Source organism: Enterococcus sp. NPDC086594, assembly GCF_044746145.1.
Classification (GTDB): domain Bacteria; phylum Bacillota; class Bacilli; order Lactobacillales; family Enterococcaceae; genus Enterococcus_D; species Enterococcus_D entomosocium.
In genome coordinates this window covers 1-57671 of the sequence record NZ_JBIVBP010000014.1, presented here as the reverse complement: position 1 = coordinate 57671, position 57671 = coordinate 1, and the positions used below count along the sequence as shown (strand labels likewise).

The 57671-nt window shown below is 41.5% G+C and carries 53 protein-coding genes, 2 rRNA genes and 1 riboswitch (1 of these 56 running past the window's edge); of the genes, 13 read left to right on the top strand and 42 right to left on the bottom strand.

Annotation, left to right across the window (positions count from 1 at the left end):
- The 6 genes from pheT to lepB form a co-directional block, all read right to left on the bottom strand.
- A protein-coding gene (gene pheT / locus ACIPK1_RS15225) for a phenylalanine--tRNA ligase subunit beta (protein ID WP_086317394.1) crosses the window boundary here: on the bottom strand, positions 1-2287 show its 5' portion. The gene continues 134 nt to the left of window position 1, outside the view; 2287 of the gene's 2421 nt are visible here — the first part of the coding sequence; its start codon is at positions 2285-2287; its stop codon lies beyond the left edge, outside the window.
- Positions 2288-3334, bottom strand: coding sequence for a phenylalanine--tRNA ligase subunit alpha (pheS, locus tag ACIPK1_RS15220; RefSeq protein WP_008381915.1), 1047 nt, complete (start codon positions 3332-3334; stop codon positions 2288-2290). It lies immediately after the preceding gene.
- A gap of 358 nt (positions 3335-3692) precedes the next feature.
- Positions 3693-4013 carry a helix-turn-helix domain-containing protein gene (locus ACIPK1_RS15215; protein ID WP_005226192.1) on the bottom strand — a complete coding sequence of 107 codons (321 nt, stop codon included), beginning with the start codon at positions 4011-4013 and terminating at the stop codon, positions 3693-3695.
- 67 nt (positions 4014-4080) lie between these two features.
- Positions 4081-7758 carry a helicase-exonuclease AddAB subunit AddA gene (addA, locus tag ACIPK1_RS15210; RefSeq protein WP_400451273.1) on the bottom strand — a complete coding sequence of 1226 codons (3678 nt, stop codon included), beginning with the start codon at positions 7756-7758 and terminating at the stop codon, positions 4081-4083.
- Positions 7751-11368, bottom strand: coding sequence for a PD-(D/E)XK nuclease family protein (locus ACIPK1_RS15205; protein WP_008381921.1), 3618 nt, complete (start codon positions 11366-11368; stop codon positions 7751-7753). The genes addA and ACIPK1_RS15205 overlap by 8 nt, the downstream gene beginning before the upstream one ends.
- 124 nt (positions 11369-11492) lie before the next feature.
- Complete coding sequence (gene lepB / locus ACIPK1_RS15200) at positions 11493-12041, bottom strand: signal peptidase I (protein ID WP_005236123.1); 549 nt, start codon at positions 12039-12041, stop codon at positions 11493-11495.
- A 215-nt stretch (positions 12042-12256) separates the two neighbouring features.
- Between lepB and ACIPK1_RS15195 the strand changes: the two genes are divergently transcribed.
- Together ACIPK1_RS15195 and ACIPK1_RS15190 are read left to right on the top strand one after the other, a co-directional pair.
- Positions 12257-13708, top strand: coding sequence for an NAD-dependent succinate-semialdehyde dehydrogenase (locus ACIPK1_RS15195; RefSeq protein WP_008381925.1), 1452 nt, complete (start codon positions 12257-12259; stop codon positions 13706-13708).
- 112 nt (positions 13709-13820) lie between these two features.
- A complete protein-coding gene (locus tag ACIPK1_RS15190) occupies positions 13821-14417 on the top strand; it encodes a nitroreductase family protein (protein ID WP_008381927.1) in 597 nt (198 codons plus the stop codon).
- Positions 14418-14484: 67 nt separating this feature from the next.
- Here ACIPK1_RS15190 and ACIPK1_RS15185 read toward each other — a convergent pair whose 3' ends face one another.
- Positions 14485-14979: a hypothetical protein gene (locus ACIPK1_RS15185; protein WP_005236128.1), complete on the bottom strand. Its 495-nt coding sequence runs from the start codon at positions 14977-14979 to the stop codon at positions 14485-14487.
- Positions 14980-15116: 137 nt separating this feature from the next.
- Here ACIPK1_RS15185 and ACIPK1_RS15180 point away from each other — a divergent pair, with 137 nt between their 5' ends.
- Together ACIPK1_RS15180 and ACIPK1_RS15175 are read left to right on the top strand one after the other, a co-directional pair.
- On the top strand, positions 15117-15644 hold the full coding sequence (locus ACIPK1_RS15180; protein ID WP_008381929.1) for an HdeD family acid-resistance protein: 528 nt from the start codon (positions 15117-15119) through the stop codon (positions 15642-15644).
- A 120-nt stretch (positions 15645-15764) separates the two neighbouring features.
- Positions 15765-16208 (top strand): hypothetical protein, encoded by a 444-nt coding sequence (locus ACIPK1_RS15175; RefSeq protein ID WP_008381931.1) that lies wholly within the window; start codon positions 15765-15767, stop codon positions 16206-16208.
- 31 nt (positions 16209-16239) lie between these two features.
- On the opposite strand, the gene ACIPK1_RS15170 is transcribed toward ACIPK1_RS15175, so the two are convergent.
- On the bottom strand, positions 16240-18174 hold the full coding sequence (locus ACIPK1_RS15170) for a heavy metal translocating P-type ATPase (RefSeq protein WP_139960490.1): 1935 nt from the start codon (positions 18172-18174) through the stop codon (positions 16240-16242).
- A gap of 184 nt (positions 18175-18358) precedes the next feature.
- On the opposite strand from ACIPK1_RS15170, the gene rsxC reads away from it, so the two are divergent.
- The 3 genes from rsxC to ACIPK1_RS15155 are packed head-to-tail and all read left to right on the top strand — an operon-like array spanning position 18359 to position 21355.
- Entirely contained in the window at positions 18359-19696 is a 1338-nt protein-coding gene (gene rsxC, locus ACIPK1_RS15165) for an electron transport complex subunit RsxC (protein ID WP_008381935.1), read from the top strand.
- A complete protein-coding gene (locus tag ACIPK1_RS15160; RefSeq protein ID WP_016612117.1) occupies positions 19689-20759 on the top strand; it encodes an RnfABCDGE type electron transport complex subunit D in 1071 nt (356 codons plus the stop codon). The genes rsxC and ACIPK1_RS15160 overlap by 8 nt, the downstream gene beginning before the upstream one ends.
- A gap of 23 nt (positions 20760-20782) precedes the next feature.
- Entirely contained in the window at positions 20783-21355 is a 573-nt protein-coding gene (locus ACIPK1_RS15155) for a hypothetical protein (RefSeq protein WP_008381938.1), read from the top strand.
- A gap of 36 nt (positions 21356-21391) precedes the next feature.
- On the opposite strand, the gene ACIPK1_RS15150 is transcribed toward ACIPK1_RS15155, so the two are convergent.
- Positions 21392-21589, bottom strand: a complete 198-nt coding sequence (locus ACIPK1_RS15150; RefSeq protein WP_005236143.1) for a hypothetical protein — start codon at positions 21587-21589, stop codon at positions 21392-21394.
- A 135-nt stretch (positions 21590-21724) separates the two neighbouring features.
- On the opposite strand from ACIPK1_RS15150, the gene ACIPK1_RS15145 reads away from it, so the two are divergent.
- Positions 21725-21997 carry a hypothetical protein gene (locus ACIPK1_RS15145; RefSeq protein ID WP_005226206.1) on the top strand — a complete coding sequence of 91 codons (273 nt, stop codon included), beginning with the start codon at positions 21725-21727 and terminating at the stop codon, positions 21995-21997.
- Positions 21998-22086: 89 nt separating this feature from the next.
- On the opposite strand, the gene ACIPK1_RS15140 is transcribed toward ACIPK1_RS15145, so the two are convergent.
- The 3 genes from ACIPK1_RS15140 to ACIPK1_RS15130 all read right to left on the bottom strand — a co-directional run bounded on the left by ACIPK1_RS15140 (position 22087) and on the right by ACIPK1_RS15130 (position 23580).
- Positions 22087-22458 carry a hypothetical protein gene (locus tag ACIPK1_RS15140; protein WP_005236147.1) on the bottom strand — a complete coding sequence of 124 codons (372 nt, stop codon included), beginning with the start codon at positions 22456-22458 and terminating at the stop codon, positions 22087-22089.
- Between the two features lie 173 nt (positions 22459-22631).
- Positions 22632-23177, bottom strand: a complete 546-nt coding sequence (locus tag ACIPK1_RS15135) for an ECF transporter S component (RefSeq protein ID WP_016612116.1) — start codon at positions 23175-23177, stop codon at positions 22632-22634.
- Positions 23161-23580, bottom strand: coding sequence for a DUF4430 domain-containing protein (locus tag ACIPK1_RS15130; protein ID WP_016612115.1), 420 nt, complete (start codon positions 23578-23580; stop codon positions 23161-23163). The genes ACIPK1_RS15135 and ACIPK1_RS15130 overlap by 17 nt, the downstream gene beginning before the upstream one ends.
- Positions 23581-23745: 165 nt before the next feature.
- Here ACIPK1_RS15130 and ACIPK1_RS15125 point away from each other — a divergent pair, with 165 nt between their 5' ends.
- Positions 23746-25146, top strand: a complete 1401-nt coding sequence (locus ACIPK1_RS15125) for a C69 family dipeptidase (protein ID WP_086317380.1) — start codon at positions 23746-23748, stop codon at positions 25144-25146.
- A 185-nt stretch (positions 25147-25331) separates the two neighbouring features.
- Positions 25332-25502: a hypothetical protein gene (locus ACIPK1_RS15120; RefSeq protein WP_005236154.1), complete on the top strand. Its 171-nt coding sequence runs from the start codon at positions 25332-25334 to the stop codon at positions 25500-25502.
- 63 nt (positions 25503-25565) lie between these two features.
- On the opposite strand, the gene ACIPK1_RS15115 is transcribed toward ACIPK1_RS15120, so the two are convergent.
- From ACIPK1_RS15115 to ACIPK1_RS15100, 4 genes are all read right to left on the bottom strand, one after another.
- On the bottom strand, positions 25566-26726 hold the full coding sequence (locus tag ACIPK1_RS15115; RefSeq protein WP_086317378.1) for a MalY/PatB family protein: 1161 nt from the start codon (positions 26724-26726) through the stop codon (positions 25566-25568).
- Between the two features lie 30 nt (positions 26727-26756).
- Positions 26757-28319, bottom strand: coding sequence for a maltose/glucose-specific PTS transporter subunit IIBC (gene malX, locus ACIPK1_RS15110; protein WP_008381946.1), 1563 nt, complete (start codon positions 28317-28319; stop codon positions 26757-26759).
- A 103-nt stretch (positions 28320-28422) separates the two neighbouring features.
- Positions 28423-29205, bottom strand: coding sequence for a MurR/RpiR family transcriptional regulator (locus ACIPK1_RS15105; RefSeq protein ID WP_144330333.1), 783 nt, complete (start codon positions 29203-29205; stop codon positions 28423-28425).
- A gap of 170 nt (positions 29206-29375) precedes the next feature.
- A complete protein-coding gene (locus ACIPK1_RS15100; RefSeq protein ID WP_008381949.1) occupies positions 29376-29558 on the bottom strand; it encodes a hypothetical protein in 183 nt (60 codons plus the stop codon).
- A gap of 164 nt (positions 29559-29722) precedes the next feature.
- On the opposite strand from ACIPK1_RS15100, the gene ACIPK1_RS15095 reads away from it, so the two are divergent.
- A complete protein-coding gene (locus tag ACIPK1_RS15095; RefSeq protein ID WP_035007267.1) occupies positions 29723-30388 on the top strand; it encodes an NAD(P)H-dependent oxidoreductase in 666 nt (221 codons plus the stop codon).
- Positions 30388-30561 (top strand): hypothetical protein, encoded by a 174-nt coding sequence (locus tag ACIPK1_RS15090; protein WP_005236169.1) that lies wholly within the window; start codon positions 30388-30390, stop codon positions 30559-30561. Before ACIPK1_RS15095 ends, ACIPK1_RS15090 begins: the two co-directional genes overlap by 1 nt.
- 98 nt (positions 30562-30659) lie before the next feature.
- On the opposite strand, the gene dat is transcribed toward ACIPK1_RS15090, so the two are convergent.
- The 20 genes from dat to ACIPK1_RS14990 form a co-directional block, all read right to left on the bottom strand.
- A complete protein-coding gene (gene dat / locus ACIPK1_RS15085) occupies positions 30660-31514 on the bottom strand; it encodes a D-amino-acid transaminase (protein ID WP_008381954.1) in 855 nt (284 codons plus the stop codon).
- 129 nt (positions 31515-31643) lie between these two features.
- A complete protein-coding gene (locus tag ACIPK1_RS15080) occupies positions 31644-32744 on the bottom strand; it encodes an AI-2E family transporter (RefSeq protein WP_008381956.1) in 1101 nt (366 codons plus the stop codon).
- 161 nt (positions 32745-32905) lie between these two features.
- Positions 32906-33334 carry a hypothetical protein gene (locus ACIPK1_RS15075; protein WP_008381958.1) on the bottom strand — a complete coding sequence of 143 codons (429 nt, stop codon included), beginning with the start codon at positions 33332-33334 and terminating at the stop codon, positions 32906-32908.
- A gap of 73 nt (positions 33335-33407) precedes the next feature.
- Positions 33408-33824, bottom strand: a complete 417-nt coding sequence (locus ACIPK1_RS15070; protein ID WP_005236183.1) for a GNAT family N-acetyltransferase — start codon at positions 33822-33824, stop codon at positions 33408-33410.
- A 200-nt stretch (positions 33825-34024) separates the two neighbouring features.
- Positions 34025-34948 carry an LCP family protein gene (locus tag ACIPK1_RS15065; protein ID WP_008381960.1) on the bottom strand — a complete coding sequence of 308 codons (924 nt, stop codon included), beginning with the start codon at positions 34946-34948 and terminating at the stop codon, positions 34025-34027.
- A gap of 1 nt (position 34949) precedes the next feature.
- Complete coding sequence (locus ACIPK1_RS15060) at positions 34950-35603, bottom strand: phosphatase PAP2 family protein (protein WP_005236185.1); 654 nt, start codon at positions 35601-35603, stop codon at positions 34950-34952.
- A complete protein-coding gene (locus tag ACIPK1_RS15055; protein WP_008381962.1) occupies positions 35600-36793 on the bottom strand; it encodes an FtsW/RodA/SpoVE family cell cycle protein in 1194 nt (397 codons plus the stop codon). Before ACIPK1_RS15055 ends, ACIPK1_RS15060 begins: the two co-directional genes overlap by 4 nt.
- Positions 36771-37925 carry an FtsW/RodA/SpoVE family cell cycle protein gene (locus ACIPK1_RS15050; RefSeq protein WP_042890382.1) on the bottom strand — a complete coding sequence of 385 codons (1155 nt, stop codon included), beginning with the start codon at positions 37923-37925 and terminating at the stop codon, positions 36771-36773. Before ACIPK1_RS15050 ends, ACIPK1_RS15055 begins: the two co-directional genes overlap by 23 nt.
- Before the next feature lie 126 nt (positions 37926-38051).
- Positions 38052-38227, bottom strand: a riboswitch (M-box (ykoK) riboswitch).
- A gap of 288 nt (positions 38228-38515) precedes the next feature.
- Positions 38516-40411: an endonuclease MutS2 gene (locus ACIPK1_RS15045; protein WP_008381968.1), complete on the bottom strand. Its 1896-nt coding sequence runs from the start codon at positions 40409-40411 to the stop codon at positions 38516-38518.
- 359 nt (positions 40412-40770) lie between these two features.
- Positions 40771-42300 (bottom strand): alkyl hydroperoxide reductase subunit F, encoded by a 1530-nt coding sequence (gene ahpF / locus ACIPK1_RS15040; protein WP_008381970.1) that lies wholly within the window; start codon positions 42298-42300, stop codon positions 40771-40773.
- A gap of 9 nt (positions 42301-42309) precedes the next feature.
- Positions 42310-42873: an alkyl hydroperoxide reductase subunit C gene (gene ahpC / locus ACIPK1_RS15035; RefSeq protein WP_005226227.1), complete on the bottom strand. Its 564-nt coding sequence runs from the start codon at positions 42871-42873 to the stop codon at positions 42310-42312.
- A gap of 308 nt (positions 42874-43181) precedes the next feature.
- A complete protein-coding gene (locus ACIPK1_RS15030; protein ID WP_008381972.1) occupies positions 43182-43385 on the bottom strand; it encodes a hypothetical protein in 204 nt (67 codons plus the stop codon).
- Between the two features lie 152 nt (positions 43386-43537).
- Positions 43538-44497 carry a permease prefix domain 1-containing protein gene (locus ACIPK1_RS15025; protein ID WP_008381974.1) on the bottom strand — a complete coding sequence of 320 codons (960 nt, stop codon included), beginning with the start codon at positions 44495-44497 and terminating at the stop codon, positions 43538-43540.
- On the bottom strand, positions 44494-44826 hold the full coding sequence (locus tag ACIPK1_RS15020) for a PadR family transcriptional regulator (RefSeq protein ID WP_008381975.1): 333 nt from the start codon (positions 44824-44826) through the stop codon (positions 44494-44496). The genes ACIPK1_RS15025 and ACIPK1_RS15020 overlap by 4 nt, the downstream gene beginning before the upstream one ends.
- A 185-nt stretch (positions 44827-45011) precedes the next feature.
- On the bottom strand, positions 45012-45983 hold the full coding sequence (locus ACIPK1_RS15015; RefSeq protein WP_008381977.1) for a siderophore ABC transporter substrate-binding protein: 972 nt from the start codon (positions 45981-45983) through the stop codon (positions 45012-45014).
- Positions 45984-46008: 25 nt separating this feature from the next.
- On the bottom strand, positions 46009-46767 hold the full coding sequence (locus ACIPK1_RS15010; RefSeq protein WP_008381979.1) for an ABC transporter ATP-binding protein: 759 nt from the start codon (positions 46765-46767) through the stop codon (positions 46009-46011).
- On the bottom strand, positions 46764-47708 hold the full coding sequence (locus tag ACIPK1_RS15005; RefSeq protein ID WP_016619972.1) for an iron chelate uptake ABC transporter family permease subunit: 945 nt from the start codon (positions 47706-47708) through the stop codon (positions 46764-46766). Before ACIPK1_RS15005 ends, ACIPK1_RS15010 begins: the two co-directional genes overlap by 4 nt.
- Complete coding sequence (locus tag ACIPK1_RS15000; protein ID WP_008381981.1) at positions 47705-48655, bottom strand: ABC transporter permease; 951 nt, start codon at positions 48653-48655, stop codon at positions 47705-47707. The genes ACIPK1_RS15005 and ACIPK1_RS15000 overlap by 4 nt, the downstream gene beginning before the upstream one ends.
- A 635-nt stretch (positions 48656-49290) precedes the next feature.
- Positions 49291-50655, bottom strand: a complete 1365-nt coding sequence (locus tag ACIPK1_RS14995; protein WP_016619974.1) for an FAD-dependent oxidoreductase — start codon at positions 50653-50655, stop codon at positions 49291-49293.
- Positions 50652-52121, bottom strand: coding sequence for a helix-turn-helix domain-containing protein (locus tag ACIPK1_RS14990; RefSeq protein ID WP_008381983.1), 1470 nt, complete (start codon positions 52119-52121; stop codon positions 50652-50654). The genes ACIPK1_RS14995 and ACIPK1_RS14990 overlap by 4 nt, the downstream gene beginning before the upstream one ends.
- Positions 52122-52283: 162 nt before the next feature.
- Here ACIPK1_RS14990 and ACIPK1_RS14985 point away from each other — a divergent pair, with 162 nt between their 5' ends.
- On the top strand, positions 52284-53387 hold the full coding sequence (locus ACIPK1_RS14985; RefSeq protein ID WP_400451271.1) for an SLC13 family permease: 1104 nt from the start codon (positions 52284-52286) through the stop codon (positions 53385-53387).
- A gap of 131 nt (positions 53388-53518) precedes the next feature.
- Here ACIPK1_RS14985 and ACIPK1_RS14980 read toward each other — a convergent pair whose 3' ends face one another.
- The 6 genes from ACIPK1_RS14980 to ACIPK1_RS14955 form a co-directional block, all read right to left on the bottom strand.
- Positions 53519-54232: a class I SAM-dependent methyltransferase gene (locus tag ACIPK1_RS14980; protein ID WP_016619977.1), complete on the bottom strand. Its 714-nt coding sequence runs from the start codon at positions 54230-54232 to the stop codon at positions 53519-53521.
- Positions 54233-55240 (bottom strand): zinc-binding alcohol dehydrogenase family protein, encoded by a 1008-nt coding sequence (locus ACIPK1_RS14975; RefSeq protein WP_016619978.1) that lies wholly within the window; start codon positions 55238-55240, stop codon positions 54233-54235.
- A gap of 71 nt (positions 55241-55311) precedes the next feature.
- Positions 55312-56367: a hypothetical protein gene (locus ACIPK1_RS14970; protein WP_194188812.1), complete on the bottom strand. Its 1056-nt coding sequence runs from the start codon at positions 56365-56367 to the stop codon at positions 55312-55314.
- On the bottom strand, positions 56336-57250 hold the full coding sequence (locus ACIPK1_RS14965) for a hypothetical protein (protein WP_008381990.1): 915 nt from the start codon (positions 57248-57250) through the stop codon (positions 56336-56338). The genes ACIPK1_RS14970 and ACIPK1_RS14965 overlap by 32 nt, the downstream gene beginning before the upstream one ends.
- Positions 57251-57389: 139 nt before the next feature.
- Positions 57390-57505 (bottom strand): 5S ribosomal RNA (gene rrf, locus ACIPK1_RS14960).
- Positions 57506-57585: 80 nt separating this feature from the next.
- Positions 57586-57671: ribosomal RNA gene (locus ACIPK1_RS14955) — 23S ribosomal RNA — on the bottom strand; the annotation flags it as partial.

The window sequence follows — 57671 nt, the reverse complement described above, 5'->3', positions numbered from 1 at the left end:
ATTCAATGTTTTTCCCTTGATAAACATCGAATAAACGAATATCACTTAAGAAGCGACCTGCACTTTCACGAATGATTTCCATCACGGATTGGTTATCGATCGTTTCATCGAGCAAGAGTGCCATATCTCGGGTCACTGATGGGAACTTAGAAACTGGTTGATAGACCAATTGTTCTGTTTTAGCTGCTAACAACTGATCTAAGTTCAATTCAGCAACATAGGTTTCACTCACTTCGTAGGCTTTGGCGATCGATGGGTGGACTTGTCCCAAGAAGCCGATTTCTAGGTCATCTAGCAAGATCATTGCCGTACGCCCAGGATGCATCTCTTTGATATCTGCCGTTTTTTGATAACGAATACGGTCGGTTAATGCCAACGAATCAAAAAGATTTTCTAAAATGCCTTTCAAATGGAAGAAATCAACTTTTTGAGCTTGAGTTTGCCAGTCTTTCTCATGGATATTTCCTGTCAATGCTAGCCCTAAGTGATTGACTTCTGTTGGCAGTTCGTGTTTACTGTCGCCCGTTTGATAGAAGACGCGACCAATTTCATATAAAGCAACACGATTGTTTTTACGTGCCAAATTGTACGCAACGTCGTCTAACAAACCTGAAATCAGATTCAAGCGCAAGACGGCACGCTCTTCGGTCATTGGCCAATCCAATCGAGTCACTTGGCTCGATTTATCCGTAAATTGTTGCGCCTTCTCTTCCGTTGTCAAAGCATAGCTGATGGCTTCACTGACCCCGTTGCCTTCCAAAAGAGTCCGAACTTCTCTAGTCAGACGTTGCGCTTTGGTTAAATGACCGGCAACCGTTTCTCCTTGCGGTAAAGTCGATGGCAAACGATCATAACCGTAAATACGCGCCACTTCTTCAATGATATCTGCTTCGATCGTAATATCCCAACGACGAGGTGGGACTGAAACAATATAGCTGTCTGCTTCTTGACGATGACCAAAGCCTAATGCATCAAAGATTTCTTGCACTTCTTCATCAGTGATTTCTGTGCCTAAATAGCTATTGATCCGTGCTAAAGTAATCGCAACCTCCACAGGTTCTACTGCTACTTGGGAACCTATTACTGCCTCTTTTAAGACCGTTCCGCCAGCAAGTTCCGCAATCAGTGCTGCTGCTGCATCACAAGCTTTTGCAACCGTTGCTTGGTTGATCCCTTTTTCAAAACGAGCGGATGATTCGCTTCTTAAATTGAATTTTTTCGAAGTCAAACGAATCGCTAATGGATCGAACAAGGCCGCTTCTAAAGCGACTGTGGTCGTCGTTTCCGTGATTTCAGAATCAAGACCTCCCATGACGCCTGCGAGCGCAACTGGTGTCGTTCCGTTGGTGATAACGATGTCTTCTGGGGAAAGCTGACGAGTTTCTCCATCTAAGGTAACCAGGCTTTCATTTTCTTTGCCGCGACGTACCAGTATTTCCTTGCTGTCTAGCTTTTGATAATCAAAAGCATGCAATGGTTGACCAAATAACAGTAAGATATAATTCGTCACGTCCACGACATTATTGATTGGACGAATGCCTTCATTCATCAAGCGATTTTGCAGCCATTGTGGACTTGGGGCGATCGTTACGCCATCAATGATTCGAATTTGGTAGGCGGGTGCATCCGTTACTTCAGTGACCTTCACCTGAATTTTATCGGCAGCAGCTACTTCACTTTCGGTAAGCGCAATTTCAGGAAACTTCGGTGTTTGCCGATAGATTGCACCGACTTCATAAGCAACCCCCCGCATGCTCAACGCATCCGCACGATTCGGAGTGATCGATAATTCGATAATGTGATCATCCATATCAAGATAAGGAAAAACCGGTGATCCTGGTTCTGCTTCTGCTGGTAAATAATAAATTCCTTCTGCGTATTCTTTGGGAATCACGCTATCGGCATATCCCAACTCTTGCAACGAACAAATCATGCCGTTGGAAACTTCTCCCCGCATCTTGCCCTTTTTGATTTTTACGTTGCCCGCGATTCGAGAGCCTGGTAATGCCACGATGACTTTGATGCCGCTTTTGACATTCGGCGCACCACAAACGATCTGTGAGTCTTCATCCTCGCCAATATTTACTTGGCAAATTGATAGATGATCAGAATCTGGATGTGGTCGGCAGTCGGTCACTTCTCCGACAACGATTTTTTTTAAACCCTCTTCAGGCACGTCAATACCTTCGACTTCGATCCCCGTCACTGACATTTTATCCGCCAGCTCTTTGGGTGTGATCTCAGACAGATCAAGGTATTCATTTAACCATTTGTATGATACTAACATTTATTGTTCCCCCTTGAACTGGCGAATGAAACGCACATCATTTTGATAGAATTGGCGAATGTCGTTCACGCCGTAGCGCAGCATTGCCACTCGATCAGGACCTAAACCAAAAGCAAATCCTGAATATTGGGTTGGATCGATCCCTGACATTTCTAAGACGTTAGGATGCACCATTCCAGCACCGAGGATCTCGATCCAGCCAGTTTGTTTACAAACATTACAACCGGCACCACCGCACTTGAAGCAGCTGACATCGACTTCGACCGATGGTTCTGTGAAAGGGAAATAGCTTGGTCGCAAGCGAATTTGGCGATCTTCCCCAAACATTTTTTGCATCATGACTTCTAAGGTTCCTTTTAAGTCACCCATCGTAATATTCTTATCGATTACCAAACCTTCAATTTGATGGAATTGGTGGCTATGGGTCGCATCATCTGTGTCACGACGGAAAACTTTCCCGGGTGAGATCATCCGCAGCGGCCCTTTAGAAAAATCATGAGTCTCCATTGTTCTCGCTTGCACTGGTGACGTATGGGTTCGAATCAGCACTTCCTCTGAAATATAAAAAGTATCTTGCATGTCTCTGGCTGGATGATCCTTTGGCAGATTCATCCGTTCGAAGTTGTAATGATCTTTTTCCACTTCGTAACCTTCGACTACTTGGTAGCCCATACCAACAAAGATATCTTCGATTTCTTCCATGATTTGCGTTAGCACATGGCGTGTTCCTCGGTTCATCTTTTTACCAGGCAACGTCACGTCGATGGATTCTTCAGCAAGAGCTTTTTCCAAGTTTGCTGCTTCGATAGACGTCTTGGCTTCTTCGATCGCTTCTGTCAAGATATCACGAATCTCGTTGGCATAGCTCCCCACCTTCGGCCGTTCTTCCGCAGAAAGATCTTTCATTCCCCGCAGAACTTCTGTGATAGGGCCTTTTTTCCCAAGCACTTCCACTCGAATTTGATTCAAGTCATTCATGGTTGGACTTTCTTTGATTTTAAGCAATGTCGTTTCCTTCAATGCTTCTAATTTCTCTTGTAAAGACATGTGTTTCCTCCTTCTATGCTGTGAATAGTGTAAGAATAAAAAGACTGGATTGACTGAATAAAGTGAGTATCATTCATATAAAGACAAAAAAAGACATCATCCCTTAAAAAAGGAACGACGTCTCGTGTTACCATCCTCATTCGCGAAAAAAACCGCGCACTCACTTCGGCTAACGACAGCAAAACTGCCGACTGACTGTAATCAGCAAGCTCCAGAAGTGAAATTCATTTTTCGAATACAGGACTTGCTTTCAGTCTGTGACAAGTCTCCCTTTTTCTGATTCAGCCAAATTACTAGTTTCTATCAACGCTTTTTATCTATTCATTTAAGCTTAGTTTACCTAATTTCCGGTGAGAAATCAACTGCATTCTTCCTCACGCACCCAGGTTTCTGCCCAACGCTTCACACTCATCATACTCTTTTCAAGAGCAATACCTCTTGGCGTCAAGCAGTAAAGATTGTTTTCTTTGCAGACAATTTCTTCCCGCTCTAATTCTTTCAAGCGTTCGACTAACACCCGATCACTCACTTGAGGAATCTTGTTTGCTAACTCAACAAATCTTTGTTTGCCGTCTTCAAGAAGGACATCAATGATCAAGCCGTTCCACTTTTTGCCTAAAATAGAAAAAGCTTTTTCAAATTTAGGACAAAGGGCATAATCCGATTCTACTTTTATCATTCTCCATCACCTCTTTTACCTATTATAGCATATGACTTACGAATTGTAAGAAACTAGGATCGATCAGCTAGAATGCCACGATCATTTTAGGTTTTAACAGCACTAAATAGGTCTGTTTCACTGGTTTGCTCAATGCTTTCTCCAATGCTTGGCAGTAGAGTTTCAATTGACCATAATATCGTTCGCGCATTTTCTTTTCAATCTGAGCCTGACTGCCGAAAACATCATCTGTTTTAAAGTCATATAAAATGATTTCATCCGCCAATTCAATATAGCCGTCGATAATACCATGGATCAAAAGCGGCGCATCTGGTTCGTCAAACCCTTCAAAGATCGTATCAGCCTCTTTTAGCATCGAAAACGGCTGCTCCCGCTTCACCACATCAGAGGATCGGTTCAGCAGTTCACCTAGTTCAGTTTGATAAAACCACAAAATGCTCGATCGGTCAATTTTTTTGGCGATTTCTTCAGAAAAAAATTGCTTTTTCACGAGTTCAGCAATCAGGAGCTCCAAAGTATCTTGTGTTGGCGTCATTCCTAATGGAATCATTTGCAAAACCGTATGTGTTGCTGTCCCGATACTGCTGGCGAGAGGCTTCGTTTCCTGCAGAAATTTTGGTTTCGCCAATTCATCCTGTACGTAGCGATATTGCTGAGGATTCGTCTTCTCGGAAACCGACCGCCATTCCAACAAAGGGGTCTGTTGATCATCGGGATCGTTATAGAGTCTTTTCAATTCTGATACAGATTGATAACTAGTCGTTTGGGTCGCTTTTTGATAAGGATAGCGATATGCTAGGCGTTTCAAAAGATCATCGATATTGCTATCTGGCGCAAGCAATCGTTTAGACTCCTCGACTGGCACAAGGGTCTCTTGGACTTGTTGCGTGATCGTTTCTTGATTCCACCATGACAGACGAAAATGAGCAGGATGATCGATCGTCCGCTTGCGCTCTGACGCTTCAGAGAATACTGCTTCCATATCTGGATGGCGCATCAGGGTCCGTCCGACCCAATCCATCAAGCTCCCCCGGGCAACAAGCCGTAATGCAGGATCAAGAACCATCTCGGCTTGTGTCAGGCCAGATTGCCAAGTCTTAAAGGCATCCGCTTGATTTTTATAGGAGCCCACTAAGAAAAGCTTCTGCTCTGCTCGTGTCAATGCTACGTATAATTTTCGCATTTCTTCTGACAAGGCTTTTTTCAAACGAACTTGCTTGATGGCTTGAAACGGCAGTGTCTCAAATTTAAGGTTTTCTGCTGGATTCACATATTGGATCCCAGCTCCCAGCTGTTCTTCAAAGATATAGCGTTTTTGAAAATCTTGGTAGTTAAAGAATTTTGTTGTATCCAGTAAGAACACAACAGGGAATTCCAAGCCTTTACTTGCATGAACGGTCATCACTCGAACGGCATCTTCTACAGGAGTAGCCACAGGCTCCGCCAAATCTTTGTTTTTTTCTTGCATTTTTTCGATGAAGCGAATGAATTGGTACAAACCACGGAAACTGCTCTTTTCGTATTTTTCAGCTCTGTGTATCAATGCCACTAAATTTGCATAACGCTGCTGTCCTGCAGGAAGTCCCACAACATAATCCAAGTAAGCAGTATCTTCATAGATTTGCCATAATAAGGTTGGGATCGGTAATCTGCGTGCTTCTTCGCGCCATTGATTTAGTTTGGCTAAAAACCCATCCAACGTTTGCCACAAGGGTGACTCTTCTTGTTGAACATGATAATCCAATACTGCATCATAGTAGTCGCTGGAACGATTCGCTAAACGGATCTCAGCCAATTGATCTTCTGTTAGGCCGACGATTGGCGAACGCAAGACCGCCACAAGGGGGATATCTTGGTACGGATTGTCAATGATTTGCAGCAAAGAAACGACGGTTTGGATTTCCGTTGCCTGAAAATAGTTTTGAGCATCATTGACCGCCATCGGAATCCCAAACTGCTTAAAGACATCCAAAATGACAAGATTGTTTTTACGTGTAGGGGTCAATAAGACGATATCGTTGTAAGTGATTGGTCGATTTGTTTTGGCTTTTTTGTCATAGATCATGAATTTTGATTCAATCAACTCTCGAATCTTCAATGCAGTAATCTGCATTTCACCCTCTGTTTTGTCATCGATCAATTGTTCTTCGGATTCATGCTCTTTTTCATATAACAAGAGCTCTGTGGCAAAGGCGTCGCTTTCTGGAAAATGAGGAAAACCGGTAATCAAGGCTGCCGCCTCATCATAAGGGATTTGTCCAACCCGTTCATCCATCAGCTGTTGAAAAACTAGATTCGTAAAATCCAATACGTCGGAGCGAGAACGGAAATTTTCTGCTAAGACGATTCTCCGCCCACCATTCTCCGTTTCAAATGCCAAGTATTTTTCGATAAATAGCGTCGGATCTGCTAGTCGAAACGAATAGATCGACTGCTTTACATCCCCCACCATAAACATATTGCCGGGGTTATGATCGACTTGTCTCACCCAATATAAAATTGCCTCTTGCAGCCGATTGACGTCTTGATATTCATCGACTAAAACTTCTTCAAAGCGATCACGATAATAGGTCGACGCTTCACTTCCGCTACCGTCTCCTTGTAAAATCTGCAAGGTGAAATGTTCCAAATCATTAAAGTCTAAACGGCCTTTTGAAAGTTTCCTTTCTTGGAATGCTTTCATAAACGCTTCGGTCATAGCTGCCATTTTTTCAACGACAGGTGCGGACCGATGAAGCAGCTCCATCATTTCAGCCGGTGGGTATGGAAAGGCCGCTTTCAATTGCTCAACCAATTTTTTCGCATCATCTCGCAAAGGTTTAATTTCTTGAGAGAGTTCCTTTTGTTCTGGTTTGCGAAAAGCTGGGTAGCGAGCAAAACGCAACACTTGGATTTGCTCATAGAAGCCATCAACATCGTCTGAATCAAGCAGAGCCTTTAAGGTTTCCACCATTCCTAATTCGGTATCGATCAATAGTGCCGCTTTTTCCATCGCTTCATCAGAACGGGCATAGTCTTGCGCCGCCTGCAGCAAATGCGCCGCTGTCTTCAAGTTTTCTTGCAAAGTCGGCTTGATTTGCGATTGGTACAGGGTATTTTCAGCAAAGGTTTCTTTGCCGATATAGTGATCACTTAGATGAGCTAACCAGTTTACTGGATCCGGATTTGCTCGGGCAAAGTCATAAAGAGACAGGATCAGATCCCCGACGCCTTCATCGGAACGATCACTAGAAAAATTTTCCGTCAAACGAAAGAACGCTTCATCATTGGCTTCATATTGTTGATCTCTCAGCTGTGTCCAGATTTCTTCTTTCATCAATAAAATTTCGGTTTCATCAGTCATCATGCGGAAATTTGGATCTAAATCGATCAAATAATAAAAACGCCGAATCACAGTTAAACAAAACGCATGCAAGGTAGAAATGTTAGCTGTCGGCAATAGCTGCAGCTGACGGACGAAGTGCTGGCGCTTTTGCTCGTCACTTTCTTGATTGATGGCCTGCTGCAATGCCGCTTGAATCCGTTCTTTCATTTCTCGAGCAGCTGCTTCGGTAAAGGTCACGATCAGTAAAGAATCGATCGTCGTTCCTGCTTTTAGCTTTTCAATCACTCGCCGAACCAAAACGGTGGTTTTGCCTGAACCCGCTGAAGCGGAAACGAGGATATTATCCCCTTTATCAAAAATGGCTTGCCATTGGGTATCCGTAAAGGTTTCATTTTGCGGTTTTAAAGGGATCTTACTCATCTTCTTCCTCCCTTAAGCGATGGATAATCTCATCTTTAGATAAGTTTTCTAAACGGTGGTACTCATTTTCTTTCAACAATACATCAAAGTCACAGATGCTGCGAAACGGACAAAACTCACACGCCCTTTTTTTGTCTTTTAATTTATAAGACGGGTTTAAGGCGATTTCACCGCTCAACAGCTTCTCACCACTTTGTTGCATATTTTTCCGATTGTGTTTTCTTAATAGTTCAAGCTCTTCTTCTGTATAAAACTTGTTTTTCGCCTGTGTTGTTTTTTGATAATTGCCGTTTTTGTCTTTCCGAACAGGAAATACCGGCGAATTTTTGCTGGCTTCAACTTCCTCATCGAGTAACGGGAAAACAGCCGGTTCGTCAATAAACAACCCGTCATACTTGAAACGTTTTAAACGTTCTTCTTCACTGGCTTCTTGTCCGTCCAAAAGCGGATTATGCACATGCAGATAATATGCCCCCGCTGGTCGAACCTTTGGCGAACCAACCAGTTGGACAGCATCCGTCAATGCGACGTCGAGATACGTGATCAACTGCATCGCAAGTCCGTAGTAGGCTTCAGAAAGGTCAAAATCTCGGCTGCTAGATTTATAGTCAACAACGGAAAGCCATTGTTCTTCTTCCGTTTTCGCCGTATCGACACGATCAATCTTCCCCCGCACATGTAGTTTCCCGCCAGAACTTAATGGTAATTCGATCCCGTTAATCCCATTTGAGCCAGCGATCTGGCCGAACAGCACCTCCGTCTTTTCAGGACTAAAATGCATTTTTTGTCCTTGTTTCGCTAATGCCCACGCTACTCGCTGAATCGTCTTGCCTAATTGATACCGAATAAAATTCATCCGAGCAGAACTCGTCAGTAAGCGATAACGGCTTTCGCCAAAAATTTCCTGCAAAACGACTTCCACAAATTGCACGCGTTGGTCAGCAGTTAACTGGGTCAAGGAAATATTTTCAGCAATTAGGACTTTGACAAAGCGGTCCAACGCATCATGGAAAAACTCACCGGTCATTGCTGGATTTAAGCCATAAACTTCCCGTTCTTTTAACCGTAATCCGTAGCTGACGAAATACTTGTATTCACACTGATAGAACGTCTCCATCTGAGAAATGGAGCTGTAGATCGACGGGCCATATAGCGCCGCAGCTTGTGCTTGAGACAAAGGAATCGGAATATTTTGATGGGTTTGGCTTTCAAATACTTGGGCAGCTAAATCTGTCCATTCCGAACGTAACAGCGCTTGTTTCAGTTGCTCCCACACTCGAGGCAAATTCTCTTTGTTTTTTTGCGCTTGCTGACTGAGATTATTGATTTGGTAGATCAGGCCACGATAACTGCCAACATAGTCTCTCGGGTCACTGACTAGCGTCAAGATCCCCCGCTCTTGCAGTGGTACATCCAAATGCTTGACCACGCGGTCTAAATAAGGCGACATCTTGATGTTTTGCTGTGTATCAAAATTAACGGCATAGGACAGTGATAAGTGCTCTGTCGCTGAAAGCAAGACAGAATAAAAGGCAAATGGTTCTTTGACACTGCCTTCCACCACTGTATCTCTAAGGTATTTTTCACCATTAAATAACTGATTGAAATGCTGACGTTCTTCATTCGTCAACAATGTTTTATTTTCCATTTTTCTTGGCAAAGCCGTTTCATTCAATCCCGGTGCAAATGTGATCTTCGCTTGTTTCGGACGTGCCAAATCAAGGCGGTTGATGTTGACTTGGTCGATCGCTGTTGGGATCTTTCCGAATGTGACATTTTCTAAGCCAGTCAATAAGACATCTTCAAAGAGCGCAAAATCAAAGGGCTCATCTCCATAGATCGTGGCATACTCATCCAGCAGATCCATTAAAGCTTGCCATGCTTGTTCATGATTGCGGGCTTGATCTAATTTTCCTTGTTGGATTGCCTGGTCTCGCCAATGCCTCAGCTGTTGCTCGACACCCGCATTCAGTAAAAAGCGATACAGCAGTTCTACGGCATCTCGATTTGTTCTAGCTGCTGTCAGCCAATCGAGTGTATCCACGACATCTTGCTTGAAAGCCCTGCGAAGCTGATTGGTGTACGCCGTCAAATCCACTTTGTCCACTGCTTCTTCTTCCGATTGTAAATACTCGATCAGTTCCCAATCTTCGTTTCTCGTCCAACTCGCTCCTTGGAAATCATGAGCCAGCGCTTTGTTCTCGGTAATATCCACCAACTTACGAAACTGGTCACGCCCAACAAGCCAATCTGCTTCGGAGCGATAGGCTGCCGGTAAGTAAAGTTCCGTTCTAAGCAACCGTAAAATATCATTTAAGCGAAAGCCATAGGATTGACAAGCAAAAAAAGCATTCAAAAACTCAACCAATGGATGTTGCGCCATCATCTGCTCTTCATCGATATAAAAAGGAATCTCAAACTCAGTAAAAATTTTAGGAATATACTGATGATAGACTTCTGGTTCGGCGATCAGTAATTGGATATCACGATACCGTAATGTTGGGTACCGTTTCTTATCACTCATCATCCCGCGGATCGACGCTGCGATTTGACGAATCTCTTCTTCGGGATTCCCAACTTTCCAGACAGCCAAGAAGTCTTTGACGGACGTCTGCTGATGATAATTGGCTTGTGATTGGGTCTGCCGCCAAAAAGTTTCTACTTCCTTGTATGCCTGCGGGATCGATCCCTCGTCTTCTTTGTCCACTTCTTGGTTGACGGAAAGTTTCTGATCTAAGTAAATGTTCACTTGATTGTCACGAGCAGAACTGATCAACTGATAATAGGTCCGTCCTGCTTCGTAAAATAAATTCAATGGCGTGGGCATCTCTTGTGGGTACCCGCGATCCAAAATAAGATCAATCACTACATGACTTCTCTTCATCAGTACTTGAATCAACTGTTGCTCTTGTGTTGAAAAAGCGGAGAAACCGCTGATAATAAATAAGGCGTGGGAAAGATCTGGCGCTTTGTTCAAAGAAACAGTGGTTGGCATTGCATGATCCACCGAGGAATCGCCCAGCAAGGAACCTTCCAGAAAGCGTGTCAGTAAGGTGATCGGTTGTTCGACTTGCAAGGCACGCTCTAGAAGTTCTTGTTCAAATCGTTGAAAAATTATCGCTAATTCACTGTATTTTTTTTCTTCGTCTTGGGTTGCGCTTGGTGCAGCACCACCTGCTAATAAATCTTCGATCCCCAATCGACTTGTATGCATTTCTTGATAGAAAGCCAACAATTGTTGGATAAAACCCGCTTTGTTGATCTCACCACGGTATAAGACGAGTTCTTCTTCTAGTTCCAAAAGCAGCTTACGCATGATCATGGAGGCACCATTTTCAGTGATGGCATTTTGAGAAAGCAAGCCGGTTTGCTGCAGATAAAACCAAGCCAAACGGTGAAAACTATACACTTGCGCGCGAATAGAAGCAAAATCTTCTACGCGATCCTCTTTCAGTAATTGAAGGATCTCGCGCTCTCGTTCAAATTTGTTGTAGTTAGGTACCAGAAAAAATACTTCTTGATGGTCTTTTTCTAACCAGCTTTTTGCATTTTCTATCACTGCTTGATCATGACGACAACGGCCATCGCCAAGAATAAATCGTAAACTCATGAAAGGACTCCTTCTCTCCATCGTCTTTTAAAAAAATCCACTAAAAAATCAGCGACACGCTTTTTCGAATGCGTCTTTATTTTTAAGAGACTCTCCTTAAAAACAAAATAACAATCGCAGAATTTCATTCTTTGCCTACCATACCAAAATCGGCAATTGGCCAGAAAACAAATTTTACATCCCCCAAAATTGTTGATTCATCGATCAGACCTAATTGACGACTATCTTTGGAAATTCGACGGTTATCCCCTAACACTAAAATTTGACCTTCAGGAATGACTTCAACACCAAATAACCCCATATCAAAATCACTAGTCAACGGAAAGCCATCTGCGACAGCTGCTTTGAATTCATCCAAGTAGGGTTCATCATATGCTTGTCCATTGATATAAAGGGTATCGTTTTGATAGGAAACCTGGTCGCCAGGTAATCCGATTACGCGTTTGATATAGTTTTTGCCTGCTTCATCCGGTGCTTCAAACGTTATGATATCGAAACGTTCGATCTCGGTATTTTTCAAAGCAATCACCCGCTCACCATCATGTAATGTGGGGTCCATCGAATCTCCTTTTACGATCACAGGGGTAAAGACATACTGTCTTAATAACAAGAGGAATAAAGTAAAGATCACGACAAATCCTACTGTTTTTAAAAGCTCTTTTACTTGTTGCACGCGTCCCTCACTCCTTGAATGTTTTAACTATATTTCCCAAGAATCGAACAAACATTCTTATTTTTCTATTCTACCATAAAATGAAAGGAGCAGGACATCTCCTCTCTGGTTCTTTATGAAAATTTGGGGAATCATTGGACTTGCGTATGAATTGTCATCTTATCTAATCCGTGCTACGGTTGAAATAGAACCCATTATTGAAAGGAAGTGCCAAAATGAACCAACAGTTACCACAAGTGCCCACGAAGTTATTGATTGACGGAAAATGGCTTGAAGGAACAAAAGAGTCGGTTTCGGTTACCAATCCTGCCACTAATGAAGAACTGGTAAAAGTCAGCCAAGGAGGCATCGATGAAACAAAACAAGCGATCGATGCCGCCGCGAAAGCCTTCACAGATTGGTCAAAACGTTCGCCTCGAGAACGAGCCGATTTGATGAACAAGATTGCTGATTTAATGGAACAAGAAAGCGACCGTTTGGCAAAAATTATGAGCATGGAACAAGGAAAACCATTAAAGGAGGCAGAGGCAGAAATCCAATCCAACGTAGACAATTTCCGTTGGAATGCCGCCGAAGCACAACGGGTCTACGGCGAAGTGATTCCAGCTCCTGCACACAATCATTGGCTGGTGCGAAAAGAAGCCATCGGTGTTGTTGGTGCGATCACGCCTTGGAACTTTCCTTCCAATATGATTGCTCGAAAAATCGCTCCTGCCATGGCAGTTGGCTGTACCCTTGTTATGAAACCATCTAAAGAAACACCCCTATCAGCATTGGCTTTAGGTGAACTTTTTCAACAAGCGGGCCTTCCTGACGGAGTCGTCAATATCGTCTTAGGGGATTCTTCTGAAATCGGGAAAGAATTGACTGAGAACAAACAAGTCAAAAAAATCACCTTTACCGGCTCCACGAAAGTTGGGATGAAATTATACGAACAAGCTGCACCAACTCTGAAAAAAGTTTCATTGGAGTTAGGCGGCCATGCCCCGTTTCTTGTTTTTGCTGATGCTGATTTAGATTTAGCTGCTGAAAAATTAATTGCAGCAAAATTCCGCAACAACGGTCAGGTCTGTACATCCCCCAATCGAATTTTTGTCGAAGAATCCATCAAAGAAGCCTTTACTAAAAAGCTATTAGGGCAAATGGAAGCCGTAACTGTTGGTAATGGTTTAGAGAACCCCACCGTTGGTCCTTTGATCAATCAAGCAAGCGTTAAAAAAATCATCGACCAGCTGGAAGACGCGGTAAATAAAGGGGCTAAAGTCTTATTCGGTGGGAAGAAGCTTACTGAAGGTGAATACGAAAAAGGCAACTTCTTTGCACCAACGGTCATCGACGGCATCACTCCTGACATGACTATTTACTATGAAGAAACCTTTGGACCCGTGATTCCATTGATCTCATTTACGGATCGACAAGCAGTCATCGCTGCGGCAAATGATACGGAATTTGGATTAGCCTCTTACTTCTTTTCAACGAATCTGCAAACAATCTCGGATGTAGCCCAAAACCTCCAATATGGGATGGTTGGGGTCAATGACATTGCGATCTCAAACCCGGCGGCTCCCTTCGGCGGCGTCAAACATTCCGGTTTTGGTCGTGAAAACGGCAAATATGGTCCTGAAGAATACGTGACTGTCAAATTTATCGCCATTGATGCCCAGTAAGAAAAAAAGTCAGGCGCGTTTGCCTGACTTTTTTCTTACAAAGCATTTTGTTTTACTAACATTAAGTAAGAATGTATACTTCATTCTATGACAATAGAAAAGGTGGAATACTATGACAAAATTTCTTGATACGATCAAACAGCGCCGTTCAATCTATGGATTAGGCAAAGATGTTTCACTCTCAGATACAGAAATCGAAGCCATCGTGAAAGAAGCAGTAAAAAACAGCCCAACTGCTTTTAACGCACAATCGCCACGTGCCGTGATTTTATTTGGCGATGCCCACGAAAAATTATGGACGTTAACGGAGGTTGCTTTAGAACCATTGACACCACCGGAGGCGTTTGAAGCAACGAAACAAAAACTTGCTGGCTTTAAAGCAGGTTATGGGACCGTTCTATTCTTTATTCACACAGATACCGTTAAGAACTTGCAAGACCAATTTGCCCTTTATGCAGATAACTTCCCGGTCTGGGCAGAACAATCGAATGGGATTGCCCAAGCGAATGTTTGGGTAGCTTTAGAAGAAGCCGGATTAGGCGCCAACTTACAACATTATAATCCAGTAATTGATGATGCTGTTGTAGCTGAATGGTCAATTCCTGAAAATTGGCAGCTGCGGGCCCAATTAGTTTTTGGTTCAAAACAAAGCGAACCAAATGAAAAAGAATTTTTAAATGATGACGAACGTTTCCGCGTTTTCCATTAAAAACGATTCCCGATTTTAAAAAAAAGACCCTTGATTACGGCCACATACGGCAGCAATCAAGGGTCTTTTAGTCATTTTTTCCTTGATCATGATCGACCAGAATATCGATCGGTGTTCCTTCATTCAAGTGCTCCGACAAAAAAACCACCAATTCAGCTAACGGTTGTTTGAATTTCATTAATGGTCCCCGCATCCCTTTTCGAAAATAGTTCATCTTGATGGGCTGCCCTTCCTTTTCTTGAAATAATACGACCCGATCAATGTCTTGGTACAGTACCCCTTTAATACTCATTGGATGGACAATAATTCGATCTAGGGCTAACCCGCGGCTGTCTAGCACAAAGCTTAAAAAGACAAAACCTGAAACGATTCCTCGCACCTGATTATCCAATTGGTCATCCATCATCAACATGGATAGGATAATCATTACTGAAAAGATCGTAATAGCGATTTTGCTTAGTTTGCGCTCAACAGCAATAAAGTGAATCTCTTTGCGTACCACCAATAAATAGAGGTACAAAACGATCGTAAAGGCACACATCAATAGCGTTAACCCACTCATAAAACTCTCCGTTCTGTTTTCTTTTCCCTATTTTACCAAAAAATGATCTGTTACAAAAGGCTTAGCCTATTTCCTAGGTTTTTTGATATCTATTTTCACCAGAATTCGGTACAATAAGAAAAAAAGGAGGAATTATCATGAATGCATTTTTTGATAAATTACAACGCTATGACTTGCTTCGTGCCGTCGTATATATCGTCTTCGGCTTCATTATCTTGATTGCACCACGATCTGTTTTCAACACGATCGTTTATCTCGTTGCCGGATACATCGCATGTCTAGGAATCATCAGCTTGTATACGAGCTACAAAGAAAAACAAAAGGGCTATCGCAATGTGCAGTCGGTCTCTGGTATCTTACTGTTGATTGCTGCAGCTGCGATTTTAGTTTTTGCTAAAGGATTACTTGCCATCGTGCCATTTTTCTTAGGGATTATGATCACCATCAGCGGATGCACCCGCTTAATGGCAAGCTTTAACCAAAAACGCATTGGTTTACCTTACATCACGAGCTTAATCATCAGTCTTTTGATTATTGCTGCTGGACTCGTTCTCGTATTGAATCCATTCGCCACTTGGCTACTGTTCTTCCAAATTTTTGGCGGTATCTTGATTTTCATGGGGGCATCCGACGCTATTAATCATTTTCAACGAAAAAGAGCCTAATAAATGAGAATGTTTTAAAATTTTCTACGAATCTAACATCTACATGTAGACTTTTCCCGCTATTCCTTTTAAAATAGGAGATATCAAACAGTCAGTCCATTGAGAGGCGGGAGGTGCGACATGAAGAAAATTAAGCAAGAAGCAAAACATCCAAATGATGTGCCGGTAATTTTTTTGACCGATGCAACTGGCAAAGTCGTACGAAAAATCTCGATCAATGAGTGGCGTGCGTTAAAAGCGAATCCAGAACAAATCGAAGAACTCGATATCAAATTGTATCGTGAAGCGATCAGTTTCTATCTTCAAGAAGACTATGCGAAAGCAAAAGATCTCTTGCACTTCTTGATCAATAAAACGGACTATAGTCATTACGAATATGTTGAACGATTAGCCAATATCTATCGCATCGAAAATCGTCCTGCTAAAGAAAAAGTCCTATTGCTGACTGCTTATCATGCAATCAAACCGTTAGAATCCTCTGAAGGAATTCTAAGAAGGATCGAAAATCGATTACAAAAAATCGATGCCTTTGATTTTCCAACTTCGACACAATTCAGTCATTAAAAAAGCAGCTATCTTTCGATAGCCGCTTTTTTTATGCTTCTGGCAGTTTACGCAAAAGACGTAACCCGTTAAACAATACGATCAATGTACTGCCTTCATGGGCAAATACCCCCAACCCAATGTTCATCAAGCCGAATAGATTCAAGCCGACTAATAACGCGACGATAAACATGGAGAAAAAAATATTTTGCCAAATGATCCGATCCATCTTCTTCGCTAAGCGATAGGCATATGCAAAACGCGAAAGATCATTCTTCATGATCACTGCGTCTCCTACTTCAATCGCAACATCTGACCCTTCCCCCATCGCAAAGCCGATGTCTGCTTGAACAAGTGCAGGGGCATCATTGATACCATCACCCACCATGGCGGTTTGTCCGTATGCTTCTTGGAGTGCTCGTACCGCTTCCGCTTTGTTCTCAGGCAAAACATTGGCAGCCACTTGGTCAACCTTTAAGCGCTGACCGATTGCTTCACCAGCAGAAGCACTGTCTCCGGTGATCATAACAGTATGGATACCTTCATTTTTCAAATAATGAATCACAGAAGCTGCCTGTTCGTTCGGCTCATCCATCAATGCGATGATCGCCGTAACCTCTTCGTTGATGGAAAACACGACCATTGTTTTTCCTTGCGCTTCCAATTGACGGTACTGTTGCTCCATCAAACCTGTTAACTGGGTGTTTTCGGTTCTTTTTCCTAATCGATAGGTTTTTGTTCCTGCGACGGCACCTAAACCGGAACCAATCTCGTTTGTGACAGTCAACTGTTCGATTTCTCGTATTTTCTCTGTCTTCTCGAAATAAGTAACGATCGCATCTGCTAATGGGTGGTTGGCTTGCTTTTCCATCGAAACGATGACCGCTGCTGCCTCTGCTCGATCGATCGTATCAGCGAAAACGGCTTCCGTGACTGTAGGTTTTCCGACGGTCAAAGTTCCCGTTTTGTCAAAAGCCACCGCTTTGATCTGAGCGAAATTGGTCAAGTAATTGCTCCCTTTAAAAAGAATCCCTTTTTTCGCTAGATTCGAGATCGCCGATAAACTAGCAGGGACGGCGCTTGCCGCTAAAGCACAAGGAGAAGCCGCAATCATCATTACGATCCCACGATAAAAACTTGTATACCAATCCCAACCAAAGAGAAACGGTGCAGTCAAAATGAACAAAGGAACTGCAATGAAAACAACTGTTACATAGATTGGTTCGATTTTTTTGATTCGTGTTTCGGTCGGTGATTGATTTGATTGCGCCGCTTCCACCACTGAAAGAATTTTTGCGAAGACTGTTTCAGAGCTGTCTTTCGTGACTTCCATCAAAAATGTGCCGTTTCCATTAATCGTACTCCCATAGACTTCGTCTCCTGTAGTCTTTTCTCGAGGAATACTTTCCCCATTGATCGAAGCTTCATTGATGGCACTCGTTCCAGAAAGGATTACGCCATCTGTTGCTAACTGATCACCAGGTAGCACTTGCAAAATATCTCCTTTTTTTATCTCAGAAGCGGCAATTTTTTTGGCTTTCCCATCCGGACCCACCAAACGGGCTTCCGTGGGATTCAATTTGAGAAGATTGGTGATTTCTCGTCGACTTTGTCCCTCGGCGTATTCTTCTAAGAAGTGAGCGCCTGCAAAAATCAAAATCAACAAAGCTGCTTCATTAAAATTTCCTATGACCATGGAACCAATCGCTGCCAACAACATCAAAAGATGTACATTCGGTGTGAATCGCCGATTGGCTCTGGTACTCTTTATGGTATCCTCGATTCCTTCCCACGAAATGTGATAACCTGCTAATAAAACCGCAGCAAAATAAAACCCATCTTTCACCCATTGGTTCGGAACAAAAAGTGCCAGTATAAAGAGCAGTAAGCCTACAAAATAAATGTTACGTGGGAGAGTCCCATGATCGTGAGTATGAGAATGCCCCTCCGTTTTTGTGTGATCATGTTGACAAGTATGTTCAGCCATCATTAAAACCTCCTCTAGTCCATCTGTCATATGAACGATCAATCATATTTATAGACTTATTATATATGAATAAACAATCATATGTCAACCGAAAGAAGTTTTTCTTGTGAAATGTAAGCGTTTTGGGTTTTGTGATTCCTTATGGCATGCTAGAATAAACTTAGGAGAGAAAGGAGTGTTGGTTATGAGAACATTTACTGGCGGTATTTCACTAAGTCCCCCATTAAAAATGTTAAAAGAAAAATTAATGATCGAACAAGATGAAATTCTTACCTTTTCACCCACGATGGTCTTTATCCCTTTAGCACAACATATTGGTGCTCCGGTGGAACCGATTGTTTCCGTTGGTGATTACGTCAAGCAAGGGCAAGTGATCGCTGAGTCTGATGCGTTTGTATCTGCCAAAATTCATGCATCTGTTTCGGGTAAAATCGTCGACATGGTCGATTGGCCGAATCAAAACAATGAAGAAGGAAAAACCATCATCATTGAAAATGATTATGCTTATCAAAATGATTTTTTGTCAGCCCCCTTCGACTGGCAATCTGCTGCTAACGAAACCATCCTCAACAAAATCCGTCAAGGCGGCGTCGCCGGCAAAGGCGGTGCAACGTTTCCCACCCATGTCAAATTCAGTATTGATGAAACCAAAAAAATCCATACTTTGATCTTAAATGGTTCTGAATGTGAACCGTTCTTACGCAGTGATGCTTTCTTAATGCAAAAAGAAGCCCAGAAAATCATTCACGGTGCAAAGATTGCCCAAAAGTTACTGGATGGTCCAAAAATCATAATAGGCATCGAAGATGACAAACCAAGAGCCATTTCAGCCATGCAAGCCGCAAGTGCAGAGGATGACACGATAGAAGTCGTTACTGTCCCAACTGTTTATCCAACCGGTGGTGAAAAGCAGTTAGTAGAGTTATTGACCGATCAAGAGGTGCCGTTAGGTGGTTTGACTGCCGATATCGGTATCGTCTTGATCAATGTTGCCACCAGCTTTGCCATCGGCGAAGCGGTCTGTTATGACAAACCGTTGATTGAACGCTATACAACCGTTACCGGCGATGTTCAAAATCCCTGCATCGTCAAAAATCCGTTAGGAACACTCGCAGGAGAATTGATCGACTTTGCCGGCGGCTTTCAAGGAGCCCCCAGCAAATTGATTCTTGGTGGACCAATGATGGGAAAATCCGTCAAAACCTTGAAAGTTCCGGTCACCAAAGGCAGCAACGGCATCGTTGTTTTTAATGAAGAAACCGATTGGCTCTATGCCGAAAACCCCTGTATTCGCTGCAACAAATGTGTCGAAGCTTGTCCAATGCGCCTCATGCCAATGGAGATCGATCAGTTTTATCGAGCGGGGGATTATCAAAAGTGTGAAGAATTATTGGCAGAAGCATGTATCAATTGTGGTGCCTGTACCTTCGTCTGCCCAGCTAAACGTTCCTTAGCTGCCAATATCACTGCCGCAAAAGGCAAAGTTGCCCAGTTGCAAAAGGAGGCGAAGGAAAGTGCCTGATTATTACAAGGATTCCGATAGCGAACGTCTCTTTCAGCAAAGGAAAAATCAAGAAACACCCCCAAGCCCCCATATTCGCAGCAATGACGAGACCATTAAAATCATGGGGTGTGTGGTATTAGCCTTGCTGCCAGCAGTTTTATTCTCTGGCTACCTTTTTGGATTGAAAGTTTATGGCTTGTTTTTCATTGCACTAGCCACGGCGTTTGCTGCCGACGGACTTTGGTCCTATCTTGTCAAACGGCCGTTTCGCTTCGATTTAAGCATCGTCGTGACGGCCTTGCTTTTAACGATGAACCTCCCACCAACCGCACCTTGGTATTTTCCCGTGATTGGGGTGGCGTTTGCCGTAATCATCGTCAAAGAATTTTTTGGCGGTATTGGTTATAATTTTCTAAATCCAGCCCTCGGCGGTCGAGCCCTGTTGATTGGCTTGTTTTATAACCAAATGTTTCTAATCAGTTGGCCTGATCCACCTTTTGGCAGCATCGCACCTGATGTCGTTTCGCAGGCTACAGCGAACGATGTTGTTTCTGGTGCCACACCATTAGCTGTCATGAAAGCAGGAGAAACGTTGAGTGGCTCTGAACTAGTGGATGCCTTTTTAGGATTTACCGGAGGACGAATCGGTGAAACCAGTGCCTTACTTTTACTGTTGGGTGGGATTTTTCTCGTTTACAAGAAAATCATCTCCCCTCGTATCCCACTGATTATCTTTGCGACGATCGGGCTCTTTGCTTTTATCCTTGGTCCAGAAGGACTTTTTACTGGCAGTTGGCAAACGGTCATCGGTCATATCATCAGTGGTGGTGCCATGTTGGGTGCGATTTATATGGCGACTGATTATTCTTCGACACCAGGAACAAAAGCAGGAGAAAATCTTTTTGCCTTAGGCGTTGGCCTCCTCGTTGTGCTCTTCCGTTTCTTTGGTTTTACAAATGAAGGCATGAGCTATGCCATCTTGATCATGAATTGTTTCACCCCACTTATTGATCGCTTCTTCCGCCTTCGCATATTAGGGGAAGGAAAAAAGACCCCGTTCAACCTTAAAATCATGAGCTAAATCGTAAAAAAGGAGGGTTCCTTATGATGATCGCCAATCGGCTAGTGGTCTTTCTAGTCATTCTACTCACAAATTACGCCTGTCAAAATTTGGCACCGACCGTCAAAGAGAAAAAACCGAACGTGACGACACGGGTGGTTTTCCTCTCAGGGATCATTGCGGTCGCTTACTTGTTCAGTGGGTTAAGCTTTTATCTTTTACTTCAAAATCGTTTCGTCTATGGCAATCAAGTGGTCACCAACTTGGTAAGTGCTGCCATCATCGCCTTGATTGCGGGGGGCTTGTGTTTACTGATCGTTCCTGCAAAAAAACGTTTCTTGACGACTGATCTAAAAAAAACGCTCCTAGTCAATGTTCTCTTGCTGACGATCGCCACCGTGACCCAATTTCCCTATACCGATTATTTAACCAATTTATTTGTTGCTGTAGGCATGTATTTCCTCTTTTCTTGTGCTTTGTCAGGGGTTCATACACGGAATCAAATTGCCACGATTCCGCCAATTCTAAAAGGTTTACCGCTGGATATCGTAACACTTTTTCTATTCTATCTAAGCTTTTCCTTTCTCAATGGTGTCTTCTTCAATTATTTATTCTAAACAAAAAGCAAGTCCCGCTTTGGAAGCGGAACTTGCTTATTTTTTGCGGAATAACTCTCTGAAGGAACCGATCAAAAAACCAGTCGAAAAAGCATTTTGTGCTTTTTGCTCTTTTTCAGCAGCGATTTTTTGTCGGGTTCGCAGCCCCTTATTGGCATTTTTGGACTTCTTCCCTTCACGGAGTTCTTTCGAAGCCTTTTGAAACTCATTTGAGAAACGATTATACCCAACCATGTCGTTTCCCTCCTTTCTTTGTGCTTGACCTATAATAACGAGGATTTATTATAGGAATTGCCTTTCTGATGCAAATCAGGTAACATAACAGACAGAAAGATGATTTATCCCAGGTTTATCAGAAAGGAAGATCCCATGAACGAAACCCACACTGGATTGTTAGTCAATAGCCGCGTTTTTCAAGAAACGCCAATGATGCTGACAGGTATCCAACTTTTAGAAGACCACAAAATCGTAAATTGCATTATTAAGGATCGCTACTTAGCCAGCTATGTCTTACGCCTTCCATTAAATAAATACCAATTAGAAGTTGAAGGAAAATGGAACAAGCGGGAACAGTTAGTGATCAAACATATGAAGATCAAGAATATCGATGAATTTATTAAAATCGTCGGTACGCCAGAATAACAGGACTCACGAAAAGCAAGTGCAGACAACTGCCCTTGCTTTTTTTCTGAAAAAATCCAGCTGATTTTTCCCGCGTGTTCCTCCGATGTTTATCGCGACATTCTGGTAAACCGATCGATCAAGGCTTTTTGCTCCTCTTTGATACCGATCGCCAACGGTTTGATCATTAATTTGACAGTGGACGAAGGTGTCTGAATCTGAACTTTTTTATTTACCACACCGCCTAGTTGTAATTTTGTGATCTCATGGATCATAATTGTCTGCATCCCTTTTTCATGAAATTGCAGATCTAACTGAATCAAGTGGATTTTTTCTTCGTCAACCACCACGATAAAATACTTTGGTGTTGGCAGGGCAATCATTTTGGCTTCCTCGGCATAACCAGCCAGTTTTCCATGGAACTTCGCACGGTAGCTTTCTAAATCATCTTTTTTCACGATCCATTTCATCAAAAGCCACATCCTTCCTTAGATACCTTAAGGATACCTGCAGAAAACGCTTTTGCACAACAATATGCCTGCTTGTTTCCTCACATAGCCCCATTCAACACGTTTGATCATCAAAGACTTTTCCTCTAGACATAGACGTTTTTGTCACCACGACTGCTGAGTCAAGCAAAAAGACAGCGAGGCGCTTAGTGCCCTTCGCTGTCTTTATTTGGATAGTAGTGTTGGAAAAGTCGCAGAAAAATCGGTGCCAGCATCAAATAAAAGATGCCATTCCCCGCTGCATGCAACGCATCAAAGCTCACTCCTTGAAAATAGTAAGCCCAAAAACTAGGAAACCCATAAAGCTTGACACTGATCCAAGATATCACAAAGCCATACGCAAAACCTGCAAATACACTATAAATGACTTGTAAATACAACTTTTTCATAAACAGTTTGCTTTTTGATAATAGATACATTCCAAAAATTACGACGGCATAGCTAATCAATTGGGCAATCGTCCATACCCCCATTCCCATGTAAAAATTGGTAATCAGCATCGAGAGCAGACAAACGATCAATCCACGACTAAGACCTAAATGGATGGTTACTAATAAAAAGATCACCGTCATTGGTTGAACATTGGGTAAAGGTTGAAAAAGTGTCCTGCCGACGACGGCTGCTGCTACAAGCAACCCTAAATAAGCAATTTCTTTTCCAGCAAATACAAGTGGTTTATTCGAATTTTTCATAGGTGAAAACCACTTTATCGTTGTTTCCTAAAAAGGTATCATCTGCCCCAGTCGTAATCATTTCATCATTGATCGTATATGTCCAATAATAGCCAGCTTTTTCATCTTGGGCTAAACCGTCGATGCTGGTGATCATCCCTTGATTTTCTTCCAAGTCAAAGTTCTCTTTCATGATAGTCATCAAAGAAACCCCTTCTTTAAAAGTGACCGTTTTGGTTTCGATCTCCTGGTCTTGCTCTTCACTTTTATTATTGAAGCTGATTTGGGCAGTGCGCTCTTCGGCATTTTGTTGGACTGACGAAGAGTCACTAGAGGAGTTACCCGCATCCATCGATGGTTTGGCACATCCGGCAAAAACCAGACTTAGTAAAAAAATATAACTAAAAATTACTGTTTTCTTCATAATAATGGCTCCTTTGATTTTTTTTACAACACCTTATTGTACTAAAAATAAATAAAAAAGGCGAAATTTTTTTGTTCCCCTCTATAGAAAGCATTGTAAATCCATGTGACTATGGGTATACTAGCTTCAATCATTCGTAAGAAGAAATGAAGGAGTGTTGGAAAGATGGATAGAAAAAAAGCGTCCTGTACCACTTTACTAGTAGGAAAAAAAGCATCGATTGACGGCTCGACCCTGATTGCCCGTAATGAAGATTCAGGGAGCGGTTCGGAACCGCAAAAATTCGTCGTCATCACTCCAGAACAGCAAGGAAATGAATTTTACGCCGTTTTAAGCGGCTGTCGAATCCGTTTACCTAAGGATCCCTTACGTTATACTTCGACACCTGAAGCAGATGAATCCCAAGGAGTCTGGGCAGCTTCAGGAATCAATGAAGTAAATATCGCCATGACTGCGACAGAAACGATTACGACCAATTCACGCGTTTTGGCCATTGATCCATATGTGGAAGATGGTATCGGGGAAGCTGATTTCGTCAGCATTGTACTGCCTTACATTCATTCCGCTAAAGAAGGTGTTCTTCGCCTAGGGGAACTCTTAGAAACCTATGGGACCTACGAAGCCAACGGGATCGCGTTTTCTGATGCCGAGGAAATTTGGTATATGGAAACCATCGGTGGACATCACTGGGCAGCTGTTCGCATACCAGATGATGCCTATGTCGTGGCACCCAATCGCTTAAACATTGATCACTTCGATTTCGCCTCAGAAATGACGTTGTGTTCGCAGGATCTCGAACAGTTGATTGAAGACTATCAATTAAATCCTGATTTTGAAGGCATTAATCTACGCCATATTTTTGGCAGCTCCTCAGAAAAAGATACCCGTTACAACAACCCGCGGGCATGGTACATTCAAAAACACTTTAGCGGAACAGTTGCTGAACCGATCGATCAAGAGCTCCCGTTTGTATGCTACCCAAAACAAAAGCTATCCGTGGAAGATGTAAAATGGGCATTGAGCTCCCACTTCCAAAATACGCCTTTTGACCCTTACGGTACAGGGACCGAGACACAAAAAACACAATTTCGATCGATTGCTCTCAATCGCAACCAGCAAGTCCATATTTTGCAGATCCGCAACCACGTGCCTGCAGCAATCGCTGGCATTCATTGGCTCGCCTTTGGCCCCAATACCTTCAACGGCGTTGTGCCCTTTTATGCAGCTATCACTAAGACCCCACTTGGCTATTGTGATACGACAAAGACCTACGATCCAACAAATAGCTATTGGTTAGGACGCACCTTGGCGTTGATTGGGGACAGCGACTACGATCGCTATAGTGATCTTGCCAACCGTTTTGAAATGGAAACGATGGCGGCTTGTCGCCGCATCCAACAAGAAACTGATCGTAAAGCTTCCGCTGAAAAGGAGCCTACTCGTCTGCTTGAAGAAGCCAACGCTGAGATGGCCGAACTGTATTTAAAAAATGCAACAACGTTACTAGGAAAAATGGTGGAGTCTGGCAGTAATAAAATGGCCTTGCGTTTTTCTTTAGCCGATTAGTCAATCGTTGAAAATAAAAGGATTAACAAAAACTTTACATGGAATTGCAGCAATCTAAACATTGCTCTCCTATACTAAAGATACCAATTCGTTTTCTTTTTCCTTGCTGGTACAAATCAAGCAATTGATTTGTACTGGTCCCCCTATTGAAGACCAGTTGGGAAAAAACGTTGGGAGGAATGAGCATGACTGCAAGTATTTATCGGACTGTCACCAACGAAATTGTTAAAGGTGAAATCATCAAGAGCCAGAGTCAGCAAGATATGCTGATCATTCAAGACAAAAAAGGCTATTTCCATGTCGTTGAACCAATCCCCGCTACTACTACATCAACTCCCCACAGGACCAAAGACTAAAAAATCCACTGGCGATCAGAAAGAATACAGGATCTTTCTGATTGCTCAGTGGGTTCTTTTTTGTTATGTCAAACTCAATGTGAATCGGTTCAATCCATCAATGAGTTTTTCTCGCGAACAGCCAACGTTTAGGCGTAAAAAATTTCTCCCTTCATTCCCATAGATTTCCCCTGACATAATCGCGACTTTTCCCTTACGAATCATTCGTTGCTGCAATTCCACCATCGTTAAATCCAGTGCTGTACAATCAATCCACATAAGATACGTGGCTTCGCTTTTCGTGACCACGAGTTCTGGATGATATTCCTGTAAATAAGCAATCACATAAGCAATGTTATCATCCAGATAGTCATTGAGCTTATCCACCCACTTACTTTCATTATCGTAGGCAGCAATCGTTGCGGTCATGCCAAAAATACTGGTGGAGCTCAACCCATCGGCTTCTTTCAACTGAGTTAAGAAGCGATCACGCAACTTGGAATCAGGAATAATTCCATAAGAATAAATCAACCCTGGGAAATTAAACGTTTTGCTTCCCGAAGTAACAAGGGCTACATTTTTTTGCAACAATTCAATGATTGGTTGATGCCTTTGTCCTTTTCTTACAATATCCATATGAATCTCATCAGAGATGATAAATACATCATGGATTCTCGCCAATTCGATCATTCGTTGCAACTCATCTTTTTGCCAGACTCTCCCAGTTGGGTTATGAGGACTACATAAGAGAAGAACTTTGTTTTCAGGCTGTGCCATCAATCTTGTTAGCTCTTCAAAATCAATGCGATACGAGTTGGCATCATAGATGAGTGCATTAGGTACGATTTTTCTTTTGTTCTCTTTGATCATTTTATAAAACGCATCATACGCTGGCGTCTGAATAATGATCCCATCTCCTGGATTGCTGAGTAAGGTGACGAGTAGTTTGATGCTATACATGACGGAAGGACTGTAGACCAGCCAATCGCTGTCGATCCTACTTTTAAAGCGTTCAGAATACCATTTGCAGACCGCTTGCTTGAATTCATTATGATTCCAACGTGTATACCCAAATACCGGGTGCTGCATCCGCTTGATAAGTGCCGCTTCAACTGCAGCTGGCACCTTGAAATCCGTATCGGAAATCGTAAATGGCAACAAGTTTTTTTCACCAAAACGGTCTTCCACATAATCCCACTGGGTACAATGGGTTCCTTTACGATTGATTGGCTCATCAAAAAACATTTTCTTCACTCCTACTACTTGACAATTTTGCTAAAGAATCGCATCAAGTTGATTTCTGACTGTTGTTACTTTCGTTCCAATGATTACTTGAACGTTCGTATCATCTAAGTGAACGACCCCAAGCGCACCTAGTTTTTTTAGCCGTTCATCATCAACCAATGTACCATCGTTTAGAACGAGGCGTAGCCGTGTAATGCAATTGTCTAAAGAATCAATATTGCTTGCTCCCCCTAAAGCTGCCAAAATACCATGGGCATCGTAGCCACTCTTTCCAGAATAGGTCATTTCCTCTTCCAACTCATTCGTTTGATCGTTGTTCTCTTCTCTACCAGGTGTCTTCAAGTTCTTGCGAAGGATCACTGTTTTAAAAACAAAGTAATACAGGGCAAACCAGCAAGCTCCTACGATCAGAACGAGCCACCATTTTGTATATGCGCCTTGCATCACGCCAAAGATAAGAAAATCAAGCACGCCCCCATCGGTATTTCCAATCGTGACACCCAATAGACTCATTACCATAAATCCAGCACCTGTCATGATGACATGAAAAATCCATAATAAAGGGCTGATGAATAAGAATAAAAATTCGATTGGTTCAGTAATTCCTGTCACAAAAGTTGCAATGACGCCTGAAATCAACAAGCCTTTTATCTTTGAACGATTCTCAGGTTTTGCTGTCTGGTACATAGCTAATGCTGCTGCCGGTAAGCCAAACATAAAGGTTGGCATTTTCCCTTGAGACAAGAACGCCGTTGCACTTGGTGAGATGCTTAAACCGTTTTGTAATTCCGCATAAAAAATATTTAACGCCCCAAAGACTTGCTGACCATCGATCAGCTGACTTCCCCCTGCTTCGGTAAAGCGAATCATGGAAACCAAAATATGGTGTAACCCAAATGGCAGTAATAAGCGCTCACCTGAACCAAATAAGAACGGACCGAAAGGACCAGCTTGTTGGATCAAATGTCCGATTCCTGTGATGATCATAGCAAACAATGGCCAAATCATCGGAATGATCACCCCGACCACAGCTAAAGTAAGCGAGGTGATGATTGGAACAAACCGGGCTCCTGAAAAGAAGGCAAAACTATCTGGCAATTGAAAATGGTAGAAGCGCGTATGCAATTTATAAACGATCAATCCTGCGATAATACCACCTAGAACACCCATTGATAATGTTTGAATGCCAAAAACGATCTCTTGTCCTGCTTCTCGAAGTTGATCTGCAGTAGCTAATTGATTCGTTTCTTGTAAATAAAAATTGATGGATAAATGCATCACGACATAGCCCACAAAGCCTGAAAATGCCGCAACTCCCTTCTCTTTTCGTGCTAGACCTAAAGGAATCGCCATCGCAAACATGACGGGTAAGTAACTAAAGGCAAACCCACCGATCGTTGACATGAAACGAAAAACCACTTGAAGCCAAGAGGCACCTAAAAATGGGAAAACGTCGATCGTTGAAGAAGATGAAAATGAACTACCAATCCCTAAAAATAAACCCATGAATGCGAGTAAAGCGACTGGCAACATAAATGTTTTCCCAAGTCCTTGAAAAATTTCCATCCAGCTTGCTTTCTTTCCTTTTTGCATATCATTTCCTCCTAACACTTTTATCTCTTAAAATGTAAACGATATCAAGAAGGCTTACAATACAGTTACCAAAACAAGAATGACCATTCACAAAATGGAATGGTCATTCCGGAGCAAGTACTTCTTCGATTTGATTGGCGTATTGAATAATTAAAATATCCAGTAACGCTGCTAAAGAGATCCGTGGGCTCAAATCGACTTCATGATGATAAATCGTTGTCATTTCAACAGAAAAAGAGAAGGTGGCAAGCTTTTCCAACGTGCTTGTTGATTGACCAATACAGGCTAAAATCGGCACACCTCTTTGTTTCAACCGGTTAGCATAATTTAGCATCCCGATTGTTTCCCCACTATGACTAATAAAAATAGCCATATCTTTTTTTGATAGTTGATTAGCGATGGTTGTCAATTCATCCCAATCCGTTGAAGCGCCAACCGTTTTTCCTAAGAACCGCAACTTTCGACTCGCAGATAATGCAACCGGCGCACTTTGCCCTAAAGCAAAAAATTCGATTCGTTGTGCTTGCTGCAACATTTCCACGGCACGCTGAAAGTCAGCCTCTTCAATCATTGATAAGGATGTCGTCAGCTGGTCAATCATTTGCTTGATCAGTGGGGATAAGCCAAGAGAAGCTTGAGTAGATGATTTTCTTTCAAGAGTTTGATAATTCTTCAGTGAAAATTTGAATTCTTGAAAACCGGTAAAGCCAAGCTTTTTTGCCATTCTGCTGATCGTCGCTTGACTGGTGTACGTTTGGGAAGCTAACTCATCGGCCGTCATTTCTGAAACTTTCTCGGGCGCCCTTAAACAATAGTTAAGGACCGTTCTTTCTACTCGGTTCAGCTCTGGAATTTTGTATTGGATTCGTTTATATAAATGATTCATCACCTGCTTCTCCTCCCTACTATTGCTTCATTCTTCCGTCTCCACTATGCTTCATTTACTCATTATACCTTCCCTCAACAAAAGTACAAACTGATGATGAATGGCTTGAAATAAAAAAAAGGACTCACCCTTTGAGGAGTGAGCCATCTTTGTTATTTTCTTTGCATCGGTCATCTGTAGACAGTCACTTCAGTAAACTCTTGCCCGTTGCCGTAATCATTTTCTTTCGTTTGACGCTTTCCATCAATTCGTTGTTTGCAACTGGCAAGTCCATTTTCGACATAGTTCACTGTATTTGCAACGATCCTTATTATAGTTGCTAGACCTTTCATCAAGGGATCATTTGATTCCATCCTCTATTCCCCCATTTCTATCACGCTTAAGCCGCTACTGGCTTTTTCTTATAACAAGTATAAAAGAAGTACCTTAAACGAAACTAAAAGAGAAGAACTTCGACAAAAAGAAAAGCAGACTAGTTTCTCTTTTTGGTAAAATATGGTAAATGTAATAGGAAAGGATGATCAGTCTCATGATAAAAACTTTAGTGGTAGCCAGCCATCCGGATTTCCACAATTCGCTTTCCCAACGATTCTTTAGTGAAAGTGCCAAGCTTCCTAACGTCACCATGCATTTCCTTGATGATCTTTCTGATTTTTCTCTCGCCAATGAACGGATGCTGTTGCAAACATGCGATCGTTTGATTCTACAATTCCCCCTATATTGGTACAGCGTTCCAGCAAAAATGAAAGCTTGGATCGATACGGTTTGGGAAAAATGTGCCCCTGCATTGGTGGGCAAGGAAATCAGTTTCGCCGTTTCTACCGGCGTTGCCGCCAAAGAATTTCAGCTAGGCGGCCGAGAAAATACGACCTTCAATGAAATTTTGCACCCACTGGTACTCATGGCAAAAAAACACCAAATGACGGTACTCCCCATCGTTGTCCTCGATCAACTGATGTATAAATCAGAACAAGAGAAACGAGCCTTTGTCATTGCCTATCAGCAACTTTTATTAATGCCGGCTCCCTTTACATTTGATCAAAAGCAACAATGGTTTAGCGAAAAGCTGGCGCGTTTGGTTTCTGAAAAACCGCAGCTTGCTCCTTTGCTATCCTTGTTGCAGGAAAACCATGAAACGTTGATCGAATTAGATGACGCTTTAACTGAATTGGAGGTGCTGTGATGGATCACGAATGGCTGAAGCCACTGATAGAGCAGTCAATAAAAGAAACAGCTGACTATCACGAAAAAGCATTTTTGCAAGAACTAGAGAAGTTGCTTCATCAGCAAGAAATTCGAATCGAATTGAAACAAGGAGAACTTGACGGAAAATTGTGGAATCCTAGTGAATGGTAAAATCTGCACTTGTATCCAAGAAAAAACTTTGTTCCACCTAGCTATAAAACATGCTGGGTGGGCCAAAGTTTTTTTGAATCGTTTCTTTTGCTTGTTAACTAGGATTCGCACATACTCTTTGTAGCAGCGATATAGGCTGCTTGCAAACGTTTCGTGATCGAACCCAATGTACCATTGCCAACTGATTTCCCATCTACTTTGACGATAGGCACAATTTCCCAGACAGAATTGGTCAAAAAACATTCTTGCGCGTTGTTTAGTGCCTCAACAGGGACAGGTTCTTCTCGATAAGGAATTTCTAATTGCTGACACAACTGTAGCACCTTCATTTTCGTGATACCTGGTAATACCAAGCGTCCATCCGGATGTGTATAGACGATACCATCAATGACAAACCAGAGATTTGATGCCGAAGCTTCCGTGAAACATCCATCTCGTTGCAGGAGTGCATCATCGAACCCCGCTTCGATCGCTTGATCTAGCGCTAACAGATTTCCTAACAAGCTCAATGATTTGATATCACAATGCAACCAACGCTCATCTGGAAGAACGGTCGCAGATAGCCCTGCATGCTGCATTTCCAGAGGTCGTTCAAAGGGGATCACATTTGCGGTCACGACTCCTTTGACTGCTCCAGCAGACGGAAACTCGTGATTGCGGGGAGAGGCGATTCCTCTGGTGATTTGAAGATAGATCTCTCCTTCTGTGATTCCTTCGGTTTTAACCAGTAACTTAAGGTTTTCAGTTAATTGGGGAATTGTATAAGGCAACGTCAGTTTAATTTTTTGCGCACTACTTTCTAAGCGAGTCATATGCTCCCCTAACATAAAGCAGCGACCATTATAGATTCGAATCACTTCATAGATTCCGTCACCATACTGATAACCGCGATCTTCAATGTCAATTTTCACCGCTTCTCGATCAACGATTTGATCGTTCCATAAAACCTTCATTTCCTCACTCCTATCGTCCTTCTCGTTTCAATAAGTATAGCATTTGTCTTTAGGCCTTGCTACGTAGTGCTTAAAAACAAAAAAACCTGCTGATGGAGACCGCTCCAACAGCAAGGTAGAACATTTTCGTTATAATGAATCTTTATCAATTACAGATCGTTCTAATTTTCGTTCTTGAAAAAAACGCAACAATGTACCAGACATTGCCATCACGATCGAATACACTGGCAGTGCCACAATCATGCCTACAAATCCAAGCAAGTTGCCGGCAATCAATAATAAGAAAACCGCAATGATTGGATGGATATGCAATACTTTTTTCATCACTAATGGTGAAACAAGATATGATTCACCTAACTGAATGATCGTGATTCCGACAATCAGAAAAATAGCTGTTCGAATGTCTTGACTTAACGCAAATAAAAAGGCTGGTGCTGCTCCGATAAAGGGGCCGAAATAAGGAATAATGTCCAGAACGCCGCAAATTAATCCTAATAGTAAGGCATTTTGTAAGCCTAGCAAAGAAAAAATGAAATAGCTTGAAACCGCAACATAAGAACAAACCAGCAATTTCCCACCGATGTACGCTGACGCTGCTTGATGAAAATCACTACAAAGTTGTCGCATTAAGCCTTGATAGTTTTTCGGTGTCTTACTTGCCAAAAAATCAGGAACTTTCTCACCGTCTTTAAACATATACACTAATAACAGTGGGATCGTAAACAAGACGATCGCTGAATGAGAAACGATGGAGATCAAACTCGTCAGACTATTGGTTGCCCCGGTAATAAACTGTAAGGCAAAGTTGCTAGCTTGGGAAATATCAATCGAATCAATAAAAGGACCAAATAATTCTTCTAAATAAGAATGATCAATAGTATCGATCACCAAATTGATGATGATGGGAATTTGATTGATAAAACGCCCCATCTCATAGGCTAATGCTGGTCCAATCACCTGAACGATCAAATACGCTGCAAAAACGATCAGCAGCAATGTCGAATATAGCGCAATGCTTTTCTTTTTCGTTCTTTTTTTTACCCAATTAAAGAAAGGTAAAAAGATGTAAAAAATAAAAATTGAAATCAATACTGGTAAAAAGACACTAGAAAAGATGGCTTCCAGTGGTCGAAAGACAAACAGTATATTTGAATAGATCCAGACCGCGATCCCTAAGAGACAGACGATCACTAGACCTGCAAAAATTTTTGATTTTTTAAGAAACTCCAATAATAAATCCTCCTGATTCTAGAAAGTAATTCAACTTCTTTCAGTTTAGCATAATTTTAAAAACGAAGGATGATTTCAAGAAGAATTTTTCAAAAATCCATGTTTTTCATAGCAAACTTTCAATTAATTTAATTTTTTTCATCTCTACATCTCGAATCTAATCAATTTTGATGAGCTGAAAACGGCAACGGAATATGCAACCGTCTGACAAAGTAGACTGCTGAAGCAAACTGGAGCAACCCTAGCAAAAAGAAAATCACATGCAAGACATTCCATTCTTGTAATAAGATGACCTGCACGATGATCCAGACAACTAAACTCATGCCTAAAAGCATTACCCCGTGGTACCCTTTGTTAAGCCGCAAGAGGAAAACAACAATCAGATTACCCAAACCTAAGATAGCGAACAAAAACAAGCCGGGAATTAAGAAGGTCGTGAAGGGTGTTCCTTGCAGCATGGCCGCTTCCAAACCAGCAAATGTCTCCCCTTTGCTTAACGGCTCAATGCTTTTAAACGCCAATAGACTTCCTCCACAAGCGCCAACACCAATAAAGAGACACAAAAAAAGTAACGCAAAGCGCATCTTCATTTTTCTCCACTCCTTCTTAAAACCCAACGCAACTAAAAAAATATTCTCAGTGACACATCGATTTTCTTATTCCTTATTCGCTTTTTGCTGAATAGATAAATGCGGCAATTTGCTGCTCTTCCACAGAGGAAAAGCCACACGCCTCATAAAAATGACGCGTTTTTTCTGTGTTGTCCGTAATCAAAACCTTTTGCCGTATTGATGGATGATTCGCCAGCATTTTTTTGAGTAATCGCTGACCAATTTTTTGACCTTGGAACTCGGATGCTACTAATAGATCTTGAATATAAAGAATGGTTTGTCCATCGGTTATGCAACGGATAAGCCCCACTAGCTGCTCTTCAACATAGGCCGTGATCACCTCTGAGTGGGCTAACGCTTTTAAAAGACGCTCGGGATCTTTAGTATAGGCGCTCCAGCCAACTCCCTCATACAAAGCGAGTACTTGATTTGAATCAGATGGTAATTGGTCTTTAAAGACGATCTTCATACTTTTCCTCCTTGTAATAACTTAGCGACAGGGTGGAACAATAGAAATAGAGTTGACAGCTCTTTTCCAAACAAACTCTTGTTATTAAGCCGTAATGCATTGCTTGACTAAAGAGTATCCTGAGGAAAAGCGGCTGTCAACTCTAATTACGAAATACTTGAAGAACAAAATTGAACTGGTTCTGTTTCTAAGCCAGGACGTTAATCAATCAACAACTCATTTTTTAAACGTTGGCTCGTCGTCTGTTGCTCTTCAGGCGTTACTTCTTGATAGGAAATTCCATATTCTCCTCTGAAGCCATCGCCGGTGAACCCACTGCCAGCCATTTGGTAAGACTCGACAGTCCCTAATGCTGATTGATATTGGATAAATAATTGACTCATTTGCGAAAAAGTTAGATCGGTTTCGCCATTTTCTCCAATGATCGTTAGCAGATCCTGAATCCGCATCACGCTGGAAAGTGAAACTAACTCTTTTGCCAGAATCTCAGTCACTTCTCTCTGACGGCGCTGACGGCCATAGTCACCTTCTGGATCATCCTTTCGCATACGAGTATACTGAAGCGCCTCCCAGCCATCTAAATCGAGGATCCCCTCTGGGTAATCGATTTTCTCAGCAGTAAAAGCAAATTCATTTTCAACCGTGATGCCACCAATTGCATCAACAAGATCTGCCATCCCATCCATGTTTAAGGAGAAATAATGATGGATCGGTATATCAAGATATTGTTCGACGGTTTCAATCATCATTTTTGCCCCACCAAAAGAATGGGCATGATTGATTTTATCATGGTACCCTTGTCCCACGATTTCCACATAAGCATCTCTAGGAATACTCGTGAGGGTGGTTTTTCTTGTGGCAGGGTTCAACGTTGCTACCATGATGGTGTTGGCGCGAAAATCGGTTTTGCGACGAGAGTCATTGGCGATCCCTAACAAAAGAAGGCTTAGAGGCTCGGCATTTTCGATGACTTCCGCCTCTTCTCGTCCTTCGATTGGACGATGGATCGAGTGGGCAACATCCTCTACTTGAAAATACACCCTAACCGCATAGACAGTTCCTGCTGAGATAATTCCGGTCAGCAATATCAGGAAAATGATTATTAGTTTTTTTGCTGTACTCAATTTATCTCCCCCTAAGTACATATTTTTTGATTGAAAAGACGAAAGCATAGGTGATATAACTGATCCCACTTGCCAATAAAATACTTGCTAGCAAGTCGCTGGGATAGTGAACCCCAAATAGCAACCGACTCATCATAATCAGCAACAAATAGATCAATCCTAGAAATAGGGCCATGTTTTGGATAAAGTGACGCTTGCCTCTTTTGGCAGGAACTGTTTGCCCCAAGAAAAAGAGGAGAGAAATAATCAACGTGGTCGCTAATAATGTATGTCCACTCGGAAAACTTGCTGATGCCCGTTCCATACTGTCAGCAAAATCCGGTCTCGGTCGATCAACTACTTTCTTGATCACTTGACCAACACCACTGATCACAATCATATTCCCCATCAACCAAAGACTTTCTAACCGCTGCTTGCGCATAAATAAAATACTTGCTAACAGGAAATGAACGACAGCTATGGGAATGATCGTAGCCGTACTGGCAAGTGGGAGAAAAAGCGATTCCACAGCAGGTGTCCGCCATTGAGGCAACTGGGAAAAAAGGTTGTCGATGCTTTGGAACCAGCGCGGTTCTAATGCAACGAGGAAAAACAGCCATGCAAAACAGCTGCAGAGTATTCCGCCTATCACTCCTTTTTTTGCTGTTTTACTCATGTTAAGCCCCTACTTTCTTTTAATGTATACGACCTATTTTTGGCTTTTATCGGAAATTTGTCTAACCCAAAGATAATTCCCATAGCAATGCTGATCGCAATCAGAGAGGTTCCTCCTTGACTTAAGAATGGTAAGGGAATGCCGGTTAAAGGCAGCAAACCGATCGCCGCTCCGATGTTTTCAAAAATTTGAAAAACCAAACCAAACACATAGGTAATCGCAATATAGACCGATGCTTTGTTATTTGTTTTTAAAGCAGCAAAAATGATTTGATAGATCAGATAGAAATAAAGGAAGATGACTAAAGTACTTCCTAAAAAGCCATACGTTTCTCCAATGACTGTAAAGATCATATCTGACTCCCGAACCGGCACATACACCGTTGTATGGGTATCAGGTGCCCCCAATAAGCCGCCAGAACCAATCGCCCACATACTGCGGACTTGTTGGAAAGCGATGGAATCTTGGTACGCGAGTGGATCTGCCCAGGCTCTCACCCGATCCAATTGATATTGTGAAAAGTGAAGGCGAAACAACACACGATTGCCCCATTCCGTGAATACGAGTAGCAACAAAATAGCACCAAGAGCGGCAATCAAACCGATCACGACGGTCAGTATTTTCCAATGAACACCGGAAATGATGAATAAGGCACCTAACATCACGATAAACACCAAACTCGTTCCAAAGTCCCGCTGCATAAACATCAATAAAAATGTGGGTAAGCTGTATAGCAGGATCTTAGTAACATAGATCAAATCGGATTTGATTGTTCGTTCTGCTTTACGTTTCTCATAGACTAAAGTGAGATAGACCATAAAGAGCATAAAGGCCACTTTCATAAACTCAGAAGGCTGAATCGTAAACGCACCAAATCTGATCCACCGTTTGGTGTGCGTTTGTTCAAACATCGTTTGATCGTAAAACCAATGAAGAGAGGCCATCAAACCAAGTGATAGTAAGTACAAAAGACCAGAAAAGCGGAGGAGTAAATTCGTAGGAATCAAACTCGTTACAAAAAGAGCAATCGCCGAAAGGATACAAAAGAGGATCTGCCGAAAAACAATCCCTGAAGGATCATTGCCATCCATCACAGAAGCCTGATGTTGTACCCAGATACTTAACAAAAACAGCAGGAAAATCGGCAGCAATAAAGCATAGTTTGCTTCATGTCGTTTGAGGAACTTCATTAAGTATACCCTCCTCTCGTTCTAGTTTCAGGCATAAACTGAAGGCAAATGAAAGAATAAAGTAACTGGAGCCACCATAACTAATGAATGGCAAAGGTACCCCCGTCATCGGCATCAACCCTAAAATACTGGCAATATTGATACTTGTTTGTAATAACAGCAACGTGCTGGTTCCCAATAATATTAAGCCAATCTGAGGATTTGCGATTGCCGCTGATCGTATAAACAGACGTAAAATAATTACGAATAATAAAGCGATGACAAAAATGCCGAAAATCAACCCTAATTCCTCTACTAAAACGGAGAAAATAAAATCAGTCTCTGCTACTGGTAAAAAGCCTTTCTTGGTGATGCTATTTCCTAAACCAAGGCCCGTAAGACCACCATTGAACAAAGCATAGTAGGAATGGATCATTTGGAATCCTTGATTATATGGGTCGGAAAATGGATCTCCCACTAATCGAATTCGGTTATACACATGCATAAACATGTGGGGCAATAAATCATTGTTTCCTAAAAAGAGGATCAACATAGCAACCAAGAACAGACTGATTAATAACCCGCCAAACAAAAGAGCCGTGAGTTTAACGGGTACCTGAACCGTGGTAATCATGATAAAAGCCAAGAAAAGTAAAATCATCACGCCGGCTACTTTTGGTTGAATGAGGATCAACACACAGCACAAAAATAAAACGAAAAGCGGACGTTTCATTTCCTGCAAGGTAGTTTTTGCTGATTGAAAGTAATGAGCAAGGTATAAGACCATGCCCACATTCACGATCTCTGAGGGCTGAAATTGTATCCCTACAATCGAGACCCATCGTTGCGCTCCATTGACAGAAACACCGAAAAACGGCAAACGTGCCAATAGTAAAGTAAAGACGCCAAATCCCAACAGACCGATCGCTAAATATTTACTGAGCAGAATCTCACGCCGTGTTCGCTGAATAATGAAAAGGAGCACCCAGCTGAGTAACAGAAAGACAAGCTGACGCATAAATAAGCTTGCTGGCGGCTGATCTCTCGTTAATAAACGATAAGAACTTGCACTATAAATCATTAAAAGACCGATAAGGCTCAATAGCAAATAAGCTATGATCAGCAGCCAATCGATCTTCTTTTTTTCTATCATTGCTTCCACTCCTCTTGCCTTGGAGTAGGTGTTCAGACGGTACCAGTTATTATGCCCTTTGAGCTTAGTCATCCATCAAAGAGAAAAGCAAAAAAGTCTCACTTCTCTTAGGACGTCAGACTTTGCTAGCAATCTCATCGTCCGAGTTTTAGCACTATACAACGTAAAGAAAGTTGTTCCCTTTCTTAGCTATTTTATGAAAAGCCTTAATCCGACAATTCCTGTTTTACACATTGGCGTCTTTCGACGTTTCTGCGCAATAGCTTATGTTTGTATAGGAGCCTCACCTAACAAGGTTATATGTTATTTTCAATCCACTATGAATGGTACCCTTCCTCGTATAAAGATACAACCCATTCTTTGTTATTTTTATTTTTCTTTAACTTTTCTTAAAGAATTTAGATATTTCGAGTAATTTCCGATATTTAAAGAAAAATCAATGGAAATCATTCGACCATCACTGGATTCCCTTCGATCATACACGTTATTAAAAAACGGTCATTTTCAAAAAAAGACAGCTCTTTTTCTAAAACTCGAAAAAGAGCTGCTTTCTTGATTTTATACTCCCGCTCTAAATATATCTGTGCCGATCAATCCAATGATCGTTTGGCCTGACGCTCTTGCGCTGCTTTTCGTAACTGCTTTTGCGCTTTTTTAGACCCACGTTCAATATCTCGGGTAAATTTACGTTGGGCAAAATCGGAAAATAATTGATCTAGATCATAGCCGGCTGGATAGAGTGCTTCTCGTTTGGTGAGCAGTTGCAATCGCCGAGCAGCAACAACGAAACATTGTTTCTCAATATAAATCTTCGCTTGTCCCTGTTCCAAGTATTCATAAAAAACTCCCCGTTTTTCATGCTCTGCTGAAAAGACCTGGTCTCCCTTTTGAAAAATGTGCTCAGACTTTGTTTCCTGAGGATCGGTTCGTTTTCTGGACGTCTCAAAAGGCTGCTTCTCAAAAGAATAAGATTTATTCTTTAAATAGTCCTTTGCCGTTTGCACGACCTCAGCAGGAATCGCCATTTTTTCGGCGATCCAAAACGCATTACTTTCACCGACCGCATTGGTCAACAAGCGGTATTTCGGCGTCAGGGTCTTGGCATCAAAAGCCATCGCCGCTGTTTCAAAATCTTGGTGATCAAGAGCAAACTGCTTGATTTCACCATAATGAGTCGTGGCGATCATTAACGCCCCCGATCGATAGATCGATTCCATAATGGCGATCGCTAAAGCTGCCCCTTCATTTGGTTCAGTCCCGCTGCCAATTTCATCTAACAAAACGATACTGTTCCGGCTGGCATTCGTCATGATCTGTGCAATATTCGACATGTGTCCAGAAAAGGTACTTAAAGAATTTTCTAGACTTTGCTGATCCCCGATATCCATCCAAAGACTTTTTAAAAACGGCACGCTGCTGTTGCCATTATGCGCTGGAAACAAGCCGTAATGTGCCATCGCACAAACGAGTCCGACGGTTTTTAAGACAACCGTCTTACCACCAGCATTCGGCCCTGTGATGACCATACATCGGTTCTCTTCTCCTAGTTTTAAAGATAGAGGAACAGCATCAGTGCCCAGTAAAGGATGCCGGACTTGATCAAGAAGCAAAACTTCTTCTTCAGTAATTGCTATCGGTTGACCATTGATTTCCCGACAATACTTTCCGCGAGCAAAAATAATATCTAGTACCACTAAAATATCAAGACAGGCAAATACTGCATTCATTTGTTCGGCGATTGCCCCGGTCAATTCTGATAAAACTTGGTATTGGGCGGCCGTTTCTTCCGCCTGTGCCAAAATCAATCGATCATTCAGACGGGCAGCTGCCTCTGGTTCAATAAAAACAGTCGCGCGTTTATTAGAACGTTCGATGATCGTCCCTTTAATTTGCTGTTGAAATTCGGCACGTACCGGCAGCGTATAACGGTCGTTCTTTTTGATCACACGGTTTTCTTGCAGATAGCGACTTTCTTTAAAAAACTTTGCAAAAACTTTTTTTAAATCGGCCTCATATTTCTCAATTATGCCACGAATTTTCCGTAATTCTCGGCTGGCGTTACTATCTACCTGACCATTGCGAATTTTTTGGAAAATCATTTCGGCGATTTCAGAAAAGTCGGCCAACCCCTGAGCATAGTGATGCAATCTTGGGGCAATTGATTGATTTTTCTCAAACAATTGACGGATGATGCGAAAAGACCGTAAAAAGTCTCCGTATTCAATCAATTCCTGCGGCTCCAATACAAAGCCTTTTTCAATCTTCTTCGTATGATGTAAGACATGCTGAAGCCCCATGAAAGGGACTTGACGTCCGGCGTCTAATAGCGCCATCGCTTCAGTTGTCTCAGACACTCGTTTTTGGGCGGAATGGATCGTAGCTGCTGGTTTTTCATTGGCAAAACGTGCTTTACCATAATCGCTGATTATTTTTTTACTTACTTGTTCTTTAATTTGTTCAAATTCAGTTGCTTGAGGTATCTTCATGAGTGATCCTTTCTTGTGCCTGAGGATCCCGGTAACATCCCCGTCCAAAAAAGTGTACAAAAAAAGCGATAGTCTCCCATCACCTGATTCATCAATAACGATTTTTATCGGTATCTACAGGCACAACAAATAAACAGTCTGTTTTTGCTTATTTGTTTTAATTAGCTGATTAGATACCTACGACACTCATTAATATACCTCTTTCTTTTTTGAACGAGTTTTTTTCATTGTAATATAGAAACTGTCCTTCTGTCAACTTCCTTCAAATCTCCTTCCCCTCAAAGAAAAAACGTCTCAGAAGCTGCTAGAAGCTCCTGAGACGTTTCTGATCTAGATCAAATAATAAGCTACTTACCTACTTACGAGCGAATCAGGTAATCAAACGCACCTAATGCAGCAGTGGCACCTGAACCCATTGAAGTGATGATCTGTTTGTATACACTATCGGTACAATCTCCCGCTGCAAAGACCCCTTCAATGTTGGTTGCGCCATGTTTGTCCACCACGATCTCATTGCGTTCATTTAAGACGACACGATCTTTTAACCATTCAGTATTCGGCATCAAGCCAATCAAAATGAAGACACCCTCCACAGCTAAAGTGAATTCACCATTCGTTTCACGATCAACGTAGGTCAATTGTTCGACATGATCGGATCCAACAATTTCCTTCGTTGCCGCATTCGTAATAACAGTCACATTATCTAACGTGTTCAAACGGTTTTGTAGCACAAGGTCCGCTTTTAGTTCTGGTAAAAATTCAAGAACATAGACATGTTTCGCCATGCCAGCTAAATCGATTGCTGCTTCGATCCCAGAGTTTCCGCCACCAATGACGGCAACTTCTTTCCCAGCAAATAACGGACCGTCACAATGCGGACAATAGGCAACACCTTTATTTTTGAATTCTTTTTCTCCCGGAACATTGATGTTGCGCCAGCGAGCGCCAGTTGCTAAAATGGCCGTTTTGGTTTTTAATACTGCACCATTTTCTAATTCAACTTCGATGACGTCATTGCGGCGAATATCTTTCGCACGCTGACCTTTCATCACGTCTACATTGTATTCGTTGATGTGCTCTTCTACCTGACGCATTAATTTTGGACCTTCGGTATAAGGGGTACCGATCATATTTTCGATCCCCAGGGTTTCCATTACTTGTCCACCCATTGTTTCGACAACCATCCCAGTATTGATGCCTTTACGCGCTGCATAAATCGCTGCGCTTCCGCCTGCAGGTCCGCCACCGACAACTAATACATCGAAAAGCTCTTTTTCAGCAAAGTCATCTTTACTCGTCGGACCAGCTGCTTTTTCCAACAACTGTTCGATCGTTTGTCGGCCGCTTGCAAATTCTTCCCCATCTAGAAAGACTGTTGGCACAGCCATAATTTTTTTCTTGTCAATTTCTTCTTTGAACATCCCACCTTCGATCATGGTGTGACTGATGGAAGGATTTAGCACTGCCATAATGTTTAACGCTTGAACAACATCAGGACAGTTATGGCAGGTCAAACTGACATAGGTTTCAAAATGTAATGGCTTATCGATCGCTTTGATGCGCTTTTGAAGTGCTTCATCAATTTTCGGCGGACGACCGCTTACTTGAAGCAACGCTAAAATAAATGAAGTGAACTCATGTCCTAACGGTAAACCAGCAAAAGCGATGCCGCTTTCTTCACCGGGACGATTGATCGAAAAGCTTGGTGTCCGTTCACTTGCTACAGCTTGAATCGTGATTTTTGACGACATTTCTGCGATTTCTTCTAAGAATTCACGTACTTTCGTTGAAGAATCATCCTCACCTAAAGTCGCCGCAAAAACAACCTCTGATTCTAGCATCGCTAGATATTGCGTCAGTTGGTCTTTGATTGCCTTATCTAATGCCATGAGAGCCTCCTAAATCTTGCCTACAAGGTCTAAGCTTGGCGTTAAAGTTTCTTCGCCTTCTTTCCATTTTGCAGGACATACTTCACCTGGATGGGTACGGACATATTGTGCGGCACGGATTTTATCGATCAAACCACTAGCATCACGACCGATACCATCCGCATTGATTTCAACCGTTTGTACCACACCATCCGGATCGATGATAAATGTACCACGTTGAGACAAACCTGATGCTTCGTCTAATACATCAAAGATTTCTGAGATCACATGAGAAGGATCAGCAATCATGATATATTCGATTTTATTGATAGCATCAGAGTGGTCATGCCACGCTTTATGTGTGTAGTGGGTGTCAGTTGATACAGAATAAACTTCTGCGCCTAATTCTTTTAATGATGCATATTGGTCTTGCAAATCCTCAAGTTCTGTCGGACAAACAAATGAGAAATCTGCAGGATAAAAACAAACAACGTTCCATTTTCCTTTAAAATCTTCTGATGAAACATCGATAAATTTTCCATTGTGGTAAGCTTTCGCTTCGAATGAACCAATCTCTTTTCCAATTAATGACATATCATTTCCTCCAATTAGAATAATTATTTGAGAATAATCTCTATTAATTATTAGTATATCTAACTACAAAATGCAATAGTTTATTCAGAAATAGTCAAAAAAAATGTTATCATCCTCAGAAATGAGCATATTTATTTTTTATCGAAAGCAAATGGAGTATAATAATAAGTTTGGCTAATCATTTCTAAGCAAAGTTCCTACCTGTTAGATTCTCAATTACATCTCTTATTCTCAATTAAACAAAAAAAGATTGCCTCTTCCTATGATTCCTCACAATGGAAAGTGAGTCATAAAAAAAGACAATTTTTTTATTTAGTATTGAAATAGTTGAACAATCCACCGATCGTTCGCTCCTTCAATGTAATCCGCTTGCCGTCTAGAAAAACTTCTTCGACTGGGTAATGATCTTGAAAAGGTGGAACTTCCAAGTATTGACTTGCGAGAAAGCGCTCTGGGGATTCAATTGTTGTTATTTCTTTGCTACCATTTTTCAGATAATGAATTTCTAACATATCCATTGCCTCTTTTCTTGTATTCTGAACTTTTGAAAAAGCATTGAGAGGATCTTATTTCTCGCTGTTCTTTTTGCTTGGTTCAGTTACAAGCCGTATTATAGTCTTCCTTTTTTTAAAAGTAAAGAAACCACTCTCGGTTGAAACATCTCTTATTTTTTGGCTTTTGTCTGACCGATAAAGTAGTCCTCTAAGACACCACCAATCACAAAAATGACCCAAGAGTATGCCCAGGCATGAAACATGAAGGACCAAAGCATATAAACGACCAAAATCACTGGCCAGTAGACTGTTCGAAAAAAGGTAACTCTACCAGCGGATTCGCCATATTTATGACGTGTTGCTCGATCACCAAGATTCTCTTCGTCACGAATAAAATACGTCTCAGTTGCCAGCTTCGCAAAGCCTGTACGAATAATACTTACATAAATAATAAAGAACACACCCACTGCAACTGTCAAGAAAAACAAGGAAATACCAAACTCAACAGAATAATAAAACAATTCACTTAAAAGTACAGGCGCAATTGATAAAATACAGGCACCAATTCCTAAAACAAGACCAATACGAAAACTTTTTTCATAATTTGCTAGTTGCTGAGCGGCTTCTCGTTTGGCATCCCTTTTGATTGGTCGATCATCTAACTGCTTACGAGCACCGGAAAAGTGCAAACTGCTAGAGATGATAAAACCAACCCCGATGGCGATGAAAAGAAACATCACCATTATTCCAAAGGTCTCAGCATAAACACTAACAAAGAGCATTAGGGCTGCTAGGGAGGCGATACAAAAGCCGATTCCTATCGACAACGAAAAAGCAAAGTGCCGCACAGTTCCCCAATAATCAAACGCATCGTCTTCTGTGATGGCATCGGACCAATCATCAATCGGCTCTTCTTCTTTTGAAACATCTAACTCTTGCAGCAGTTCATCCACCGAACCAAACTCGCTGATCACCGCACCGATGGCTTCATGCTCACTTTTCCCTTGGTGAATCAGTTCCAAGTAATGGTCTTCCATAATCGCTAAAAGATCTTCTTTTGCCTTCTTCGTTTCCGGTGTGATGGGTACTGATAAAAATAAGCTGTCTAGATAGTCATGAATGGTTTTCATTTGTCTCCTCCTTGTAAGAACTGGTCAACGACGATCTTCGTCTGCTGCCACTCCAATAGTTTCTCCGAAAGGCTTGCTTTTCCGTCTACAGTTATCTGGTAATAGGTCCGCTTTTTGCCATGTGTCACTTCTCCGGGATACGAACGGATCAATCCTTGTTTTTCTAACCGAGTAAAAGCGGAATACAACGTCGTTTCTTTGATCACATATAAAGCATCTGTTCCTTCACGAATACGCTTGGATATTTCATATCCATAAGAGTCTTCTTTCGAAAGAATGGATAAAATGATTGCGTCGTTATAGCCGCGAATTCCGTCACTCGAGATCACGCAATCGCCTCCTAAATTACTTCATCTGTCGTACTAATTATAAATCAATTACTACGACAGGTAAAGTAAAGCTGGATAACTTGTCAAAAATCAGTCGCAGGTCCTAGAAACAGTTCGAATAAAAAGACACGCTTTCTCAGTAAACTGATAAGCGTGTCCCTTATTACTTAATTTTTTTCACCTATTTATTCAACGGCTGGCTTGACATCATCCATCATCAATTGGATCGACTCCAATCCGGAACCAGCTAAATACCAAACCGCAGCATCCAATTCAATCACTTGATCGTTTTGCCCTGCATTTGTTTCTTGAACAATTTCATTTGCAACAAATTCACTTTCGCTTTCATTGCCACCGATCGCTTTTGTCCGATCGATCACGAAAATGACATCAGGATTTTTTTCAAGCAAGTACTCATAAGAAATACTTTGTCCATGTGTCGACGCCTCTAATTCCTCATCTACTGCTGGGAAACCAAACGTGTCATACAAGATACTGTAACGAGAACCTGGACCAAAAGCAGAAAGATTGCCTTCATTTACCATAACAACCAAGGCTTTCTCGTCAGCATTTTGCGCTTGCTCCTTCAAGGTATCAATCTGACCTTGTAACGATGCTAGTTGTTCTTGCGCTTCCTCTTCCTTACCAAAAATTTGACCAATGGTCGTAATGTTGGCTTCGATCGATGCCCAAGTATCACTATTGTCAACGCTTAAGAAAACGGTTGGCGCGATTGCAGACAATTCCTCTTGGAAATCACGTTGTCGACCAGAAATAATGATTAGGTCTGGCTGCAGTTGATTGATTTTTTCTAAATCAGGCTCTTTGATTCCCCCTGCTGATTCAACATCCGCATACGCTGATAAATAATCTGGCAAATTGCTGGTTGCGGCAGCAACGATTCGATCCCCAAGGCCAAGTGCATCCATCGTATCTAATGCACTGTTGTCAAAGACAACAACTTTTTCCGGCGCATAAGGAACAGTGACAGTCCCATTGCTGTCCGTAATCTCGACTTCTGTCGGCGTTTGTGTACTTTCTTCTACTTGGGTTTGAGCTGTACCCGTTGAATCTGTTGTCCCTGTATTATTCGAGCCGCAAGCGGTCAACCCCGCTAATACGAAAATACTCATAAAACTTACTGCTATTTTTTTCATTTTTTCCTCCTTTGAAACATATTTTTTATTGGAAGGTGTAGCAAAATTGCCGCCCATCCACTTGTACCAGTTTGATTGGAATCTCATACAATGATTCTAATAATTGTTCTTGAATCACTGCCTCTGTGTCAGCCGCTTTAAAAATCTGACCATCTTTCATCGCGACGATGTGATCGGCATACCGTGCTGCAAAATTAATGTCGTGCAAAACGATCACAACAGTTTTCTGATAGTCTTCCACCAAGGTTGTCAATAGCTTCATCAGCTGGTTGGCGTGTTTTAAATCTAAATTGTTTAACGGTTCGTCCAAGAGTAGATAATCTGTATCTTGGGCTAAAATCATCGCCAAGTAAACTCGTTGTAACTGACCACCAGAAAGTTCATGAATCGATTGATCACTATATTCGGTTAGAGATAACTTAGACAAAGCGTCATCAATGATCCCATCATCTGCTGCCGATTGTCGCCCCCGGTTATACGGATAGCGACCAAATGCCACCAGCTCTCTTACAGTCAGATTGACGGCATAGCGATTGCTTTGCTGCAAAAAAGCCATTTTTTTTGCTAGCTCTTTGGACTTCCATTGACGAATCTCCGTTCCATCCAGATAAATATCACCGGTGCGTTGATCCAACATCCGACTGACTAAAGAAAGCAAGGTACTTTTTCCGGCACCATTGGGCCCGATGAAGGCAATCATTTTCTGTTCCGGCAACGCTATAGAACATTCCGTCAAAACTTGTGTTTTTGCATAATTCTTGGATACATTTTTGGTTTCAATCATGATTTTTTCCTTTCCAGCAGCAATTTGCTTATAAAGAAGATACCGCCTAATAATTGGATCACGGTGCCGATGGTCGTTTGCCATTGAAAGACCTGTTCCACTAGGAATTGACCTCCTACCAACAGGAGAAAACCAATCAAACTCCCACCGAAAAACAACCAGCCGTGACGATAAGTTGGGAAAAGCTGATAGGTGATCGTCGCCACCACAAAGCCTAGAAAAACTGCTGGACCAACTAAAGCAGTGGCGGTGCCTGTCAGTAAAGCAATCAAAAATAAAACACCTTTATGAAGCCATTGAACAGATACACCTAAACTTTTGGCTTGCCCACTTCCTAAATGGAGCAAATTCAATTCTGGAATCAGCAGAACCAGACAGATACTCCCTAGCAAAATGATCGCGGCAGCAATCAGTAGATGCTGGGTATTGATATTGCCAAAGCTGGCAAACAAACGACCTTGTAGTAAATCATATTCATTTGGATCCATCAACACTTGCAGAAAGGTGCTGAGACTACCGAACATCGTGCCACAGACCATCCCTGCCATCAATAACAAAAACAACCCAGCGACTGATTTTTGATAGAAAAAGGCAATTAAGAAGCTACCTAGAACGGCAGTTAAGCCGACAGAAAACAAAAACATCGTTGCTGTTTCTTGGCTCAGCATCTGAATTCCGCCGATAAAAAAGAAACAAAGGGTTTGAACAAGAACATACAGTTGGTCCAAGCCTAAAATTCCAGGGGTCAGATAGCGATTGCTTGTCAGTGTCTGTAAGGTGATGGTACTAAAGGAGATGGCGATTGCAACTAAGGCAAAAGCCAAGATTCGGCGTCCCCTTAATGCAAAAGCAAATGACCAGTTTCCATAGGTGTTATAGGTCAGATAGGCACCACATGCACAAAGGATCAGAAACAACAAAAGAAAAAGTTTTTTCTTCATCGAAATTTCCTCCCCAGAAGCAAAATCAAGAAACAGCAGCCACCCAGTACGCCGGCAACAACACTGACCGGCATTTCATAAGGTGCGATGACGATTCTCGCCAATACATCACACAATAGCAAGAACGCGCTTCCGGCAAAGCTGATCAAAAGCAGATTGTTTTTCAAGTGATCCCCAAAAACCATGCCGATCATATTTGGGATAACGATCCCTAAAAAAGGAATTTGCCCCACAGTCAATAAAACGATACTGCTAGCAAACGCCACCAGCGCAAATACAGCAAAACGCAAGAACAAGTAATTGATTCCCAGACTCTTAGCCGCACTTTCTCCTAAACCGGCGATCGTGATCTCATAAGCCAAGAAATACAATAGACCGAAAACGGGAATCGTCAAATACAAAAGTTCATACTGTCCAACCATAATGGTGGCAAAATTTCCTTGCAGCCAAGAAGAAACATTTTGAACCAATTGGAAGCGATAGGCTAAGAAGCTACTGATAGCCCCGATGATATTACCGAACATCACCCCTGTTAACGGTAGCATCATTGGATCTTTCTTTGGTAGAAATTGGCTTAAAAATAAAAAGAACAACACACCTGCGTAGGCAAACACAAATGCTGCTGTAGTGCGAATCAAATTTGAGGCATTTGGTAGAAAGAGCATAACCAGCAAAATTCCTAAACGGGCGCTATCCGTCAGTCCAATCGACTCCGAGGCCACAAATTTATTTTGCATCATGTGTTGCATAATTTTTCCACAGATACTAATGATCCCACCTGCAATGATCAAACTGATCGTCCGTGGAAGCCTAACTTTTACCAAAACAAGCCAATGATTCGGATCACCCTGCTGTAAACCTGATAAAGACAATTCATGGGTGCCTGCCAACAAGGAGCAACCCACTAGAAGAACAAAGATCAGCAGTAATCCGATTTTTTTAAACATGCCCCGCCCCCCTTATTGAGAATGATTCTCACTCTCTTTAATAGGGTAACGTATTTCACTTAAAATCACAAGAATTTTTTTTAAAAAATCCCTTTCCTATCGCAATTTCGAAAAAATGAGTGTGTAAAGAAAAGGATTATGTGATGTTTTTCTCTTATATCCTTGCGAGAAAACTTATTTTTATCTCAATATTGTCTATTTTATTGCTTTAATTATAAAATGCTCGCTCATACTATATTCATTTTATGAGGATCATTCAATAACAGATCACTTAGATTTGCAATTATTTTCATCTATTGAAACCCTTGTAAAGCCAGCACTTACTGATGCAATGGTGATGTAACTTTTCAGATAAAAGCAAATGACGCGCCGTCTCCTCCACCTAAACACCATTCGTCTATCGATAAGAAATTGTGAGTAAAAACAGTTTAGTCGTGGAACGAGTTTTATAGTTTTCGTTTTGAGTTTCTTCTTCCAAAAAATCATGATACCAGTTGAATTCAATCTCCGACAAAAGCCTACCTGTTTTCAATACGCGATACCAGTCACTGATTGTAATCGATAGTCTTTCCCGATTATCTGTAATTAAAAAAAATAAACCTACGATCATCGCAGGTTTATCAAGAGTTATTATTTTACTTTAACAAGCCATCAAGGGCTAATTGATTCAAAAAGTGCAAAGGGAAAGAAATGGTTGGATTGAAAAAGTAATCCATTGTCGCTAGTTGGTGCAAGGTCGTCTTGCTATTGATCAAGGTTGAGATCGTATTGATGATCTCCAAACTTCCACGATCACTCGTAATGATTTGTCCCCCCATAATCACTTTCGTTTGCTGATCAAAAATCAGTTTTAACGTTACTTCAAAATCCTCATCTGTCGCGAAAAATGTCCGAGAATGAAATGTCTGCGTCACTGAATCTACTTCAAAGCCGTAATACGGTGCCTCGGTCTCATTAATACCTGAACTGCTGACGAAATAGCCAAACAGTTTACTAACGACGGTCCGTTGCATTTTTGGAAAAGGAATTTTCGTCGTTCCCCGTTCATTTGCCAATAAATTGGTGGCAGCTACGATCCCCGTCCGATAAGCATTAGTCACTAAAGGGATATACAAAGAGCTATCCGAATGATTGAAAGGAATCGAAACCAGGTCACCAATTGCATAAATCGCTGGGTCAGACGTTTGTAAATATTCATTTGTAAATACCGTGCCATCGAGATTTAGTTTTAAAAAGTCTTCAACCAATGCGACATTCGGTCGCGGATTTACGGCATAAACGACCACGTCAGCTCGAATCTTGGTTCCGTTTGAAAGCTCGATTCCCTGATATTCACCCTTCTCGTCTTTGATCGTATGGGCGACATTGCTGTTAAGATAGATTTGTAAGTTCTCTGGAAAGCGCGCCATCAAAATTTCAGCAATTTCTTGATCAAAATAACGGAACAAAAGGGTATCCATTCGATCAATCAAATGAACGGCTTTTTGCTGGCCACTTAAAGATTCAGCCAATTCAAACCCAATCAGACCCGCGCCAACGATCGCCACGGTTTGCGCACTTTCGATTTTTTCTAACGCTTGCTTTGATTGACCAATGGTTTTGTAGGTCGTTATATGTGCTTCGACATCTGAGGCAAACTCCGAACGGAAAGTACTCGATCCCATCGCCAAAATCAAGCCATCATAACTCACTTCGTCTTCTTGCTGATAAGATTCCGTTGATGTGACAAAATGAACCGTTTGTTCTTGCGGAAAGATTTTTGTGACTTCACTGTTTAACATCACATTGATTCCTTCAGAAAGAAGCTCACTCGTAGTTGCCGTTCGGGAATCTTCCAATCGTTGAATGTAGCCTTCCAGCACTAAATTCAAACTGCTAGCAACATAACCCAGAACGCTTGATTTTTCAATAATTATCACATCGACTTTTGGGTCAACTTTTTTTAAATGACGGGCAGCAGCAATTCCTGCATGAGAGCCTCCAATAATCACTATTCTCATATCTTTTCCAACTCGCTTTCAAGGTTCTCATTGCGTATTTCATCCACGATTTGATGAAGCCGCTCTTCTTCAAATGGGGTTGCCCCACCTGTTAAAATCAATCGTTTTTTATAACGATAGCCTTCCGAGATCTCAGAATGATCAACGATCAATAAATCATAATCCTTCTCCTTCGTCCCCTCAAAATGAATATTCGGATAGCCAGCCAATTCTTTGATCAAAAAACGCCGCAAAAAGCCACTGCGTAATCGTGATTGAGTCAACAAAATGCCGACCGTAAATGCTTTTTCCTGTTTTACTTGAATCCATTGACGGATCAAAAGCAATTCATTGGTCAAATGCTGCTTTTTCTCAAGAGAAAAGGACTGGTTTACGTTTTTCTCCAACTGTTCGATTGCTTGCTGTGCCACTTCAATCAAGCTCTCATTCGCAACACTTTGCGGCTGAAATTCAGCAAAGGCAATAATGCCGCCATGAATGTACAACGCTTGGATCGTCACACTCGTCAAGAAGACGCATAATTCCGTAGAAGTTTCTGTAGTCTTTCTCTCACTATCACCAATTGCCTGCAGCAGCTCCCCATTTAACGCATCGATCTCTTGGAAGAAAAGTGATTTTTGCAAGGAGTCATCCAGTGAAGGGCGAATCAAGCCTTCAGCTAATAAAAATAAATAGAAATAAACCGTTTCATAATCGCTCCAGGATACGGCAAAACGACTGAGATAGCGTCCTAATATATTCCGCAAAAGCTGGAACATCGCTTCATTTTCCAATGACTTCAACAATGGATACGATGCTTCATGCTGCTGCGAGCCACGATAATCAAAACGGGCTTCCATAATACCTAACCACAGCCCGACTTTCCAGCGTTCGGATTGACTAAACGTTGTCTGTAGCTGTTTTTCGATTACTCGAATCAAATTGTTGATGGCTGGTGCATTCAAGCGAGCGATCAATTCTTCATTGGGATAACTTTGTGAAAAAAACTGATAATAGAAAAAGCGAATCTGTTTTTCATCCCCAAGCAATTTTTTATTTTTTAATTGGATGTCGAATTCTTTCAATAACTGATTGATGGCTTTGAATCGACGAAACAATGAAGCTTCACTCAACATCAGTTCTAACATCATTTTCGTCGTTGACTCATCTCGATGAAAAAACAAATACGACAATATCTGAAAATCGATTGCTTCTGAAAGATACGCATAAAAGAATTTTTTTAGTGAGAAATCAAGCGGAAGTGTTAACTGTACTTGATCATTTTCTAAATAAGTCAATGCCGCATCCTCATGGAAAGCGACTAAATTTTGATGAAGATTTTGAAGTTCTTTTTGCAAAGTGGGTGCGGAAATGGATAATGTTTTTGCAAGTTTCTTGTAAGAGATTTCTGAGCCGTTCTGAAAAAAAACAGCTAAAATTTGAAAATGAACCTGCTGATTTTTTTCAAGCAGCTGCATAACATTCATTTTTGAACCTCCTTCACCTTTCACATACTAATTTCCCAATTAATGGGTCGTTTGTCAACTATAAAAATTGCCTGAATGCCTTTGAGTTATATGGAAAAAGCGTTATTTATTGTTCCTAAAGCGCGGGAATGGTAAAATTCTTGAGAAGAAAGGTGGTGAACTATGGGAAAACGAATGTTAGCATTTTTTCGAACGGATCGATTATTTTCGATTTCCCTGTTACTAGCACTCATTGCGTGTTTTTTCGGCACCTTCCGTTGGTCATTTATTGACTTTAAAGTGATTTTATCACTGTTTGGATTGATGTTAGTAATCAATGGGTTAGAAGAAGCTGGTCTTTTACGAGCATTTGGACAAAAATTAGTGGAAAAAAGTCGCAATCTGCGTGACTTGATCCGTTCAATCGTCTTGCTAAGCTTCTTCAGTTCGATGTTTTTAACAAACGACGTGGCTATCTTAACATTATTGCCCATCTACTTACTCTTAACGAGGAAAGAACAACAGCGCACCAGTGTCTTATTAGGCGCTATCTATTTGATTGTGGCAGCCAATTTAGGAAGCAGCCTGTTTCCATTTGGAAATCCGCAAAATCTATTTTTATTTTCTTACTATCAGATTTCGCTGCCACAATTCATGTGGACTACCGGCACCTTTGTGGGACTTTCTTTGCTATTACTCCTTGTTTCGATCCAGCTCATCCCAAAGACTCCATTGGAAATCGCCCTGCAAGAAGAGCCCTTTGAAAAAAAGCCAGCGCTGCTCAATGCAGGATTATTTGTCCTTATGATTCTTGGTATTTTTAGTGTTCTACCTATTTCAATCGCTGTGCTCGTCGTCGCAGCCGTGGTTTGGTTTAGAAACAAACGATTATTCGCAAAAGTTGATTATCGGTTACTACTTACCTTCCTCTGCTTCTTCTTGATCGTTGGGAATATTCAAGACCAACCTCTGGTCACCGATCACATTCGACCATATTTTCAAGAAACACATCGCGCTTTTTTAGGTAGTATTTTACTCTCTCAAGGAATATCTAACGTTCCTGCAGCGATTTTGATTGCTCCTTTCACCGATTTAGAAAAAGCCGTTCTTTTGGGCGTCAATGTGGGTGGTTTGGGTACATTGATTGCTTCTTTGGCGAATTTGATTGGGTACAAATTACTGAAACAAGCCAGACCCAAAGAAGCGGGAATGTTTCAAAAGCTATTTTTTATCGTTAACGTCGTTTTTTTACTGTTATTAGGCAGTATCGTCTACCTTTTATTGTAGTAAATTCACTGTAAAACGAGATTCCAGCATAAGATGTTTCCAGTCAGCAGTCAACAGAACCCTACTTGCTGTACCTGTTTCTTGATCTTATGTCAGAATCTCGTTTTTTGATGTCTATTGTGTGATTTCTCCTAGGCTAAGAGAAGCTCAAAGGTGATTTTCGTTTGGCTTTCGACAGTCAATGCCTCACCAAAGACATGTTGAACCATTTCTTGCCGCTGTTCCAATGAATACTCCTCCTCAAAATAAAGATGAAATAATTCTTGATCGATCTCTTCCTTCAAAATATACTCGAATTGCCGACTCTGCCAATCGATCGCTTCTTCTGTAAACCACTTCTTGTAACAAGTATTTAGGTTCAGATCGTTCTTCGCTGAATGATTTTTTTCATAAGGCTGAAACACGTTCTCTTCTTCTGCGATCATTCTTAGAATAATTAATTGATGGGCCTTTCTTTGAAACTGAAGCAAGGTTTCTTTGTCTCTGACTGCCGGATTCATTGCTATAAAAATACAAGGCCAGTGCTGTTCTGCAGACAAAAAGTCTTTTTGGCTCTGCTGAACCAGATGGAGCTTGCTCATCGGATCTTCAATCGTTTCTTCAATGATTTTTAACATTTCTTTTGAAAAATCAATTGCGTAATACTCATCTACAAAAGGATAAAAAGCTGAAATGTAGCGACCAGTGCCCGCAGCAAAGTCAACGAAGGTCGATATCGGAAACACTTTCTGCTCCACCAAAAAAGCTGCTGCCTCTTCGGCAATTTTCAATTGGGATTCTCTTTGAATTTGCGCATATTCTTGCGCAAATTCATCCCAAAACAGCATCGCTTCCTCTTCTTCCATCTAGCGGACGCCTCCCGTGATCACTGTTTTTCCTTTTGTTCCTTGCTCAACCGCTTTTGTAGCGTGCTTTAAGGTCTCGATGGTAATTCCTCCATCAAACGTTTGGACCGCAGTCGTATGGATCTTTTTGTCAGCGAGCAACGAGGCGATCCGTTGCAAAATGCCCCCTTGTGTTTCAATCATCAACTGAGCATCTGTTTTTGTGAACATATACTCCCAATAAAAATCGATGCCGAGGTTTTTAAATGGATTTAAATCTAGCGCTTCTTTCGTATTCACGATCATTCCGACTTTGCCAAATGGCAAGATTGCTTTCGTTAATTGTGGCAAATAGGCCGAGGCGTCATAAAAAAGTGCAACGGCTGAAAAAGGTTCAGTGATTTGTTCAGCTAACGGCAAGCGGTGATTAAGTACCTGATCCACTTGATTGTCTTTAAGCCATTGATCGTTCTTAGGACTCGCAGTGCCATAGACTGTCAATCCTGCCCATTTTGCTAGTTGCGCCGCAATCGAGCCAACACCACCGCTGGCATTGACCAATAAAATTGATCCTTCATTCGCGTTTTCTTCAGGCACATACCCAAATTTTTCAAAAAGCAATTCCCACGCTGTAATACTCGTTAATGGCATAGCTGCAAGATCACCGTCAGAAAAGCCGGCTGGCGCCTTTGCTGCGATTCGAAAATCAACGACTTGAAACCTTTGATTCGCACCAGGTCGTTGTGTGGTTCCAGCATAAAACACCCGATCACCAACGGCAAAGCCATTAACTGCTGAGCCGATTTCATGTACTATACCTACTGCATCATATCCCTGGATATGGAATTTCTCACTTAAAGTGGTTGTTTGGCGGCGTTTCGTGTCAATTGGATTCACAGAAACAGCTTGCACTTCCACCAATAGATCGTTTGCCTGACAAGTTGGCATTGGAAATTCCTTTTCAATAAATACTTCTGGATCATCTAAAGATCGTCCTTCATAAAAACCTAGTGCTTTATTTATCATCATACTGCTCCTTCCAAAAAAAGTGCTGAATAGTTATAAAAACCATTCTAGCACTTTTAACCAATTTAGAACATTTATTCTTCACCTTGAACGACAAGCGGAACCAAAAACGGATAACTTGTGAAGAAATCCAATAAAGATCGCTTCCATTGATCCGAGTCAATCGTGAGTAACGTTGATTCTGTGTACAAATGAATCGTCAAACGCTGATTTTTATCAAGCAGAACAAGGATCTCGCCTTTGTTTTCTGTGATAAAATCATACGACTGATTCTCCATCGTGATGATGAAAATTTGGTCAAGGACTTCCGCTGCAACAGGAAAATCTGTTTCCATATCGACAGCTAAGGTTTGGGTATTGTCGATCAAACTTGGCGAGACAGTAAAATCCAATTCTTTTAAATGAGCCAGTATCAAATTTACATCGTAATTAAACAGTGAAAGTTGATTGACTGAGAAAATATTATCGGCATGCCATTGACTGATCAGATGTAAAATCTGTTCATCGTTGACCACCACCGACTGGGAATTTGAATTGATTGTCAACAGCGGCAAATAGTTTGATTGGTAACTTGAATTGACCGGATTTAACTTAAAACTAAACTCTAGTTCTTTTGTTTCTGTTAAACGAAAGCGGACATTGAAGTGCTTTGTCTTCCAGGTATCGTAATTGTCGGTAGCTGTTAAATGAATCACTTTTAATGGTTTCAAGAATTCATAGGCATAGTACTCAAGCAAGGTTTTTTTTGCAATGACAGAGATTTCTTGTTCTGTTAAGATCAAATGACGATAATGGTTGAGCAACCCGGAGAAATCAGCCTCCATGATTGATTTTCGCAATTTTAAATCAGCTAGCTCATTTTCGGCTTGTTCAATAAGGGACTCGATGCGCTGATGATCTTGTGCTTTTACAGCATAGTAATCATCTTCATATTCCGCTTCCTCTTCCACTAATTTGAAAGAATCATCCTCTACATTGTCTTCTACTAAAGAGCGATCATCAACTGTGGTAGACGCATTGGTTGCTGAATTTTCGTCGACCTCATTGACTTCTTCTGGTTGAACTTCTAGAGTCTCTTCCTGATCCATCAGTTGTGGTTCAAGAGGATTTTTCTGTGTTTCTTTCGTCAATTTCAATCAGCTCCTTTCCCGTATACTGAGCTAAGAAAGCCAATAATTTAGTATTGAATTCTTCAAAAGAACCAAAAAAAGTATCAATTTGTCGGAATTCTTTTTCAACGATTGCTTTCTTTAAACGCAATGTTTGATATTGCTGCTGCAGGCGTTCTTTTTCAGCAAAAACCTCTTCATTATTATTTGAATATCTTTCCCATTCTCTACGTTTGGCTTCTAGAGCTTTCCGGTCAGAAGTCAAACGCTCTAGTTCTTCATCGATTTTTGTCCGATTGAAAAAGCCCTTTGATTCCGTCAATTCATTTTCGGCTTCCGTAAGTTTATCGATCTGATTTTGGATTTCCTTCACTTCTGATAACGCAGTGATCCGTTTGGCTTCCAGCTTGTCCATCTGCTGTTCGATTGCTGTCAGCATCTCACGATTGCCTCGTTGGAACTTTTCCCATTCTTCATCTATCTCAGGGATAACAAAAATTTCGGGAATACTCGCATCGATACCAATCGTCGCTCGCTCATGATAATAGGTTCCTAACTTATAGTAATGCACCGTAGGAGATATTTTGGCACAATGCATCATAAATGGGAAAGCTTGGGTAAAGTTATCGTGGAACTTCCTTGATAACAATTCATCAATCTCATGATTTTGATTTGATGTTTCTTTTAACTGTTTGTGCAATCGACCATTATATATACGATAAATTTCAGGAATATCCTCTTTTTCTATCGCGACTTCAAAATCTTGCAGGTCTTGCAGCATCTGACCTATATTTTTTGAGGCCACTTGTTTAATATCGCCAAAGGATACTTCTTCATTCGTTGAAACTGAAACAACGTCTTGATCTTGAACAACATTTTGTTCTTTTTTGGCATCGTCAGTCATATGATCCCTCCTAAAAATACTTCACTACTAGTGTATCATTTTTTTCCATAAAAAGTTATTTTAAGTGATTGTTTTTAGTAAAATGATACATCGTTGTAATAACAAAAAAACACATGTCAATGAAGACATGTGTTTGACTGCGTGGCGACGTCCTACTCTCACAAAGGGAAACCCTTCACTACAATCGGCGCTAAGAAGCTTAACTTCTGTGTTCGGCATGGTTACAGGTGTATCCTTCTTGCTATCGCCACCACACTATTCAATTGAGTAAGTGTTGCTCACTCAAAACTGGATCGAAGAAATCAAAACGCTACGAGTTTACGTGCTTTTTCTTTTTGGTTAAGTCCTCGATCGATTAGTATCAGTCCGCTCCAACCATCACTGGCCTTCCACTTCTGACCTATCTACCTGATCATCTCTC

What these genes read in the sequence shown, in the direction of transcription:
- pheS (WP_008381915.1), bottom strand. Translation starts at nt 3,334, where the DNA reads ATGTCTTTACAAGAGAAATTAGAAGCATTGAAGGAAACGACATTGCTT.
- ACIPK1_RS15215 (WP_005226192.1), bottom strand. Translation starts at nt 4,013, where the DNA reads ATGATAAAAGTAGAATCGGATTATGCCCTTTGTCCTAAATTTGAAAAA.
- addA (WP_400451273.1), bottom strand. Translation starts at nt 7,758, where the DNA reads ATGAGTAAGATCCCTTTAAAACCGCAAAATGAAACCTTTACGGATACC.
- ACIPK1_RS15205 (WP_008381921.1), bottom strand. Translation starts at nt 11,368, where the DNA reads ATGAGTTTACGATTTATTCTTGGCGATGGCCGTTGTCGTCATGATCAA.
- ACIPK1_RS15195 (WP_008381925.1), top strand. Translation starts at nt 12,257, where the DNA reads ATGAACCAACAGTTACCACAAGTGCCCACGAAGTTATTGATTGACGGA.
- ACIPK1_RS15190 (WP_008381927.1), top strand. Translation starts at nt 13,821, where the DNA reads ATGACAAAATTTCTTGATACGATCAAACAGCGCCGTTCAATCTATGGA.
- ACIPK1_RS15185 (WP_005236128.1), bottom strand. Translation starts at nt 14,979, where the DNA reads ATGAGTGGGTTAACGCTATTGATGTGTGCCTTTACGATCGTTTTGTAC.
- ACIPK1_RS15180 (WP_008381929.1), top strand. Translation starts at nt 15,117, where the DNA reads ATGAATGCATTTTTTGATAAATTACAACGCTATGACTTGCTTCGTGCC.
- ACIPK1_RS15175 (WP_008381931.1), top strand. Translation starts at nt 15,765, where the DNA reads ATGAAGAAAATTAAGCAAGAAGCAAAACATCCAAATGATGTGCCGGTA.
- ACIPK1_RS15170 (WP_139960490.1), bottom strand. Translation starts at nt 18,174, where the DNA reads ATGGCTGAACATACTTGTCAACATGATCACACAAAAACGGAGGGGCAT.
- rsxC (WP_008381935.1), top strand. Translation starts at nt 18,359, where the DNA reads ATGAGAACATTTACTGGCGGTATTTCACTAAGTCCCCCATTAAAAATG.
- ACIPK1_RS15155 (WP_008381938.1), top strand. Translation starts at nt 20,783, where the DNA reads ATGATGATCGCCAATCGGCTAGTGGTCTTTCTAGTCATTCTACTCACA.
- ACIPK1_RS15150 (WP_005236143.1), bottom strand. Translation starts at nt 21,589, where the DNA reads ATGGTTGGGTATAATCGTTTCTCAAATGAGTTTCAAAAGGCTTCGAAA.
- ACIPK1_RS15145 (WP_005226206.1), top strand. Translation starts at nt 21,725, where the DNA reads ATGAACGAAACCCACACTGGATTGTTAGTCAATAGCCGCGTTTTTCAA.
- ACIPK1_RS15140 (WP_005236147.1), bottom strand. Translation starts at nt 22,458, where the DNA reads ATGTGGCTTTTGATGAAATGGATCGTGAAAAAAGATGATTTAGAAAGC.
- ACIPK1_RS15135 (WP_016612116.1), bottom strand. Translation starts at nt 23,177, where the DNA reads ATGAAAAATTCGAATAAACCACTTGTATTTGCTGGAAAAGAAATTGCT.
- ACIPK1_RS15130 (WP_016612115.1), bottom strand. Translation starts at nt 23,580, where the DNA reads ATGAAGAAAACAGTAATTTTTAGTTATATTTTTTTACTAAGTCTGGTT.
- ACIPK1_RS15125 (WP_086317380.1), top strand. Translation starts at nt 23,746, where the DNA reads ATGGATAGAAAAAAAGCGTCCTGTACCACTTTACTAGTAGGAAAAAAA.
- ACIPK1_RS15120 (WP_005236154.1), top strand. Translation starts at nt 25,332, where the DNA reads ATGACTGCAAGTATTTATCGGACTGTCACCAACGAAATTGTTAAAGGT.
- ACIPK1_RS15115 (WP_086317378.1), bottom strand. Translation starts at nt 26,726, where the DNA reads ATGTTTTTTGATGAGCCAATCAATCGTAAAGGAACCCATTGTACCCAG.
- malX (WP_008381946.1), bottom strand. Translation starts at nt 28,319, where the DNA reads ATGCAAAAAGGAAAGAAAGCAAGCTGGATGGAAATTTTTCAAGGACTT.
- ACIPK1_RS15105 (WP_144330333.1), bottom strand. Translation starts at nt 29,205, where the DNA reads ATGAATCATTTATATAAACGAATCCAATACAAAATTCCAGAGCTGAAC.
- ACIPK1_RS15100 (WP_008381949.1), bottom strand. Translation starts at nt 29,558, where the DNA reads ATGGAATCAAATGATCCCTTGATGAAAGGTCTAGCAACTATAATAAGG.
- ACIPK1_RS15095 (WP_035007267.1), top strand. Translation starts at nt 29,723, where the DNA reads ATGATCAGTCTCATGATAAAAACTTTAGTGGTAGCCAGCCATCCGGAT.
- ACIPK1_RS15090 (WP_005236169.1), top strand. Translation starts at nt 30,388, where the DNA reads ATGGATCACGAATGGCTGAAGCCACTGATAGAGCAGTCAATAAAAGAA.
- dat (WP_008381954.1), bottom strand. Translation starts at nt 31,514, where the DNA reads ATGAAGGTTTTATGGAACGATCAAATCGTTGATCGAGAAGCGGTGAAA.
- ACIPK1_RS15075 (WP_008381958.1), bottom strand. Translation starts at nt 33,334, where the DNA reads ATGAAGATGCGCTTTGCGTTACTTTTTTTGTGTCTCTTTATTGGTGTT.
- ACIPK1_RS15070 (WP_005236183.1), bottom strand. Translation starts at nt 33,824, where the DNA reads ATGAAGATCGTCTTTAAAGACCAATTACCATCTGATTCAAATCAAGTA.
- ACIPK1_RS15060 (WP_005236185.1), bottom strand. Translation starts at nt 35,603, where the DNA reads ATGAGTAAAACAGCAAAAAAAGGAGTGATAGGCGGAATACTCTGCAGC.
- ACIPK1_RS15055 (WP_008381962.1), bottom strand. Translation starts at nt 36,793, where the DNA reads ATGAAGTTCCTCAAACGACATGAAGCAAACTATGCTTTATTGCTGCCG.
- ACIPK1_RS15050 (WP_042890382.1), bottom strand. Translation starts at nt 37,925, where the DNA reads ATGATAGAAAAAAAGAAGATCGATTGGCTGCTGATCATAGCTTATTTG.
- ACIPK1_RS15045 (WP_008381968.1), bottom strand. Translation starts at nt 40,411, where the DNA reads ATGAAGATACCTCAAGCAACTGAATTTGAACAAATTAAAGAACAAGTA.
- ahpF (WP_008381970.1), bottom strand. Translation starts at nt 42,300, where the DNA reads ATGGCATTAGATAAGGCAATCAAAGACCAACTGACGCAATATCTAGCG.
- ahpC (WP_005226227.1), bottom strand. Translation starts at nt 42,873, where the DNA reads ATGTCATTAATTGGAAAAGAGATTGGTTCATTCGAAGCGAAAGCTTAC.
- ACIPK1_RS15030 (WP_008381972.1), bottom strand. Translation starts at nt 43,385, where the DNA reads ATGTTAGAAATTCATTATCTGAAAAATGGTAGCAAAGAAATAACAACA.
- ACIPK1_RS15025 (WP_008381974.1), bottom strand. Translation starts at nt 44,497, where the DNA reads ATGAAAACCATTCATGACTATCTAGACAGCTTATTTTTATCAGTACCC.
- ACIPK1_RS15015 (WP_008381977.1), bottom strand. Translation starts at nt 45,983, where the DNA reads ATGAAAAAAATAGCAGTAAGTTTTATGAGTATTTTCGTATTAGCGGGG.
- ACIPK1_RS15010 (WP_008381979.1), bottom strand. Translation starts at nt 46,767, where the DNA reads ATGATTGAAACCAAAAATGTATCCAAGAATTATGCAAAAACACAAGTT.
- ACIPK1_RS15005 (WP_016619972.1), bottom strand. Translation starts at nt 47,708, where the DNA reads ATGAAGAAAAAACTTTTTCTTTTGTTGTTTCTGATCCTTTGTGCATGT.
- ACIPK1_RS15000 (WP_008381981.1), bottom strand. Translation starts at nt 48,655, where the DNA reads ATGTTTAAAAAAATCGGATTACTGCTGATCTTTGTTCTTCTAGTGGGT.
- ACIPK1_RS14995 (WP_016619974.1), bottom strand. Translation starts at nt 50,655, where the DNA reads ATGAGAATAGTGATTATTGGAGGCTCTCATGCAGGAATTGCTGCTGCC.
- ACIPK1_RS14990 (WP_008381983.1), bottom strand. Translation starts at nt 52,121, where the DNA reads ATGAATGTTATGCAGCTGCTTGAAAAAAATCAGCAGGTTCATTTTCAA.
- ACIPK1_RS14985 (WP_400451271.1), top strand. Translation starts at nt 52,284, where the DNA reads ATGGGAAAACGAATGTTAGCATTTTTTCGAACGGATCGATTATTTTCG.
- ACIPK1_RS14980 (WP_016619977.1), bottom strand. Translation starts at nt 54,232, where the DNA reads ATGGAAGAAGAGGAAGCGATGCTGTTTTGGGATGAATTTGCGCAAGAA.
- ACIPK1_RS14975 (WP_016619978.1), bottom strand. Translation starts at nt 55,240, where the DNA reads ATGATGATAAATAAAGCACTAGGTTTTTATGAAGGACGATCTTTAGAT.
- ACIPK1_RS14965 (WP_008381990.1), bottom strand. Translation starts at nt 57,250, where the DNA reads ATGACTGACGATGCCAAAAAAGAACAAAATGTTGTTCAAGATCAAGAC.